41 protein-coding genes and 2 tRNA genes (2 of these 43 cut by a window edge) are annotated in these 57671 nt (G+C 67.6%); 18 read left to right on the forward strand and 25 right to left on the reverse strand.

Annotated elements, in window-relative coordinates; all coding sequences use genetic code 11:
• The 6 genes from BC793_RS10375 to BC793_RS10400 all read left to right on the forward strand — a co-directional run.
• Positions 1-68, forward strand: the 3' end of a protein-coding gene (locus BC793_RS10375) for a hypothetical protein (RefSeq protein WP_109591708.1). 463 nt of this gene lie to the left of the window's left edge; only the last 68 of its 531 coding nucleotides appear in the window; its start codon lies off the left edge, out of view; it ends in the stop codon at positions 66-68.
• Positions 69-100: 32 nt separating this feature from the next.
• Positions 101-1024, forward strand: coding sequence for an ABC transporter ATP-binding protein (locus BC793_RS10380; protein ID WP_109591710.1), 924 nt, complete (start codon positions 101-103; stop codon positions 1022-1024).
• Positions 1024-1782, forward strand: coding sequence for an ABC transporter permease (locus tag BC793_RS10385; protein WP_109591712.1), 759 nt, complete (start codon positions 1024-1026; stop codon positions 1780-1782). Before BC793_RS10380 ends, BC793_RS10385 begins: the two co-directional genes overlap by 1 nt.
• Before the next feature lies 1 nt (position 1783).
• Complete coding sequence (locus tag BC793_RS10390) at positions 1784-2596, forward strand: ABC transporter permease (protein ID WP_109591714.1); 813 nt, start codon at positions 1784-1786, stop codon at positions 2594-2596.
• Positions 2597-2913: 317 nt separating this feature from the next.
• The gene (locus BC793_RS10395) at positions 2914-4035 is read left to right on the forward strand and encodes a YihY/virulence factor BrkB family protein (RefSeq protein WP_109591716.1); all 1122 of its coding nucleotides are present in this window, start codon (positions 2914-2916) and stop codon (positions 4033-4035) included.
• Between the two features lie 580 nt (positions 4036-4615).
• A complete protein-coding gene (locus tag BC793_RS10400; protein ID WP_109591718.1) occupies positions 4616-5515 on the forward strand; it encodes an apurinic/apyrimidinic endonuclease family protein in 900 nt (299 codons plus the stop codon).
• Between the two features lie 83 nt (positions 5516-5598).
• Here the strand turns inward: BC793_RS10400 and BC793_RS10405 are convergent, their stop codons facing one another.
• A complete protein-coding gene (locus BC793_RS10405) occupies positions 5599-5928 on the reverse strand; it encodes a hypothetical protein (protein WP_109591720.1) in 330 nt (109 codons plus the stop codon).
• Positions 5929-6145: 217 nt separating this feature from the next.
• Between BC793_RS10405 and BC793_RS10410 the strand changes: the two genes are divergently transcribed.
• Positions 6146-6221: transfer RNA gene (locus BC793_RS10410), tRNA-Asn, on the forward strand.
• 153 nt (positions 6222-6374) lie between these two features.
• Here the strand turns inward: BC793_RS10410 and BC793_RS10415 are convergent.
• Positions 6375-7343, reverse strand: coding sequence for a helix-turn-helix domain-containing protein (locus BC793_RS10415; RefSeq protein ID WP_239169847.1), 969 nt, complete (start codon positions 7341-7343; stop codon positions 6375-6377).
• A gap of 467 nt (positions 7344-7810) precedes the next feature.
• Between BC793_RS10415 and BC793_RS10420 the strand changes: the two genes are divergently transcribed.
• From BC793_RS10420 to BC793_RS10440, 6 genes are all read left to right on the forward strand, one after another.
• Positions 7811-8104 carry a hypothetical protein gene (locus BC793_RS10420; RefSeq protein ID WP_109591724.1) on the forward strand — a complete coding sequence of 98 codons (294 nt, stop codon included), beginning with the start codon at positions 7811-7813 and terminating at the stop codon, positions 8102-8104.
• A 133-nt stretch (positions 8105-8237) separates the two neighbouring features.
• Positions 8238-9674 carry an FG-GAP repeat domain-containing protein gene (locus BC793_RS10425; RefSeq protein ID WP_109591726.1) on the forward strand — a complete coding sequence of 479 codons (1437 nt, stop codon included), beginning with the start codon at positions 8238-8240 and terminating at the stop codon, positions 9672-9674.
• 108 nt (positions 9675-9782) lie between these two features.
• Complete coding sequence (locus BC793_RS10430) at positions 9783-11270, forward strand: FG-GAP repeat domain-containing protein (protein ID WP_109591728.1); 1488 nt, start codon at positions 9783-9785, stop codon at positions 11268-11270.
• 255 nt (positions 11271-11525) lie between these two features.
• Positions 11526-12791 (forward strand): NAD(P)/FAD-dependent oxidoreductase, encoded by a 1266-nt coding sequence (locus BC793_RS10435; RefSeq protein WP_109592408.1) that lies wholly within the window; start codon positions 11526-11528, stop codon positions 12789-12791.
• Positions 12792-12812: 21 nt separating this feature from the next.
• Positions 12813-12983: a hypothetical protein gene (locus tag BC793_RS50215; protein ID WP_170167221.1), complete on the forward strand. Its 171-nt coding sequence runs from the start codon at positions 12813-12815 to the stop codon at positions 12981-12983.
• Positions 12984-13033: 50 nt separating this feature from the next.
• Positions 13034-13110 (forward strand) — tRNA-Ile (locus tag BC793_RS10440).
• Here BC793_RS10440 and BC793_RS10445 read toward each other — a convergent pair.
• The 22 genes from BC793_RS10445 to BC793_RS10545 form a co-directional block, all read right to left on the reverse strand.
• Positions 13067-14788, reverse strand: a complete 1722-nt coding sequence (locus BC793_RS10445) for a recombinase family protein (protein WP_109592410.1) — start codon at positions 14786-14788, stop codon at positions 13067-13069. The two genes, BC793_RS10440 and BC793_RS10445, sit on opposite strands and share 44 nt — an antisense overlap.
• A 426-nt stretch (positions 14789-15214) precedes the next feature.
• Complete coding sequence (locus BC793_RS49505; RefSeq protein WP_158319217.1) at positions 15215-15862, reverse strand: hypothetical protein; 648 nt, start codon at positions 15860-15862, stop codon at positions 15215-15217.
• Entirely contained in the window at positions 15862-16755 is an 894-nt protein-coding gene (locus BC793_RS10450; RefSeq protein ID WP_109591730.1) for a replication-relaxation family protein, read from the reverse strand. Before BC793_RS10450 ends, BC793_RS49505 begins: the two co-directional genes overlap by 1 nt.
• Positions 16756-17259: 504 nt before the next feature.
• On the reverse strand, positions 17260-18039 hold the full coding sequence (locus tag BC793_RS10455; protein ID WP_239169848.1) for a DUF2637 domain-containing protein: 780 nt from the start codon (positions 18037-18039) through the stop codon (positions 17260-17262).
• Between the two features lie 422 nt (positions 18040-18461).
• Positions 18462-19118 (reverse strand): hypothetical protein, encoded by a 657-nt coding sequence (locus tag BC793_RS10460; protein ID WP_109591732.1) that lies wholly within the window; start codon positions 19116-19118, stop codon positions 18462-18464.
• A gap of 154 nt (positions 19119-19272) precedes the next feature.
• Positions 19273-19854 carry a hypothetical protein gene (locus tag BC793_RS10465; protein WP_146246218.1) on the reverse strand — a complete coding sequence of 194 codons (582 nt, stop codon included), beginning with the start codon at positions 19852-19854 and terminating at the stop codon, positions 19273-19275.
• Between the two features lie 31 nt (positions 19855-19885).
• Positions 19886-20119, reverse strand: coding sequence for a winged helix-turn-helix domain-containing protein (locus BC793_RS10470; protein ID WP_092547212.1), 234 nt, complete (start codon positions 20117-20119; stop codon positions 19886-19888).
• Positions 20120-20698: 579 nt separating this feature from the next.
• Positions 20699-21334 (reverse strand): hypothetical protein, encoded by a 636-nt coding sequence (locus tag BC793_RS48750; RefSeq protein ID WP_146246219.1) that lies wholly within the window; start codon positions 21332-21334, stop codon positions 20699-20701.
• Between the two features lie 21 nt (positions 21335-21355).
• Positions 21356-21811, reverse strand: coding sequence for a hypothetical protein (locus tag BC793_RS10480; RefSeq protein ID WP_146246220.1), 456 nt, complete (start codon positions 21809-21811; stop codon positions 21356-21358).
• A gap of 323 nt (positions 21812-22134) precedes the next feature.
• Entirely contained in the window at positions 22135-22395 is a 261-nt protein-coding gene (locus tag BC793_RS10485) for a hypothetical protein (RefSeq protein ID WP_146246221.1), read from the reverse strand.
• A gap of 56 nt (positions 22396-22451) precedes the next feature.
• Positions 22452-25064 (reverse strand): FtsK/SpoIIIE domain-containing protein, encoded by a 2613-nt coding sequence (locus BC793_RS10490; protein ID WP_109591744.1) that lies wholly within the window; start codon positions 25062-25064, stop codon positions 22452-22454.
• A 131-nt stretch (positions 25065-25195) separates the two neighbouring features.
• Positions 25196-26791 carry a GTPase domain-containing protein gene (locus BC793_RS10495; protein ID WP_203896107.1) on the reverse strand — a complete coding sequence of 532 codons (1596 nt, stop codon included), beginning with the start codon at positions 26789-26791 and terminating at the stop codon, positions 25196-25198.
• A complete protein-coding gene (locus tag BC793_RS10500) occupies positions 26788-30468 on the reverse strand; it encodes a GTPase (RefSeq protein WP_146246222.1) in 3681 nt (1226 codons plus the stop codon). The genes BC793_RS10495 and BC793_RS10500 overlap by 4 nt, the downstream gene beginning before the upstream one ends.
• 112 nt (positions 30469-30580) lie before the next feature.
• Entirely contained in the window at positions 30581-32686 is a 2106-nt protein-coding gene (locus BC793_RS10505) for a DEAD/DEAH box helicase (protein WP_109591748.1), read from the reverse strand.
• Entirely contained in the window at positions 32683-33960 is a 1278-nt protein-coding gene (brxD, locus tag BC793_RS10510) for a BREX system ATP-binding protein BrxD (protein ID WP_109591750.1), read from the reverse strand. The genes BC793_RS10505 and brxD overlap by 4 nt, the downstream gene beginning before the upstream one ends.
• Complete coding sequence (gene pglZ / locus BC793_RS10515; RefSeq protein WP_109591752.1) at positions 33957-36698, reverse strand: BREX-2 system phosphatase PglZ; 2742 nt, start codon at positions 36696-36698, stop codon at positions 33957-33959. The genes brxD and pglZ overlap by 4 nt, the downstream gene beginning before the upstream one ends.
• On the reverse strand, positions 36680-40378 hold the full coding sequence (locus BC793_RS10520; protein ID WP_109591754.1) for a DUF6079 family protein: 3699 nt from the start codon (positions 40376-40378) through the stop codon (positions 36680-36682). Before BC793_RS10520 ends, pglZ begins: the two co-directional genes overlap by 19 nt.
• Complete coding sequence (locus BC793_RS10525) at positions 40375-41400, reverse strand: ParA family protein (RefSeq protein WP_109591756.1); 1026 nt, start codon at positions 41398-41400, stop codon at positions 40375-40377. The genes BC793_RS10520 and BC793_RS10525 overlap by 4 nt, the downstream gene beginning before the upstream one ends.
• Entirely contained in the window at positions 41397-42599 is a 1203-nt protein-coding gene (locus BC793_RS10530; protein WP_109591758.1) for an ATP-binding protein, read from the reverse strand. The genes BC793_RS10525 and BC793_RS10530 overlap by 4 nt, the downstream gene beginning before the upstream one ends.
• 15 nt (positions 42600-42614) lie before the next feature.
• Complete coding sequence (gene pglX, locus BC793_RS10535) at positions 42615-46175, reverse strand: BREX-2 system adenine-specific DNA-methyltransferase PglX (RefSeq protein ID WP_109591760.1); 3561 nt, start codon at positions 46173-46175, stop codon at positions 42615-42617.
• The gene (pglW, locus tag BC793_RS10540; RefSeq protein WP_211340631.1) at positions 46172-50467 is read right to left on the reverse strand and encodes a BREX system serine/threonine kinase PglW; all 4296 of its coding nucleotides are present in this window, start codon (positions 50465-50467) and stop codon (positions 46172-46174) included. The genes pglX and pglW overlap by 4 nt, the downstream gene beginning before the upstream one ends.
• Before the next feature lie 118 nt (positions 50468-50585).
• Positions 50586-51266, reverse strand: a complete 681-nt coding sequence (locus tag BC793_RS10545; protein ID WP_146246223.1) for a hypothetical protein — start codon at positions 51264-51266, stop codon at positions 50586-50588.
• A gap of 543 nt (positions 51267-51809) precedes the next feature.
• Between BC793_RS10545 and BC793_RS49510 the strand changes: the two genes are divergently transcribed.
• Genes BC793_RS49510 through BC793_RS10565 form a run of 3 tightly spaced genes read left to right on the forward strand, consistent with a single transcriptional unit; the run spans position 51810 to position 54317 of the window.
• A complete protein-coding gene (locus BC793_RS49510) occupies positions 51810-51971 on the forward strand; it encodes a hypothetical protein (RefSeq protein ID WP_158319221.1) in 162 nt (53 codons plus the stop codon).
• A complete protein-coding gene (locus tag BC793_RS10560; RefSeq protein ID WP_158319222.1) occupies positions 51961-53685 on the forward strand; it encodes an N-6 DNA methylase in 1725 nt (574 codons plus the stop codon). Before BC793_RS49510 ends, BC793_RS10560 begins: the two co-directional genes overlap by 11 nt.
• The gene (locus tag BC793_RS10565) at positions 53673-54317 is read left to right on the forward strand and encodes a restriction endonuclease subunit S (RefSeq protein WP_109591772.1); all 645 of its coding nucleotides are present in this window, start codon (positions 53673-53675) and stop codon (positions 54315-54317) included. Before BC793_RS10560 ends, BC793_RS10565 begins: the two co-directional genes overlap by 13 nt.
• 120 nt (positions 54318-54437) lie before the next feature.
• Here BC793_RS10565 and BC793_RS10570 read toward each other — a convergent pair whose 3' ends face one another.
• On the reverse strand, positions 54438-55769 hold the full coding sequence (locus tag BC793_RS10570) for a hypothetical protein (protein WP_109591774.1): 1332 nt from the start codon (positions 55767-55769) through the stop codon (positions 54438-54440).
• Positions 55770-56543: 774 nt separating this feature from the next.
• Between BC793_RS10570 and BC793_RS10575 the strand changes: the two genes are divergently transcribed.
• Together BC793_RS10575 and BC793_RS10580 are read left to right on the forward strand one after the other, a co-directional pair.
• On the forward strand, positions 56544-56834 hold the full coding sequence (locus tag BC793_RS10575; RefSeq protein WP_203896108.1) for a tetratricopeptide repeat protein: 291 nt from the start codon (positions 56544-56546) through the stop codon (positions 56832-56834).
• Positions 56831-57671, forward strand: the beginning of a protein-coding gene (locus BC793_RS10580; protein WP_109591778.1) for a CHAT domain-containing protein. 1703 nt of this gene lie beyond the right edge of the window; 841 of the gene's 2544 nt are visible here — the first part of the coding sequence; its start codon is at positions 56831-56833; its stop codon lies beyond the right edge, outside the window. Before BC793_RS10575 ends, BC793_RS10580 begins: the two co-directional genes overlap by 4 nt.

Consider the following 57671-nt stretch of genomic DNA (forward strand, 5'->3'; position numbering starts at 1 on the left):
GCGAGGTGGTCGAGGCGACCGACGAGCTGGTCGGGACGGCGCGGTCGGCCACCGAGACCGTGGACTGAGATCTGTCGTACCCCTTCCGTAGGGTCGGGGCGTGAACTCCCTCATCCACGCGCGCGGGCTGATCAAACGGTTCGGTGACTTCACCGCGGTCGACGGCATCGACGTCGACGTGCGGCCCGGGGAGGCGTTCGGCTTCCTCGGGCCGAACGGTGCGGGCAAGAGCTCGACCATGCGCATGATCGGCTGTGTCTCCCCACCGTCCGGCGGTGTGCTGCGCATCCTGGGGATGGACCCGCGGCGTGACGGCCCGGCGATCCGTGCCCGGCTCGGTGTCTGCCCGCAGCTCGACAATCTCGATCCCGAGCTGACCGTGCTGGAGAACCTGGTCACCTATGCCCGGTTCTTCGGCATCCCGCGCCGGGTGGCCCGTGCCCGTGCCGCCGAGCTGCTCGACTTCGTGCAGTTGGGGGAGCGGGCCGGCAGCAGGGTGGAGCCGTTGTCCGGCGGTATGAAGCGGCGGCTCACCATCGCCCGCGCGATGGTCAACGAGCCGGACCTGGTGCTGCTCGACGAGCCGACCACCGGGCTCGACCCGCAGGCCCGCCATCTGGTGTGGGAGCGGCTGTTCCGGCTCAAGCAGCAGGGTGTGACGCTGGTGCTGACCACCCACTACATGGACGAGGCGGAGCAGCTCTGTGACCGGCTGGTCGTGATGGACGGCGGCCGGATCGTGGCCGAGGGCTCACCACGCGAGCTGATCGGGGCGCACTCCACCCGTGAGGTGGTGGAGCTGCGGTTCCCGACCGACGATCAGGGGACCTATGCGGGCAAGCTGGAGGGCATCGGCGAGCGGGTCGAGGTGCTGCCCGACCGGGTGCTGCTCTACGTGGCCGACGGCGACGGCGCGCTGGCCGAGGTGCACCGGCGGTCGCTGAGCCCGTCGAGTTCCCTGGTGCGCCGCAGCAGCCTGGAGGACGTGTTCCTGCGCCTCACCGGCCGGACCCTGGTGGACTGATGATCCCGTCGGTCCACGTCCTGGAGTATCACCTGGTCAACTACCGGCGGACCTGGCGGGCGAGTGTGTTCTCGTCGCTGGTGCTGCCCCTGCTCACGATGCTGGGGTTCGGCCTCGGTGTCGGGGGGTTCGTGACCGGCGGCGTCGACGGCGTCTCCTACCTGGAGTGGATGGTGCCGGGTCTGATCGCCAGCACCGCGGCGCAGGTGGCGGTCGCCGAGGCGACGTGGCCGGTGATGAGCTGCTTCACCTGGGTGAAGACGTATTTCGCGCAGGCCGCGGCGCCGCTGCGGATCGGTGACATCCTCGGTGGTCACCTGGCGTTCATGCTGTTCCGGGTGGCGGTCAGTGCGGCGGCGTTCCTGCTGGTGGCGTTCGGGTTCGGTGCGCTGCGGTCGGGGTGGGCGGTGGCGGTGCTGCCGATCTCGCTGCTGCTCGGCGCGGCGCTCGTGGCGCCGGTGGCCGCCTACACGGCTTCGGTCTCGAGTGACAGTTATCTGGCCATTCTGATGCGGTTCGCGGTGCTGCCGATGTCGCTGTTCTCCGGGGTGTTCTTCCCGGTCGACTCGCTGCCCACGGTGCTGCGCTGGGTGGCGTGGGCGCTTCCGCTCTGGCACGGCGTCGACCTGAGCCGGGCCGCCACCCTGGGGCTGGATCCCGGTCCGGGAGCGGTCTGGCAGGTGCTCTATCTGCTGGCCTGGGCGGTGGGCGGCTGGTTCCTGGCATCCTGGCGCTATCGGCGACGGCTGGTGATCTGACGTGCTGACTCTCGTGTTGCCGCGGCGGCTGATGGCCCTGCCGGGGATGGGGCGGCGTTCGGCCGCGGTGGCCCGGCGCAACGTGGCCGCTCTCAAGACCGCCTACTGGCTGGTCATGATCGGCGGGCTGCTGGAGCCGGTGCTCTATCTGTTCTCGATCGGCGTCGGGGTGGGCGCGCTGATCGGGGAGATTCCGCTGCCGGGTGGCCGGGTGGTGGGCTACGCCGAGTTCGTGGCGCCGGCGATGCTCGCGTCGTCGGCGATGAGCGGCGCGCTGTCCGAGACCACCTTCAACTTCTTCGGCAAGATGAAATTCATGCGGCTGTACGACGGGATGCTCGCCACCCCGGTCCGGCCGATCGAGATCGCCCTGGGGGAGCTGGCGTGGGCGATGCTTCGCGGCAGCGTCTACTCGGCGGCGTTCCTGGTCCTGATGGTCGCGATGGATCTCACGACGCCGTTGCGGGCGCTGGCGGCCCTGCCGGCGAGCATCCTGGTCGGGTTCGCCTTCGGGGCGCTCGGCATGACGATCTCCACCCTGATCCGGGGCTGGCAGGATTTCGACATGATCGGCGCCGGCATGTTCGTGCTGTTCCTCTTCTCCGGCACGTTCATCCCGGCCACCGCCTATCCCGACGTGCTGCGCTGGATCGTCGAGGTCACCCCGCTCTACCGCTCGGTCGACCTGATCCGCGGCATCACCCTGGGTTCGGCCGGCCCGGTGCAGGTGCTCGACGTCGTCTATCTGCTGGTGATGCTGGCCGGCGGCCTGTTCGTGGCTGGCCGCCGGATGGAGCGGCTGCTTTGCCGATGACCGATGGTGACTCGGAAGGGACAATCCAACCCGGACGAGGTTAGGAGGCTGCTCCGGGGGGCAACAAAACCGCAGGTCGTCAGCGCACGTCGGGCCGGACCGGCTCGCCGCCTCGCGCGTCCGTCCCGGTCGCCGGTCCCGGTGCGCCGAAGGACGGTCACCGTGGTGGCAGGTCGTCACGGTGCGCCGGTGAGGCTGTCGCTTCGGCTCGGTCGTCGTTCGGCCCTGCTGTTGCTGCGGTTCGTCGCTGCGGCCCGGCTGTCGCTGCGGTTGATCGTTGCTTCGGCCTGTCGCTACTGCCCGGAGGGAACTCTGCCATGAAACTTCGACACAAGGCTGACGAGCCGTCAACAGGGGCGGCCGGCAGCGATCGTTCCACCGATGAGGCGCGCCGCAAGGGGGAGTCCGACTACGACGTGGCCGCGGCGGCCACCGCGCGTACCGGTGAGGACCGCGACGTCGACCTTGCCGCGCCGAGTCCCGACGCCGGGCCGGACAGCCCCGCCCAGCTGAAGGGCAAAGGGATCTTCGCCGCCCTGAAACGGACCTTCAAGCAGTTCTCCGAGGACAACATCTCGGACTGGGCGGCGGCGCTCACCTACTACGGCGTCCTGTCGATCTTCCCCGCCGCCGTGGTGCTGGTGTCGCTGCTGGGCATGCTCGGCAACGACGGGCAGAAGACGGTGACCGACGCGGTCAACGACCTCACGCCGAACGCGCAGTTGCGCAGTCTCGTCGACACCGTTCTCACCCAGGTGGGTGACTCGGGGGCGGCCGGGTTCGCCGCGATCATCGGTCTGGTGGTCGCCTTCTGGTCGGCATCCGGTTACGTGGCCGCGTTCATGCGTGCCTCGAACGCCGTCTACGACGTGCCCGAGGGCCGCCCGATCTGGAAGACCCTGCCGATCCGGGTCGGTGTCACCGCCGTCATCGGCATGATGCTGATCGCCTCCGCCGCCATCGTGATCTTCACGGGCGAGCTGTCGCGGGTCGTCGGCGAGCGGCTCGGCTTCGGCGGCGTCGCCGTCACGACGTGGAACATCGCCAAGTGGCCGGTTCTGGTCGTCCTCGTCAGCCTGATGTTCGCCCTGCTCTACTGGGCCTCCCCGAACGCCAAGACCGGTGGCTTCCGCTGGATCACCCCGGGCGGGATCTTCGCGGTGGTGCTGTGGGTGGCCGCGTCCGGTGCGTTCGCCTTCTACCTGGCCAACTTCGCCAGCTACGACAAGACGTACGGCACGCTGGCCGGTGTCATCGCCTTCCTGGTGTGGCTGTGGATCTCCAACATGGCGATCCTGCTCGGCGCCGAGCTCGACGCCGAACTCGAACGGGGTCGTGCCATCGCGGCCGGCCACCCGGCCGACGACGAGCCGTTCCTGGAGCTGCGTGACACCCGCAAGCTCAAGAAGGGCAGCGAGCACGGGCTGAGCCAGAACTGACCCGTCGACTCCCACCGAGGCCCGGCGAACGCGCCGGGCCTCGATGCTGCCCGGGGTGTGGCGAGAGTGCGCGCCCGTGAGGCTCGCCGAGCCTCCGGAGTCCATGGCGGTGCCGACGATCAGGGGCTGCGGACCGGTGCGGATGCGCGGGGCGTGTTCACGTGCATTCGCACGGTGGGGTATTGGCACGGCGCATACGCACGCGCAGCCGAACATTGCATGTCCGTTTGTGCGAAATATGAACATCCGGACTGTCCGGCTGTGCCTCTTCGGGACGGTCCGGCGAACGCTACCCGCTGGTCACCCCCGGCGGACGCATCCGCATGCTTCAATTAATGCGGCTGCTTTCGATCATGTTCGCGCTGGTCGTTGCATCGCACGGGGGGTGCGCCGGTGATCCGCTGCGCGGCTCAGGCTCGTACCCGAGGGCAGGCATTCCACGGATGGAGGCGCCGATGACAACTCGGCGGCACGAGATCAGCCGATCAGGTACGGACTCCGACATGGTCCATACTGGAGCCGTAAGCGCGTGCGAATGCACGTGCACCTGCACGGGTGAACTCGTCCGGGGAGGATTTTGATGCGGCTTCGACATCCCTCCGGCCGGATCGTGCACCTCAGCTGCGGCATCAGCCTAGACCACGCGGAGGACGTCTCCACCGCGATCGACCGGCTCGACACGGCCGACGCGGCACTGCGCGGGCACTTCGGGACCGGCGCCCTCACCGTGGCACTCCGACTGCCGTACCGGCTGGCTGCCGTCCTCGCCGGCGACGGACGCGCCCGCACCCGGCTGCGTGCCGAACTCGACGCCCGTGGGCTCGAGGTCGTCACGTTGAGCGGCGCGCCGCATCACGAGGGCGGCGCCGCCGGTCCGGCCGACTGGAGTGACCCGGCCCGCGTCCGGCACACCCTCGATCTGGCCCGGGTCCTCGTCGACCTGCTCCCGTTCGAGGAGGTCCGCGGAGCGATAGCCACCGGCGGGCTGGGGCGCTCCGGCGAGTGGGACGAGGCGCGGCAGAAGGCCGGTGCCCGGCACCTGTCCCGGCTCTCCGGTGGCCTCGCCGACCTCGCCTGGCGGGTCGGGCGCGCGGTCCGTGCCGGTTTCCAGCCCGGCCCCGGCGAGGTGCTCGACAGCCCGGAACAGACCGTCGCCGCGCTCAGCCGTATCGACAAGGACCGGCTGGGCATCTGCCTCGACCTGGCCACCGTGCTGCGGGACTGGCCCGGCCCGGAAGCCGGCATCGACCGGATCACCGATGCCGGCCTGTCCGTCATCTCCGCCCGGATCAGTGACCCCGCGGCCGCCTGGCAGCCCGTCCTGCGACACCTGCTCGCCGCCGACACCGCGCGCACCGAGTACGTGGACGTCGACGTCATCGGCACCGACGAGCAGCGGGGCGCGGCTCTCGCGTACGTCCTGGACGAACTGACCACTCTCGGTCTGGTGCCCGAGCAGCAGCCCTGCACCGCGCCCTGACGGCGGCGCAGCCGCCGCGAACCCGGCCCGGACATGCCTCGGCGCCGCTCCCGTCGGGGAAGCGGCGCCGTGGTGAACCGGCCTCAGTACGTGTTGCTGGTGCTGCTGCCCTTCGGCGTGGTGGCGAGCGAGTCGCTCGACGTGAGCAACGCGTCTGTGGTGTCCGTGCTGCTGTCGGTGGTCCCGGTGGTGTTGAGCTTCTCCCCGAGCTTCGACGACTGCAGCTTGTCCTTGCCCTCGGTGTACAGCTTGTTGGCCTGCGCCTGGGCGACTCCGGCGGCCTCCTGCACCGTCGGGTGCTCCCAGAGCTTCTGTGCGTTGGACCGGATCTCTTCGTACTTCTCCCGGCCGGCACGGCTGCCCAGGACGAAGCCCGCCGCGAGACCGGTGATGAACATCAGCTTTCCGCGCATGGTGGCGGCTCCTTCCGTAGTTCGACGCGCGTGCGTCTGCGGGGTGCATACCCATCCTGCCGTGGCGATACTCCCCGCATCCCGATTTCCACCCAGCTGTCGGGCCGCCGCGTGAACGGGGGTATCCCGTTCGCGGGGGGCCCAGGTGGTCATGTAGTCTGTTCACCGTCGCCAGGGAAACCGGACGACAAGCAGGAGAACCATCGCAGTGGAACGATCCCCGATAGCTCAATTGGCAGAGCAGCCGGCTGTTAACCGGCAGGTTATAGGTTCGAGTCCTATTCGGGGAGCCATCAACCAGGCCGTAAAGGCCTGGTTTTTGTGTTTCTGGAGGCTGTGCCAATGGCACAGCCTCTTTCCTTTCGGCGCCGAGCGTCCCGCGCATGCCCCGACTGCCGCCGGGCCGGCGGGCGCGGATCGGTGGTCCGCGCCCGCCGGGGCCGCTGCTACAGCCAGCCGCGCTGGGCGGCCTTGAGGCCGGCCTCGAAACGGCTGCGGGCGTTCAGGCGCTCCATCAGGTCGGCCATGACGCGCCGGGCGGTGCGGTGGGAGACACCGAGGCGGGTCGCGGCGGCCTCGTCGGTGAGTCCCTGGGCCAGGAGCTTCAGCAGCGCCCGTTCCTGCGTGGTGAGTCCCTCCCGGTCCGGGTCGGCCGCCGCGCCCAGCGGGGTCGCGATCTCCCAGACCTGCTCGAAGAGGGCGATCATGGGGGCGAGGATGGCGGTGCCGGAGACCAGCAGGGCGCCGCGGCGGGTGTTCGTGGCGTCGAGCGGGATGAGCGCGGCCCTGCGGTCGACGACGACCATGCGCGGCGGCAGGATCGCGGAGGTACGGAACTCGGCTCCGCTGTCGGTGAGGAAGCGGGCGTGCCGCATCGTCTCCGGTGAGTTCCGGATGCTGTCCAGTCCGATCGTCCGCATCCGGACGTTGCGGGCGAGGATCTGCGCGTCGTTGCGACCGGCGTGCTCCAGCGCGGCCGGGGACTGCGCGCCGCCCGGCATGAACGTCATCACCTCGTCGCGGGCCTCCTGCGCGAGCAGCTGGAGCTGGTCACGGACCGCGTCCATGCCGAGGAGTTCGCTGGCCACCGGTCCGGTGGAGCGTTCGGTGTGGCTCAGGCCGTCGATGAGGCGCGCGATCGCGGCCTGACTCTGGGCCACCTCCTGCTGCCGGCGAGCCAGGTCGGCCTGTTGCCGGGCCAGTGCCACCCGCAGTCCGACCTCCGGATCCACGACGTGGATGCCCTGTGGTGCCTCCGTCGACTCGCGCAGGAGAGCGAGGTCGAACAGCGAGTCCAGGGCGGTGCGGACCTGTTCCTCATCGACGCCGAGGTGGTCGGCCAGCTCGGCCACGCTCCGGCTGGACTCCTCCAGCAGTGAGCGGTAGACCGATTCCGTCGTCGTTGGTAATCCCAAGGCACCCAACATTGAATCTGCTCCCCCCGCAGCAAAAACTTTGATCTTGGACCGCGATGGTTGCACAGGCGGACACCAGTATCAATGGACTCTGGGGCTCCGCGTCGCCGGGTGGTTGCTCAGCGTGGTCGTGGCCGCATTGGTCCACGGCCGCTTCCGGCCAGGCCTTCTCTCTTCCGTACGTGGTCCGGTGGCGGCGAAGATATTCCCAGAACGCAGGCCGGCACCCGGGAAACGGCAAGCGATTCGAATCAAGCTTTGAATTCCACTGCTCTTTCGAACGGGGTCGTCTCATGTCTGCACGCATTAATTACACTGGTGCCGCTCTTTCCCTCCTCGTCGGTGTCCTGGCGTTCGCCGGTTTGGTCGGCGGGGACCGGGGCACTGGCGGCGGGGAGACGCCGGGAACGGTGTCCGTGCAGATCGCCGACGGCCCGTCCGGAAGCCTTATCTGGGACTGATGTCTGATGCGGCTGGCCATGGTTTCCATCGTTCCGAGCGGTGACCTCGTGCTTCCTGTCAACGAGGCCGCGGTGCTGGACACGATCTGGGCGGCCGTTCTACCGGAAGACCTTGTCGAGCACCTGTCGGTGCGGGTCCTGCAGTGCGAGATCGTCGTCGGTGTCTTCGCCGCGATGGTGGACGCGGAACGACTGCGGACGATCGCGCTGGATCTGGTGACACGTGCCTGCGAAATGTCGCCGCTGCTGCGCGGTGGGATCACCTGCCGGAACCGCAGCGTCGCGAATCTTCTTCTCTAGCTCTATCCCTCTTTTCTGACTTTGACAGTCGGATGCGGCTGTCTGAAATCAAACGGAGCTTTCCATGCGAGCACGAATCTCCTCCCGTCCATCGAGGAACGTCGATGCACCGACCGGTGGGGCGCGTCACAAGGTGAACAGACTGCTGGCCGGAGCGCTCGGACTCGTCATGGCCACGGGGCTCGGCGCCGTCGTCGGGGCCACGGCCACCGCCGTCGCCGCCCCGTCCGCGGCGTCCGCGGCCTCCTCGGTGAACGGCCCGATCAGCCGCAAGGAGGTCATGGACCGGGCCGAGTTCTGGGCCGACCTGGGTCAGCCGTACAGCCAGACGACGTGGTCCGGCGATCCGCAGGGCAAGTCGTACCGCAACGACTGCTCCGGACTGGTGTCGATGGCCTGGCACGTGGACGGCAGTTTCACCACCGGCACCTTCCCGGGCAGTGGGCTGGCCAGCCCACTCGGCAGCCTGCACGACCTGAAGCCGGGCGACGCCATCCACAAGGACGGGCACATGGAGTTGTTCGCCTTCTGGAAGAACGAGCGCAACCACAGCGAAGGCGCCTATGTCTACTCCTTCAACAAGGACGGCGAGCCGGTCCGGTCGCCCAACGAGGAGAACCGCAAGGGCAACATCGGGTACAACAGCTGGTCCGACATGTCGACGTACCGGGCGTGGCGCTACAACAAGATCGTCGACGACTACCGCCCGTTCGACAGCTTCACCGGTGACGCCAAGACCGACCTGGTGATTCACAACGGCACTGATGTCGGCGTGCGCAAGGGGACCGGCTCCGGTTTCTCGGACCTGGGTGTGGTGACCTCGGGGTGGGGCCGGTTCCACGGTATGAAGGTGGCCAACGGGATGGGCCGGCTGTTCTACGGCGATTTCAACGGTGACCACTACACCGACATGATCGTGCATTCGGGCACTGATGTGTCGGTGCGGTTGAACAACAAGAGCAACGCGTTCGGTGGCGGCACCGTGGTCAGTTCGGGCTGGGGCCGGTTCCACGGTATGGACGTGGCCGACGGTCTGGGCCGGTTGTACTTCGCCGACTACAACGCCGACGGGTACACCGACATGGTCGTCCACCATGGCACCGAGGTGTGGGTCCGGCTCAACACCACGAACGGCGGCTTCGACGGCGGTCGTCTCGTGAGCTCGGGCTGGGGCCGCTTCCACGGGATGAACGTCCCCAACGGCATGGGCCGGCTCTACTTCGCCGACTACAACGCCGACGGCTTCGACGACATGATCGTGCACTCGGGCACCGACGTCTCGGTCCGCCTGAACAACAACGCCAAGGGCTTCACGCCGGCCGGAACGGTGAGCTCGGGCTGGGGCCGCTTCCACGGCATGGACGTGACCGACGGTCTGGGCCGGCTGTACTTCGCCGACTACGACGGTGACGGCTTCGACGACATGGTCGTCCACCAGGGCACCGACGTCTTCGTCCGGCTGAACAACACCGCCAGCGGGTTCGACGGTGGCCGGCTCGTCACCTCGGGCTGGGGCCGGTTCCACGGCATGCAGGTGACCAACGGCCTGGGGCGTCTCTACTTCGCCTGATCCGCCTCCGCATCGCCCCTCGCACCTCCCTTCGCACCACCGCAGTCGTCCGGGTCTGCTGGGCCACCCCCTCGCCCAGCAGACCCGGCCACCCCCTCTGGAGACGCCATGACCCTCGGAAACTCGTTCAAGCGCGGCATCACCGCGGCCCTTGCCGGTGGACTTCTGATCACCGGAATGTCCACCGCCGCCCAGGCCGCCCCGGGACCGGCCCAGCCCGCGGACTACGGAATCCTGGCCATCTCGAACACCGCGTGCACCGTCGGCGGCCCGACCGGCAACGACGGTAGCCTCGCCGACGCACTCAACGGGGTGCTCACCGCCAAGCTCGACGGCTACATGACCGCCTACCGGGTGTCCTGCGCCCGGGAGATCGTCGAAGCGGTCCGGGAGCGGGGCCTGGCCCGCCGGGCGGCCGTCATCGCGGTCGACACCGCGATCGTCGAGACGGGACTGCAGAACCACGACGTCGAGGTGGACCACGACAGCCTCGGCCTGTTCCAGCAGCGCGCCTCCTGGGGCAGCGTCGCCAACCGGCTCGACCCGGCGTGGGCCACCAACGCGTTCCTGACCAAGATGATCGACAAGTACCCGAACAACGCGTGGCAGAGCGCGCCGGTCGGCGAGGTCGCCCAGACGGTCCAGGTCTCCGCCTATCCCGACCGCTACGCCGTCGAGGTCGGCGACGCCACGAAGATCGTGGACGCGGTCTGGGACCACGCCGTCGACCGCCCGTTCGACAGTTTCACCGGTGACGCCAAGACCGACCTGGTGATTCACAACGGCACTGATGTCGGCGTACGCAAGGGGACCGGCTCCGGTTTCTCGGACCTGGGTGTGGTGACCTCGGGGTGGGGTCGGTTCCACGGTATGAAGGTGGCCAACGGGATGGGCCGGCTGTTCTACGGCGATTTCAACGGTGACCACTACACCGACATGATCGTGCACTCGGGCACTGATGTGTCGGTGCGGTTGAACAACAAGAGCAACGCGTTCGGTGGCGGCACCGTGGCCAGTTCGGGCTGGGGCCGGTTCCACGGTATGGACGTGGCCGACGGTCTGGGCCGGTTGTACTTCGCCGACTACAACGCCGACGGCTACACCGACATGGTCGTCCACCAGGGTTCCGACGTCTTCGTCCGGCTCAACACCACGAACGGCGGGTTCGACGGCGGTCGTCTCGTGACCTCGGGCTGGGGCCGGTTCCACGGCATGCAGGTGGCCGATGGCCTGGGCCGGCTGTACTTCGCCGACTACAACGGTGACGGCTTCGACGACCTGATCGTGCACCAGGGCACCGAGGTGTGGGCGCGGCTCAACACCACGAACGGCGGCTTCGACGGCGGTCGTCTCGTGACCTCGGGCTGGGGCCGGTTCCACGGCATGCAGGTGACCGACGGCCTGGGCCGGCTGTACTTCGCCGACTACAACGGTGACGGCTTCGACGACATGGCCGTCCACCAGGGTTCCGACGTCTTCGTCCGGCTCAACACCACGAACGGCGGCTTCGACGGCGGTCGTCTCGTGACGTCGGGCTGGGGTCGCTTCCACGGCATGGACGTGGCCAACGGCCTCGGGCGGCTCCACCTCGCCTGACCCGGCACCGCACCCGCGCCTCCCATCGGTTCACGCCGGTGGGAGGCGCGGTCGCGTGTCCGGCCCCGACCGTCAGGGGCCCGGCACGAGGGTCGTGGAGCGCGAGACGGTGATCCTTCTGGATCGGGTCGGTGTCGGTCGTACCCCCGTGTGGGTTTGATCCCGCGGCCTCCGGCCGCCTGTCGCTTTCGCCTCCTCCGCGGCAGTTGCCCGGGTACGCTGAGTATCGCGTTGATTGCAGTCAGTGAGGTGGACATGTCGCAGCCGGTAGAGGTGGACGTCGTCATCATCGGCGGCGGGCTCGCCGGGCTGTCCGCTGCCCGCCGTCTGGACCGGGCCGGCGTCGAATGGCTCCTGGTGGAAGGCTCCGACCGGATCGGCGGGCGGGTCGCCACCGACGTGATCGACGGCTGGCGCATGGACCGCGGATTCCAGACGCTCAACACCGCCTACCCCCGGCTGCCCGCACTCGTCGACATCGACGCGCTCGACCTGCGCTACTTCACCTCCGGCGTGCTGGTGCGCCGCTGTGGCGAGCTGCACCGCCTGGAGAACCCGGTCCGCGAGCCGCTGATGACACCGCAGACCCTGATCTCCGGCATCGGCACCCTCACCGACCGGCTCAAGTTCGCCGCCCTCGCCACCCGCTGCGCCACCCTGCCGGTCCACCGCCTCCTCGACATGCCGGAGACCACCACCCAGGAGATGCTGCGCGCCGCCGGGCTCTCCCACCGGATCATCGAAGAGGCGCTGCGGCCGTTCTTCTCCGGCGTCTTCGCCGACCGGACCCTCGACACGTCCAGCCACGTCGCCGCGATGGTGCTGCGCTCGTTCGCCCGCGGCCGGATCGGGGTGCCCGCCGCCGGCATGGCCGCGCTGCCCGCCGCGATCGCCGGGCCGCTGCCGTTCCCGCAACTGCTGATCGGCGCGCGGGCCCTCGCCGTCGGGCCCGGAATGGTCGTCACCGAGGGTGGCGAGGTCCGGTGCCGGGCGGTGATCGTCGCCACCGACCCGATCGGCGCCGCGACCCTGCTGCCCGACCGGCTGCCCCGGCCCGACGTGCACAGCCTCACCACGTTCTACTTCGGCGCCGACCGCGCCCCCGTCGACGAGCCGATCCTCCTGCTCGACGGCGACCGGCGGGAGATCATCGCCAACACCGTCGTGATGAGCAACGCCGCCCCCGAGTACGCCCCCGGCGGCAAGAGCCTCATCGCGGCCACCGTCGTCGGGATCTCGGCGCCCTCCGGCGCCTCGGAGACCGTCATCCGGGTCGAGCTGGCGAGGATGTACGGGGTGCCGACCGACGACTGGGAACTCCTCGGTGTGGTCACCGTGCCGCAGGCTCTCCCCGCCGCCCGCCCGCCCCAGACCCGGCTGCGCAAGCCGGTCCACCTCGGCGACGGCCTCTTCGTCGCCGGCGACCACCGGGACAGCCCGTCGATTCAGGGCGCGATGGCCGGCGGCTGGCGCACCGCAGGATCAGTCCTGGCATCACTTGGTGCCCGGGTAGGCGTTTAATGCCTGTTTCAGGGGGTTTCAATGAGCGACATCAACCCGGAGAACTACGCTGAATTCACCACCCAGGACGGCCCCGAATGCCCCAGCTGCTCCGATGAGGAGACGCCCCGGGTGGAGGATCTCCAGCCACCGGACATGGTCGAAGATCCCCGGCGACAGATCATTCTTCTGCCGAAATCCCTGGTGCCGTGATAGATCGCTAGGCTCGGGGGCGGGGCACGGGATAGGATCGCCGCCGGTACGGGGCGGTAGCTCAGTGGGTTAGAGCAGTCGACTCATAATCGATCGGTCACGGGTTCGAGTCCCGTCCGCCCCACCAGGTTTGGCATTGCGCGAACCGGATCCGGTTCGTTGCCGTCGCCGGTGGACGTAGCGGGTGTCGCCGCGTCCACCGCGACGGGCTCGTCGCGGGGCAGCCGGAACACGGGGATGATCTCGTCGTCGATGATGCGGATCTCGGCGATCAGCTCTTCGATGATGGCCTTGCGTTCGGGTGAGTCGCCGTTGGCGATCACGTGTTCGAGGCGGGCTCGGGTCTTCGCGAGGGTACTGGGTGACGGTGCGACGGGTTCGTCGCTGATCAGGTCGGTGATCTCGTCGCGGCGGACTTTGAGGGCTTCGATCTCGGTACGGAGTTCGCGCAGGCGCGGGCCGGTGTCTTCCTCGTCCATGGTGCCGTTCTCGAACGCCGTTCGGTATTTGTCGCGTGCGGTGGTCTTGGCGGTGATGGCGGCTTCGATGGCGTCGAGTTCGGCGTGCCGGTCGGCATTGGTGTCGCGGTGGTGGGCGCGCGCCTGGTTGATCGCGGTGGCGATGAGTGTGTCGGCGTCGCGGTAGAAGTCGTGGAGGGCCTGGAGGACGGCTTCGTCCATGGCGGGGGCGTCCAGGCGGGGACTGGTGCAGCCGTGGGCGCCGTATCGGCTGCGGGAGTAGCAGGTGTAGTAGTGGTAGCTGCGGGTGCGGCCTTTCGCTGAGGTGCCGATGTACTTGTTCTTGCAGCGTGGGCAGGTGATCAGGCCGGTGAGGTGGTAGTCGGATCCGTTCATGGCTCGCTGGTTGTGGGCGTCGGAGCGGGAGTCGGCGATCTCGCGGATGTGGTCCCAGGTGGGGCGGTCGATGAGCGCGGGGTGGGCGTCGGGGACGTGGGTGTCGCCGTAGACGATGTCGCCGGTGTAGGCGGGGTTCTCCAGGAGACGGCCGATCGTCATGCCGGACCATTTCTTGCCGGTGCGGTTGGTGATGCCGCGCCGGTTGAGTTCGTCGGCTATGGCGCGGGTGCCGAGGCGTTTCTTCACGTACATGCGGACGATTTCGCAGAGGATCGCCGCCTCGTGCTCGTGTGGTGTGAGTTTCTGGGTTGCTCGATCGATGAGGTAGCCGTAGGGGCGGTTGCCGCCGGGCCATTTTCCTTTGGCGGCTTTGGCGTTCATTCCGTTGATGACGCGATCGATGATGGTTTCTCGTTCGAATTCGGCGAAGACGCCGAGGAGTTGGACGAGCATGCGTCCGATGGAGGTGGAGGTGTCGAACGGTTCGGTGGCGGAGGTGAACGCGACTCCGGCGTCTTCGAGTTGACCGAGCAGGTCCAGAAGGTCGGACAGGCGGCGGGAGAACCGGTCGACGCGGTAGACGAGTAGCACGTCGTATCGGCCGGCTGCGGCGGCGCGCAGAGCGCGTTGCAGGCCGGGTCGTTCGGTGGTGGCGCCGGACGCGTCGTCGGTGAAGGGTTCTCCGGCGATGATCCATCCGGGCTGGGAGTTGACGTACGAGGTGAGCGCGGCGAGTTGGGCGTCGATGGAGAACGGCTGGTGCTCGTCGTCGGTGGAGCGACGCAGGTAGAGAGCGACGCGGCGCGTGCCGGTGGGGGTGTCACCGAAACCGGGGCGTGGGCGGCGGCGTCGGGAGCGGGCGGTGGTGGCTGCCACGAGCGTTTCCTTTTCGAGGGGTGGTGGGGCGGGGTGGCGCTTGTCGCGCCACCCCGCCTGGTCGTGCGTCATGCGGTCAGGTCGTCGGGGTGTTCGCGTTCGTAGCGGGCGATGAGGACGGCGAGTGCTTCCACCGCCCTGGCGTATTGGGCGTCGGTCATGGGGACCGTTTCGATGTGGTGGATTCGGATGTCGGTTATGGCGGCCTGTTTCCGGCCCGATGCGGTCCGTGATTTTCTGGCTTCTCTGGATCCTGGACCGGTTTCGACAGGCGCATTTCGATGATACCCGATTTCTGTTGCTGAATGGTCGGGGTCGCGCGGCATATGCCTCCATGAGAGATACGCAAGATTGAGTGTGGCGCGTGACGAATCATGTGCTCGTATTCCTTTCTTCATTGCGGCTTCTGCAATTGCATCTTGGCTGACCAAAGGTTCTTGGCGCGAGCCGTGGCCGGCACCCCGACGGGGTGCCGGCCACGGTGAGAGCGTGCGAGTGCTACTGGAGTTGTGGTGCCGTCTGGTCGTCGGTGACGAAGACGTCGAGCAGTGCGACGGCGTGGCGTAGCCGGGATTGGGCGTCGCGGTTGCTGGTGGAGTACTGCAGGTCGGCGTGGAGTTGGTCGACGACGCCGATGACTGGGGCGGTGCGGATGGCGGCTTGGGGTGTGCCGCGTAGCCAGGTGGTGGCGAGTTGCCGGGAGGCGGCCGCTGCGGCGAGGTTCGTCGTGGAGGCCGCGTAGTTGCGGCGGCCGGTGTCCGGGTGGTGTCGATTGGTGGGTCCGGGCGGTTCGGTGGTGAAGATGCGTAGCCATCGGACGGCGCGGCGTAGGGCGTGGTGGGCTTGTTGGTCGCTGATGTGGTCGTCGCGCAGGATGTCGAGGAGTTCGGCGACCATGGCGATCACTGGGGCGGTCTGGACCGCCTTGCTCGGATGTGCCAGCAGGGTTGCGGTGAACCACTGCACGTCGTGAGGGTGGCGGATCGGTTCCGGTTCGCCGAGTAGTTCGGCGAGGGTTCGTGTCGTTTGCATGTCGTCTCCGTGGTCGTCGGTCGGGAGCGGCGGCACGCTGGTCTTCGCGGGGTGCTGCTCGTTGGTGTCGTGGTGGTTGCTGGTCGTGGTGGTTTCGGGTTCGTGGGCGTTCATCAGGTGTGCTCCGTGATCTCGTGGTCGTCGTACGGGAGTTCGGCGAGGCGTAGTCGGGGACCGTGGTGGCCGTGCAGCCACCACACGTTCTCGGCGGGTGACTGGCCGGTTGCGGTGGCGTGGTCGCTGGCGGCGGTGGCCACCAGGTCGGGGACGTCGGTGTCGGTCAGGAGGTGGTGGAGGTTGAGTTCGCGGCGGGTCGAGGGCAGCCAGAACAGCACCGGCCATCGCCAGCGGGTCATGTCCGCGAGCCGCACGTAGTTGATGATCTTGTTGGCGAGGACGGTCAGGCTCTCGGTGCCGAGATCCATCTCGAGCAGGAACGGCACCTGCCAGTCGTGTTCGGCCCAGACGCCGTGGGCGTCCGGGCGAGGCAGGCTGGTGAGCAGCATCAGGCTGGGGTCGTCGCCGGTGCGGAAGAAGGCTCCTCTCTCTTGCAGGGTGGAAGCGGACCGCCACTGGATCAGGCGGCTGCCGGGGTGGGTGCGTTCGTGGCCGGCCAGGTCGACGAAGAACTGGTTGGTGGCCAGCAGATGCGGCAGGTTCGCCCGGGAGGTCAGGTGCTGGCGGCGCTGCCGCGCCTGGTCGCGACGTGGGAGGGGGTCGCGGCGTTGGGCGGCGACGATCTCGGTGCCGAGTTGGTCGAGCAGGTAGTGGTACGGATAGGAGCCGCCCTCCCAGCGCTGTGGCCGGAACCGGGCCACCACACCCAACGCGAGAAGCTTGAGCAGCCGCCGCTGACAGAACGTCAGCGACCCGAACAGGGCGGTGTTGATCTGGTCGGTGGTCAGGACGCCGTGGTCGTAGAGCCAGCCGAGCAGCCGCAGATCACGGCCGGTGAGAGCGGACTGCGCCCGCAGTAGGCGCTGTTCAGTGCTGGTAGGGATAGGCATCACCCCCCGGGGAGACCCCAGACGAGGGTCTGTCGCAGCACACGACGACCGTCGCCGGATAGCGGCTGACCTGGGCTGACAGGTGGACGATGGGGTCGGTGTGGGGGTCGGTGTCAAGACCGACCCCCACACCGTCACCCGGACACACTCCGGCACCGACACCCCGGCCCCACCCAGCCAGTCGGTCTGAGTCGAAAGCCGTGCTGGTCCCGTTCCGAGGAAGGGATGCGTCGGCTGGTTGACCTGGTGGCGCTGTGATCGATGGTCCGGGCGTGCTGTCGCAGTTGGGTGCCAGTTGGGTTCCGAGCGAAGTAGACAGCAATGGTGATGGACCGTTGGTCGCGGGCGTGACAGGTTCTGACAGATCGACCGCGGGCGTTGGGCCTGGACTTCGGCAGGAGCACGGAGGTACCTTCCGTGGCCCTGCTGACGGGCGGTTCATGGACACTCCTTCTCGTTGATAGGACGGCAGGCGGCTCGCCGCAGCGCCGCCGACGCCCGTCATCACGACGGCGAGCCGGTGACGGCGGCAGTCGGCAGGTCGGCTTTCCCCGTGGTCGGGGGTGCGTCGCCGTCTCCGGTTGATGCTTCGGGGCGGGCGGGTTGGTCGCGGATGAGCTTGACCAGCGCGGACGCCCGCGCATTGGACATCGCGTGGCCCTGTCGGCGGAGCACGTCGGCCAGGGCTTCGCGTGACAGTGGCCGACCCTCGCGGGCCAGGTCGTCCGCGGCTTTGCGGGCGACGGGGAGTAAGTCGCGGATCTCGTCATCGACTGTCGCGGGTGGCGGACCGTCGTCCGCGACGGTTGGTGGTGGCTGCGGACGTCCGGGACCGTCCGGGACGGCCGCCGAGGCCGGGACCGTGACGGCCGGACCGTGCCCGGCTCGGCCGAGTGCGATCTTCACCATGGCCAGGAACCCGACCGCTGGTAGCGCCGCTGCGAGCCAGCCGATGACCGACGGTTCGGCCTCCACGACCTGCGCGCCCAGCGACAGCACCACAGCGACGACCAGCACCACGGCTGGGAACCACAGGTGAGCACCGAGGCGTTTACGGCGCCGTAGTTCCAGGCCGCCGGCCACGGACATCAACTCCAGCACCACGGCGTCGGCCCACGCCAGCCACCCTGGCTGGCCGTGAGCCTCGGCGACGTCGTGCACGTGCGTGAACGAGGCCGCCGCCGCGGCCGCCCCGATCGCCAGCATGATGACGACCTGGACGACACCCTCGACCCGGGCGGCACGGTCCACCCGTGTCGGGAGTGGAGTGTTGGGTTCGCTCACCGGCGGCTCCGTACCGGTGAGGCCCGGCCGTGCCGGGCGGTGGGAAGAGTTCCGGTCGCGGTGACAGGTCGTGACAGATCGCGAACGGGCGCGGATCGGCGCTGGTGACAGATCCGGCGCGTATCCTGCTCTCCCCAAACAGCGTGACAGTGATCGATAATCATGGTTTTACTCTCCACAAGAGACGACGAACCTGCCCGCGGCAGCGGAGCAGGGGACGAACGAAGCAGCCGCCGCAGCCCGAGGGCGGCGACGGCGGCACGCAAGCAAGAGAGCGCGGGCTTGCTACAGGAGAAAGGGGCGGCTCGACGCCGTTCTGGACACCAGACCGACAAGATTTTTTCCAGCGATCACACCGGCGACGGGGGTTGGTGGTGCAGCCGAACAGATCAACACCACTGTCGCGGCGCGCTGAGCTGGGCCTACGGGATCTCACTCCGCTCGTGCTGCCGGGCAGCCGGGACGGCATAGAAGCTCGGCACGGGCCGCTGTTCGACTGGTTCGAGGACCGCTTCGCGATGCTCAACTGGACCATCCCGGCCGATCGCCTTGGTCCCGGCCTGCCGCCCAGGGACATGCGGCCCCGCATGCTCCTGCGGTTCCTGCTCGAAGACGCCGACTACCCCCAGCGGGACAAGATCTGGGCCGCCGTCATCACCGGCGCCCGCCGGCCAGCGACTGCCGAGCCCTACCGGCTCCTCGCGATCAACCTCGCCGTTCGCGGCCTGCGCCGCTCCCGCAAGCGCGTCGTCTTGGCCCACCGCGACGACACCGCCGACATCGACCACGACCTGCTCTACGGATTCCTGAAACGGATGACGACCATCGACGTCCGGGCGACGAACCTCGGCATGAAACTGATCGAGAGCGGCATCACCCACGCCAAGGGCCAACAATCCCGGCCATCCCAACAACCCCGGAAACCCCGGAAGCGCCGACCACCTGCGGCCATGGCCGACAGCACGCCCGATGAGGAAATCAGTGCCCTCTTCCACGAATTTCTGGCCGCGCTCGCCGCCGATGGAAGGCCGCTGGCCGAGCGGGACGTCAAACTGCTCACCATCACCGGTTTCGACCACGTCAGCATGAAGGACGCCGCCGACCAACTCGGCATGAGCTTGGACGCCGCCTACAAGCAACGCCAGCGCGCCATGACCCGCTTCCTGAAGTACCTCGCCGCCCGCGACCGGGAACCCGACGAGAAACCGGCCGGTGGAGTTCGCGGGAAGTCGGCTACCGGTCGCGGTGCCACGGCATCCGCGGAGGCGGCGGCAGCATCGACTCGTCGAACGGCTCCGCACCCTGGCCCACCGCGACCAACTCGCCGATCAGCGCCGACAGCTCCTGCTGCCAGCTCGGATCACGATCGATCCGCAACACCCCACGGATCCGATCCGACACCACCAACACCGGACCACCCGAACGACCGGCCACACTGAAATCCGGCCCATGCACCAGCACGACGGCGCCCGCGACACCGGACTGGACCGTCACCTCCGGCGGGAACGGGCCCGACCGCGCGATGTCCCACAACACCACCACGAGATCAACCAGCACGACCTCGTCCTCCAAGAACACCACGTACGACGACGCCGCACCTCGCGACCGAGCCGGCCACACCGAGGCCGGCATGTCGCGGAGTTCCGCTGCCAGCGAGCCAGCCAACGTTTCGCGACTGGTGACCGCCGCAGCGGGCGCGGCGGCGGCCTCGGTGTCGCTTACCGCGCTATGGGGGCGGCTGTCTGCCGGATCAGAGGTCGCCATCACGTGAACCAGCCTGCCACCATCCGTAAGACGCTGGAAGTCAGCGGGCACGCTCTCCGCGGCCCGACGGGAACTGGATCGTCTAGCTCTTGGGCTGTTCGCCCTGCTCAGTGACGAAAACGCCGACACCGGAGAGGCCCTCGACGAGTCCTTTCGCCTTGAGCCACTGAATCGCGTTGCGCACTACGGTGATCGATACGTCGTACTGCGCTCGTAGTTCGGCCGTACTCGGTAGACGGTCGCCCGGTTTGAGACGACCCGATTCGATCTGCGTGCTGATGTCATCGATGATCAACTGCGTTTTGGACTTCGCCACGTCTTCTCCCTGGTCCGCACGACCAGTGGACCATGTGGCGACTTCCAGCCGCAAGCATAAGGACGCATCTTGTCGCATCTAGGTGTTGCCTTATGCATAAGGTTGGGTTAGGTTGCTGGTTGTCGCTCCCCGGTCCGCAACCCAGCGAGTGACCGGCCATGGCATCCGCGTGCCGTGGCCGTGGAACACCCCGGCCGGTCGTGACGCACTGCGTCCACCGGCCGGGCCCCGACGACAGCGAAGGAGGTGCCTCGAACTGACGGCCCACATCTATGACGTACGGGTCGGACGAATCCGCGACCAACCTCTCGAGATTTAAGGAGGACCGCGATGATCAGCCCGAGTGATCCCCTGTGGCGAGCGGCCCAACAAGCCGCCGACTGCTTGTCGCAGGCCGGCTACGCGTTCGTCGAGGACGACCGTATCGAAGGACTCGCCACGACTGTCCAAAGGTTCCTGGAATCGGTCGGCATCCCGACGAACCCTGGCGGTGAGACTCGTCGAAGCGCATGACCATGCCGGCGCGGGCTGTTCTGCTTCATCAGCGACGCAGCGCGATGCCATGTCGCTGACGGCGGCTCAAATCAGCGCCGTCACCGCCAGAACCAGGATCCAGGCGAGGAAGCTACCGCCGAAGCAGATCAGCCCGCCCAGCCGCGCGGAATGCTCGACGTCGCCCAACGACTGCGCACGCGGCCGACCGAACACCGAGATGACGATGTAGGCGGCGAAGTACGCGATAGCAGGCAGGCCGCACATCGACCACAACAACGTTCCTGCCGAAGCCCCATCGGACGGAGCGAGGATGAACAGACCGCAGGCAACCAGCCACGTGCAGAACGCCGCGACAGAGTAGATCAGCGCGTTACGGCCTACTGGCGACATCGTCGGGAAGAGGGCAGGCCGCATGCCGCGTTCCTCGGCCTTCCGGGCCTCGACGTCAGCCTGGTTCACCGCGTCCCAGGCTCGCCGAAGTGCTTCATCGACGTCGTTCAGCCCAGTTCGCGCTGTGCCGCCGAACGACGGATGTGGCTCCCGTAACCGCTGCGCCAGAGCAGGGAGGTGTTCCCCTTGAACGTTCAGCCGTCGTTTGAGCTTGTCGACCTCGGCCCGGCCTGTGAGGGCTCGCTGCCGGACCTGCGTAGACCTCGCCTCTTCCTGGCTGCGGGCATCGGCGAGTTGGCGCGCGAGGTCAGCGTATTCAGGCCATCTCATGGCGGCCCCGCATCACGAACATCACCGTTCCGGCGAAGCTTCGATCGCAGCCTCAGCCCGATCGAGGAGATCCCACCAGTGCTCGCCTTCATCGCAGTAGGAGGCAAGAAGATTGGCCGCGATGACGTAAGCAAGGATGATCACGCGTTCCATCGGCAGGATCTGATCGACTCGCGTTCCGGAGTGAGCTGCCTGAAGGTACTTGTTGACCTCGTCGTCGGCTACGCCGACCCACTTTTCAGCGGTTGCAACCTCTCCTGCGATTTCAGCGAGCTCCTCGTTGGTCGACCGTGCGCCTTCGTTGAGGTCGTACAGGACATAAAGCGACACCGCCGTAGCAAGGTTTAGACCGTGAATAGCGGCCTCATCACCGGTGAACGCGCCGAGAGCTTGTTGCAGGCGGGCAAGGTCCTTGCCAACTACCGCTCCAAGCGCCTCGCGTACGAGCGGCTCCACACTGAAGTCAATCTTTCCCACCATCAGTCCTTTCGGTTCTTCCGTAGCTCGTCGACGAAAGATCGGATCGCGGCGACGGCAGCGATCGCAGCGATCGCCACGCCGGCTACCGCTTTCACCGGCACCGGCATGAACTCCTGCCACGGCGACCAGGCGACCGCCGTCGCCGCTCCCATTGCCCCGATTGCGGTCGGAGTCAAGTATCGGCGTGGCGGCGCCTTGGCGTGCTGCTCCTCAGCGACGCGTCGCGCTGCCGCTCTCCTTCGTCGCTCCTTCTTGGTCAGGCGCTTGGGTTTCCGCGGAGAACGTGCGGGCGGTCCTGTGCTGCCCCCGCCGCTACCTCTTCAAGTGCCGTCGGCGACGGCTCGGGCCTGGCTGATGGTGTCGTTGGCGATGTCGATCGTGCCGTGCACCTGTTGGGAGAGCTTCTCGATACTCTCCTTGACCGTGGTGAGGCCGGCGACGGTGGCGGTAGCGCCGAGGGCGACGGCCTGGTTGACGGCTTCGTCGGTTTTCGAGGCTGCGGCGTTGGCGGCGTTGCTGGTGTCGTTGAGTTCGTCGATCACCCCTTGCAAGGCGGCGATCACCTCATCGATCGCGGACATCGGCGTGTCCTCCTTCTCGAAGCGTGGTAGTGGCATAGAGGTCTACAGCCGCGAGCTCATCCCGGTTCGTTGATCTCGTCGTGGCGGCCGGGGCGTACGAACGGCACGATGAGCCGTTGGCGTTGGTCGTGCCGGTCGAGCAGCAGTGCCCGGTTGGATCGTGGCTGCCAGGACAGCGTGTGGTCACCGAGCAGCGAGGACAGCTCGCTGCCGGGGACGTTGAGCGCGACCAGGCAGGCCACGTCTTCGCGGCCGGCGGAGCCGCCGATGGCGTCGGAGAAGCGGCGGGCGACGCGCCACCAGCTCAGCACGTGGACCCCGTGGCCAGGCCCTTGGCGGAGCACGGTGCGCAGGTCGTCGAGGCCGGTACGGCGTTCCGGGCCGCGTTCGCCCAGTAGCGGCACGATGACGTCGGCGGCGAACGCCACCAGATACGTCGGCTTGCCGGGCGCAGCGGTGGCGAGGTCGGCGAGGATCGCGCGAACTGTTCCGCCGTCGGCTTCGGTGCAGTCGTGCCCGGCAGCGGTCAAAGCGGCGACGAGGTCATCGACGACCTGGTCGGCGACGGCGGCGAAACTGGCGACCACGAAGCGGGCGGTGCCGGGCTCGTGTTGGCTGGCGAGACTGGCCGTGGCGGCGTGCAGGACGTCCGCGCCGATGGTGGAGGTGCCGAGGACGGCCAGGTGCCGGCCAGGTACGGCGTCCATGGCGAAGCCGACGGTCGGTAAGCCGACGTCGATGGCCCGGCCGACGAGGGCTTGCCGACGGCGGACCTGCGGGGTGAGCGCGCGGTAGAGCGGGTCGTCGTCGATGTGGTGCTCGGCGTAGCCGGCGAACACCGCGGGCGGCTCGTTGACCGGCGACCTGGACTGCCACAGGATGTGGCGCTGTGCGGCGAGCGACGCCGGGTCGGCTTCCGGGAACCGGACGACCCTGTTGGCATGCTCGACGCCGCCGGCGTTGTTGACCACGGCGGAGCCGACCGGGAGGCCGTCGGCGGCGGTGTTGCCGGATTCGAGGATGCCGGATCCGCCGGGCAGCGCGATCCGCAGCGGGAACTGCCCGAAGATCGAGTCCTTCTTCGTGTACAACGCCTCGATCCCGGACAGAGTCTGCGATGCCAGGATCAGATGGATGCCGTAGGAGCGGCCCTTGCGGGCGAGGTCCTCCAAGGCCGCGACGGCGTCGCGGGCGAGGGTGTCGTTGGCGCCGAACAGCACCTGGAACTCGTCGATCACGACGACCAGGCGCGGTAACGCGACGTCGGTGCTGGCGCGCAGGTCGGCAAGCTTGGTGACCCCGGCAGCTTTGAGTGCGGCGGCGCGGCGGTTCATTTCCCGGGTCAGAGCTTGCAGGACGGCGAGCCCGTACTCGCGGTCGGACTCGATGCCGACCGTGCGGGCGTGCGGGATCCAGGACGGGTCTTTCAGGGTGGGCGTGAACTCGACGAACGACACGCCTTCCTTGAAGTCGAGCAGGTACAGACCCAGTTCGTCCGGGGAGTATCGGGACGCGAGGGCGTACAGCAGGATCAACAGCAGGTTCGTCTTGCCCGCGCCGGATCGCCCGGCGAGCAGCATGTGCGGCGTCGCGTCGTCCAGTACCAGCTCGTACGGGATCCGCCCGTCCCGGCCGACCACCGTCCGCAACCCGGTCGCGGACGATTCCTGCCAGATCCGGTCCGGCATCAGCGACGCGAAGTCTGTGCGCCGGGCCACCGCCGCGGTCGCCGCCATCCGGCGGCTGACCTCAGCAGTCACGTCCTCGCTGGCACCGGGATCAAGCCGGATCGGTGCGGCAAGACCGCTGCCGTCGGCCGACAACCGGTACGGGCCTGGCGGCTCCGACATTGTCCACCAGCCGTCCCCACCCGCGCTGAGCATCGTCGTGTGGTCCAGCCGTGGTGGCCCGTCGCCGTGCATGAGCGTGGGCGGCCAGCCCGCCAGCAGCAGGTGCACCCGCGCGGCCGGGCCAGCATGAGCGATCGCGGCCAGCCGCGCCCACTCGGCACGCCCATGCCCCGACGGCAACGCGGCGACGGCTATCAGCAGCACGGGCGGTGCCTGCAGATCGCCGGCTTGCGCTGCGGTGATCTGCTGCTCCGCCTCATCCAGGGCGGTGCGCAGCCCGGCGAGCGTGGTGGCCGGGGCGGCCCACGCCTCGGCATCGATGAGCGGCCGGAACGCAGTGAACACTGCGCCGAGCATCGCCCCGTCCACCGGCAGCACCCGCACGCTGCCCTCTGGCAGTGCCGCGATCGTGCGCACCAGGACGCCGCGCAGCCATGCCGCCACGGATCGGTCTCGGGCGTCGGTGTCGATTGCCAGGTGGCCGGCGCCGACGAACGGCGCTGCTGCCCAGAACACACTGCTACGGATCGGCTCCGCGTCGCCTACCCGCAGGAACAGCGGACCACCCGACCGCGCGTCCTGACCGAGCTGACGGTTGACGATCGGCCCGTCGAGCGGCAGGCCGAGCCAGCCTGGCAGACCGGCCTGAGCCACGACCTGCAGCTGACCTACCAGCCGCCGCAGCTCACCATCGGCCGACGCACCCGCGAACTGGTCATCCTCCAGCCCAGCGACCGCCGCCTCCGCATCCAGCAGCAACGACGCAGCCTGCCGATGCAAATCCACCGCTCGCCCAAGAAACTGCGCGATCGAACCCATCGCGGTCCTCCCCGTAGCGATGCGGCATCAACCGGGCGTCACCCTATCGGACGCATGCACGTGGTGTCATTCCTTGGTCTCGATGCGTGTTCCTCGTGGGTGCAGGTTAAGTCCTCGACTTCGAGATGGAGTTACACCCTTGTCTCGTGCAGCGGTTCTGCATCCTTTCGAGAAAGGCCCTCGCCTTCCACGATGGTTTCTTGCAGTTGCCTGACGAGTTGACGCAGGCTCGCGTCGAGATCGACCTCATCCCGTGTCTGGACGATAATCTCGTCGCGCACCTCGTAGACGTACGGCTGCCAGGTCTCCCGGGCGATCCGGGTGCACTCGTCGACGACCTGCTGCCGGGTCTCGGCCGCGGCCCGGTCCTGGCTGGCCCGCGCGCGATGCGCCACGTGCTTGTCGATGAACCCGGTCAGGTAGACGGCGAGCGGAAGCGCAGCCTCGACTGGGCCGACGTACGGCTTCACATTCTCGGCCATCTTCGCCATTCGGGTCTTGTCTGCGGTTTCGCCAACCTCCTGGGTCATCGTTTTCAGCACGCCGAGCAGCATGGTCCCGATGGTTCCGGTGTGCTCCGAGATCCGGCCGGGTTGCTCCGCGGTGGCGGTCTTCGTCCCTGAGCCGAGCCTCTCCACCAGCGAGGCGAAGCCGCTCCATGTGGGTTGAGCGCGGTCCCTCTCTTTGCCCTTGCGGATCGACTGCCGTAACCGATCGAGGTGCGCCTGGTGTTTGGCGAACCACTCGCCGACCGTGCGCTGCAGCTCGCCGGCCGCGGATCCCGGCTCCCATGACCGCCGTAGCACCTCGTCGACAAGACCTTCGAGGCTGGCCTGAGCGGCCTGGTCGAGGTTGCCGAGCTGCTTCTCCCACTGGTCGCGGCGTTGCACTCCGTGGTTCGCGACCGCGGCCTGCTCGGTGTAGTCCGCCAGTTGTCCCCGCAGCTCGGACAGGGTCTCGTCGAGCACCGTCGACCAGTACCGCTGCCCGGCCGCACGCCGCCACTCGGGTAGCTCCACGGGGGACAGCCGATCGAGGGCCGCGGCGAGGTCCCGCATGCCATCCCAGTCCCGGAACTCATCCCAGATCCAGGAGCCGGGATCGGGGTCCGGCCCGGCGGTTTGGAACGGATCTTGCGCGACGACGAAGACCGGCACCCGGTCGTCCAGGCTGAACAGTTCCCGCAGCTCGCGGACCTTACGGTCGCCGATTTCGCGGTACCCAGCGCGGTTTCCTTCCGGGTTTCCGTGCGCCTCGTCGAACCGCGACACGACGAACCACATCGCCCCGGTCGGCCAGCCTCGGGTGAACAGCTGCCGGAACACGTCCCGCTCGGCGGTCACCAGTTGTGGGGGCAGGACCACGACGCCGATGTCGGTGAGCCCGACCGCGGCCATCGCGCGGGAGCTGTTCCCGGCACGCACGTCGGAGGCACCGACCTCGAATCCGGGAGTGTCCCGGACCATGCATGTGCCCATCTCGACCTCGTTGACCTCGAAGGTCTCGTGGCGTGCGCTGATCGTCAGCCAGCCGGGGACCTCGCGGCCCGCGTCGACGAGTAGCCGGCGCAGCAAGGAGCTCTTACCGGTGTCGTAGGACCCGACGAGGGTCACCACCGGCCGGTCTCGCTTCTGGAAGGCGTCCCAGTCGTCGGCGTACCGCCCAGGTGATCCGCCGGGAAGCCGCCCGAGCCAATCCTGTACCGCGTCGACGTCCACCACTGTCATTCGTTTCTCCCCATCTGCTCCGCAACCGTGATCAGGGCGTCGGCCGTCTCGGCCTGGGCCTTTGCCGTGCCCATTCGCTCGGCTATCGACGACTCCCGGGCCAAGTGTTCGTCAAGCAGCGCTTCCAGGTCCCTGGCCCGCTGTTCGAGGTAGGCGAGGTGGCCGCCCCACTGCTCGTCACGCAGGATCATGTCGACGATCTGCGCGGCTATCTCGTCGATCTCCTGCGACGCTGATTCCTGCTGCTTCTGGTGCTGGTCGGCCTTCTTCGCGTCGGTGGCCATCTCCGCGATGTCCACCGCAGAGGCGATGACCCCTAAGACAAGGCCCACCCGGGCGACGTTGGCGCTTCCCTTGACCGCGCCCCACGGCTTGAACTTGTAGTTGAACTGCTTCAGGAGCGTGTAGAACGCGTCCCGGTGACCGAGCGCCTTCGCCAGCGGCGCCACGGCACCGGCGACACTGCCGGCGCCCGAGGCCACATCTTCGTACCAGGCGGTTCCTCGAGCCTCGAACTCCGCCACCAGCTCGGGCGCCACCTGCAACTCGGCAGCCGCCATCTCGCGCCCGATCATCGAGATGTAGTCGCCGTGCCACTCGTCCAACCGGCGGGACGAGTCCTCGCGGTAACGCTCGAGGTCGGCCTCGAACTGCGGACTCTTCCACCACGACTCTACGAGTTCGGTCAGCTTCCCGGCGTCCTTGCGGTCCAGCTCGGCGACCGCGGACCTTGCCTGCACCGCGTGCCGGTCCACCATGCGACGGGCTTCCTCACGCAGCGTGCTCTCGACGAGCATGCCGTCGCGCACGGCGTCCCGGAGGCCGGCGATCACCGGTTCCAGGCGACTCAGCTCCTCCGCACCGCCGCCGAGTACCCGGCGCAGTGTGAATCGGTAACGCTTGAGGGCGGTGACCGCTGCGTCGAGGGCAGCCGACGATGCCGCTTCGGCCAACTGCTCGTCGGAGAGGCCGAACAGCGCGCTGGTCAGCGCGGCCACGCCGTCCCACAGCCGATGCTCGTCGAAGTCCGCGGGCTCGGCCGTCACCGCCCCGCCGACCAAGCCGTACGGATCCCCGGACAGGCAGTGAATCCGGTCCGGGCTCACCTCGGTGGAGCGAGCGACGAGAGCGACGCGCAACTCCTCGCATTTGCCTGCTTGCAGACTGATGAAGCGCTCCGGGGCTGCCAGGGGATCGGCGCCCATCTCATCGCATCGATTGATCAGGAACACCGTCCGCGTGCCCTTGGCCGCGGCCGTCTGCGTGCCGCGCAGCAGCTCCTCCAGTTTCGAGGTGTCGCCGACCAACAGGTTGATGTGGACCACCACGAGGACCAGAGCGGCCTCAGTGATCGCCTCGACCGCGATGGCGTCGTGCTCGACGTGCTCACTCTGCAGGCCCGGCGTGTCCACGAGATCGAACCGGGGAAACCTGTAGTAGCTCGCGGCCGTGGTCGCCGGCAGCGCCCGGGTGTCGAATGCGGCGCTCGGTCGCCGCCCGCCGTCCACCAGGATCCGGTGCACCAGCGACGACTTCCCCGAGCTGTAGTCGCCCAGCACAGCGAATGCCGGCCGGGCCCGGTTCACCCGCCAGAAGGTCCCCACGACGTCGGTCAGGCCCGGGTCACGCCGGGCAGCCTCCTCCAGGTCGTGACGCCATGAGTAGATCGCCGCCGGCGACGGTGCCCGCCATGCCGCGTCCACCGCGTCGGCTAGCCGCGTACGGTCCGCCTCCTGCCGAATCGCGTACGCCTCACGCACCACTTCGGCGATCTGCGCCGGCCGGTGGCCGATCTCGGACTCCAGCCAGTCCTCGCCCAGCAGCACCTGGGTCACCTCGGCCGGCGTCGCTCCGATCCGGTGCTGAGCCCGCCGCAGGACATCGGTCGCCAACGGTGCCGGACGGATCGCCTCGGCGTATGTCCGCAGGCTGTTGAGCAGCCCAGTAATTCGAGCACACGCCATCCGGAGCTCGATCGCGGCGCTCAGCGACTCGACGACCACCGGCGCCAGCGCGGTCCACGCCGCCCGGCGGCTCTCCTGGACGAGGGCATCCTCCTTGTCGGCGAATGTCCGGTCCACCGCCCGATGGCCCTCGGCGATGGCGTCGGCCTTCGCCTTCCGGGTCTGCTCTGCACCCTGCCGGCTCGCCCTCTTGCCGAGGTACTGCCCAACCTGCGTGACGATGCCGATGCCGGCGACTGTGGTGGCGAGTACCCATCCCGCAGGGTTCCAGATCAGCGGCAGCGCGAGGGCGCCGAGACTCGCCGCGATGCTCCCGCTCCGGGCAGCGGTACCCGCCATGCTGCCGCCCTTGTCACCGGAAATCGTCGCGGCGTGCACTGCGGTTGGCCCGTTTGCAGCGAGTCCGTGATCCACCGCGATCTCAAACTCACGCTGCAGAAAATCCTGCCGGCCGGCCCACACGGCCTGCACCGCGGTGGTCATGGCCTCTTGGTCGTACGCGGCCTCGCGGAACTCCTCCTTCCCGAATGCCTTGCGTTCGGCGAAGGCCCGCTGGATCGCGTCGTCCACGTTGACCTTGGCTTGGCGGTGACAGGCCGCGAGATACGAGGCGGCGAGATGCCGGACGAAGCGGTCCAGCGAACCCTTCGATGGCGAGGTGTAGGGACGACCCCGTGCCTGTTCGGACAGGTGGACTAGGTCTCCGCTGAGCGTCGCGTCGTGCAGCCACTCGGCACGTTCGGTTTCGTCCGGGTAGCCCAGCACGGCGAATAGCGACTCGACCCGGCGCTCCAGCGCGTTAGCTTCCCCTTCGAGTTCGGCCGCCAGGCCCTCCAACTCGCCTATCCCGTGGCGGCACCGGGACCTGATGTCTTCGCGCAACGCCGCCAGCCGCAGGTCGGCCCCGCCCTCCGCGATCGCGGCGACGATGAGCTGCTCCAGCATGCGGAAGTTCGACCAACGATCCAGGTAGTCCGTACCGAAGGTCTCCCTCGCGTCCTGAAAGTCCTCCGGAAACGGGCCTCGGAACGGGGTCGCGGCGCGCGCGTACAGGGCCCTCTGGCTCTGGATCGCAACGACCGGGACGTCGAACAACCCGATCCGGGCAAGCTGGGTGCGGATGTTATCGGCATGCTGGCGCACCGTTTCGGAAAGATGCCGGCGGCCGGATTCGCGGACCATCGCTGGGTGACGCCAACGCCCGTTACGGGAGTTGAGGACGGCCACCACCGGCTTCCCCCGGTCGAGAACCCAGTCGGCGATCTTCTCAAACTCCATCGCCTGCTGGGACTGACTGTCGAAGCACAACAGCACGATGTCGGCGATCTCGACAGCCGTACGGGCCCTGGCTTCCAGGACATCCCGGCTCTCGGAGGCACCCCAGCCGTTGATCCCGGGTGTGTCGAACAATCGGCAGTCCCGCCACTCGACATGACGTACCTCGGTGGTGAAATCGTTGTCACCGGGCGAGACGTACGCTCCGTCGAGTCGGCCGAATATCGACAGCAAGGTGCTCTTCCCCGCGCCGGTTCGCCCGAAGAACGCAACGTTGAACGTGCCGAGCGAAGCCCGCTCACGATCGAGATGACGTCGCAACTCCGCTGGAAACCCATGAACGAAGTCATGCAGCCGAGCGATAAAGCCCGGACCCCGTCCCTGGGTGAGGGCGGTGAGCAAGTCGTCCGTGATGTCGTCCAGGTGGATCAGTTCCATGCGTCCCTGCTCGACGGCCGATTGGACGGCCTCCTCGAACGACCTCTCCGCTGTCGTCAACGCATCATCACTTTCGCTGTCCGAGGGATCACTGCCCGAGGCGAAAATAGTTCTATTGCTTTACGAAACGTGCCGGCTCGGCCAGGACAGTGGCCGCGCCGTCCAAGTCGGCGAGCCTCGCGGCTAGCGTCGCGACCGCAAGCCGCTCGGGAAGAGCAGCACTGAACTTCAACCCGTCCAGTGCCCTCTTGTCCACGTCAGGAAGACAGAGACGGTCTCCTGCGTCCGCGGTCAAGGCACGCCACTCCGCGGGGGTCAGATCGCGACGCAGCCTCACCTGACAGTCATCGAAGCGCTGGGCGGGATCGATGACTTCGCCGAGGGTCGCGGCCAGCGTGGCGTTCGCGCGGAAGCCGGCCCATGTCCACCATCGCAGATCGCCCTGCCGGTCCTGAATTATGACGTTGCCGCCAGGATGGACAAGGTCGGCCTTCTCATCGCGTTCCTTGGCCAGCCGTGCAATGGCCCGCGCAGTGAGTCGGACCGGTGGATCACTGCCGAGCATTACTTCGCGGATGGCGCGCGTTAGTTCGAATCCCAAGCCCGCCCAGCCTCCGGTCGTCCACCGTGCGCGCCCACCACCGTCTGCCGGCTCGACGAAGCACCGGCGTCGCTGCCAGTCGATGTAGGTCACCCGCCAACTGCGCCCGTTGAGCAGCAGTCGCCGGTCACCTTGAACCTCCTCGGTAAGGAGGCTGGGGTCAACCCGCCCCAAGTCGGCGCGCCCCAGCAGAACAGCGAACTCCGGAGGACCGGTGAACACAGCGGTCATGCCCATGAAGTGTCGGTATCCGAACCGTTTCTCCGCCTCCGGGCCGATGAAGAGAAGACCGCCGTCGCTCTCCAGATAGCCCTGACCGGAGAGGTAGCGGACGATGGGCTCGGCACCCTGGTCGAACGGGGCCAGACCGTTCCACCATTCCGCCCAGAGCCGATCACCGACGCGGTGTTCCTGCAAGCAGAGTGCAAGAACCTGCTGGGCGATGATGTGGCGTGGTTCCGGTGGGGGAACAACCGGTTCCACCCATCCTCGGCCCCACAGCAGCAGCAGCGCCGCGGCCTTGGTGAGCGCCTCGCCGTCCCGGGTTAGGAAAAGACAGTTGCGCGTTGTGCCCGCTCTGCGCCCAGTGCGGCCGAGACGTTGCAGGAATGACGCGACCGTCGTCGGGGCGTCGATCTGGATGACTCGGTCCAGGTCTCCGACGTCGATGCCGAGTTCCAGGGTGCTGGTCGACACGATCACGCAGTCACGGGCCTCAGCGAAGGCTTGCTCCGATCGCCGGCGTTCGTCCGCGGACAGCGACGCGTGCGAAAGGAAGGTCGTGACGCCGCGTTCCCTCAGCATCTGGCCAAGCTCCTCGACCGTCTGTCGCGACTCGCAGAACACCAGCCGCTTCTCTCCGCCGTGCAATGTCGCGATCACCTTGGCGGCGTTCTGCAGCGACCCGACGTAGTCGAGTTCGATGTGCCCCGGAGGCGGTCCGGAGGCGGCCACCGTCTGTTCGGGAGCGATGATCCGGCTTGGCCGTGCATCTCGTCCCGATCCCTGAAGCCATGTCAGCAATTCGTCTGGGTTTCCCACCGTCGCCGACAGTCCGACTCGTTGGATGGGCCGTCCCAGCAGGTGGGTGAGCCGTTCGAGGACTGCCAGCAGGTGCCAGCCCCGGTCGTCACCCGCGAAGGCGTGCACCTCATCGACCACGACCGCACGCAGGCCGGTGAAGAACGACCGATGGTCGACGTTCTGGCTGACCAACATCGCTTCGAGTGATTCCGGCGTGGTCAGTAGTACGTCCGGTCGGGCGGCAAGGATGGCTTTGCGGCGAGGCGCGGTGATGTCTCCGTGCCACACCGCCGCTCGGCGTCCGAGCCATTCGGTGTAACGCTCCAGCCGCGGCACAAGGTTGTTCAACAGTGCCTTGAGGGGGCAGACATACAGGATTGACGTGCCGGTCCACCGCTCGTTGGCCATTCGTGAGAGCAGGGGAAACATCGCTGCTTCCGTCTTGCCGCCGGCGGTGGGCGCCAGTACGAGCGCGTCGTCGCCGGTGAGCAGCGGCGTTACCGCCGCACGCTGCATCGGTCGCAGGTCGGTCCAGCCGAGTGTGTTGACGATGTGGTGGAGCAGGACCGGGTGGAGCTGGTCGGCTTCGGTCACGGCAGGTCCAGGGCTACCTCGTCCGCGCTGGCGGCGTTGCGCTCAATATCCGTCATCTCCGCAGCGTTGAGCAGAACGGAGTAGTGCAGCCGCGGGTCGAAGTCGGGGAACTGGTCCACCCGATCCAATACATCGCCGATCAGCTTTTTCAGGAATAAGCGGGGCGCAACGCCCACCTTGCCCCCGAGCCGTCCTGCCACCGCCAGAGCAAGGTCACCGATGTAGTCGTCATCCACCTGATTCGTGATCCGGGTGGGATCGGAGACATCGCTGGCGTAGATGTCGCGGACCCTGACACCGACCTCGCGCAACGCCTCGCGGGTAAACCCCACAAGGCGAATCTGCACGGCTCGTGGGTTGTCGAATCGCGCGTCGGTGGTGAAGTCAGTGGCGAGCCGCTGAGCCAGCGGCGCGAGCCGCTGCACCCCCTGTGTGCCCTCGAAGAATGCCGGCGTCCCGGTGATCAACAGGTAGAGGCCGGGAAACCGGCCCGAGTCCACTTCGTCGATCAACTGGCGGAGCGAGTTCAGTGCTTTGTCGCGTACGTCCGAGCGAGCGCGCTGCAGCGTTTCCACTTCGTCCAGGATGAGCAGCAGGCCAGGGTGGCCGCTGTCGCGCAGCACGGTGAGGAGGCCCTGCAGGAAGCCGAACGCACCGAAGTGATCGAGGTCGCCACGTACTCCTGCACCTCTGCGGACGGCAGCGGCGACATGCGGCTGACCGCCGAGCCAGGCGACAAGGCCTTCCGCGATGGTGCTGTCACCTGCCTGTGTGGCACGCCGGTAGGCCCGTAACGCGGCGGCAAAGGCCGGTGTGGTCTGCGAAACCGCGGCCAAGCGGCGTTCGAGAACCGCATCGATGTCCTCACCGGCCTCCTGCTCGAGGCCGAAGAGCCAGGCATCCAAAACGGGCCGCAGGGCCGACGGCGGGAATTCGGCGGTCTGCAGGGACTCACAGATGCGCCGATATACGGTCTCCAACCGGTGCAGCGGCGTCTCGGTCTCCGAGATCTGTACCTCAGCTACCGCCATTCCTCGCTGTTTGGCCAGCTCACCGAGCCAGCGGGCGAAGAACGTCTTGCCGGACCCGTACTCTCCTCGGACGGCTTTGAAGACGGCTGCGCCGCCGGTCACACCGTCGAGTTCCGCCTCCATGGTGGCGGCGAAGCGGTCCAGCCCTACAGCGAGAACGTCCAGGCCGTTGTGTGGGACGGTTCCTCGCCGTAGCGCATTGACGACCTCCCGACGCCGGCGAGGGCTCAATGGCGTGGTCACGGCCGCACTCCGAACTGATCGGCGAGCAGTTCGACGTCGAGCACGACTGTGGCGCCGTCCGGATCGCGGCTGAGTACCGGGTACTGCTCGACGTTGAGTAGGCGTTGCACCTGCGGAAGTGCACCACCCAATTGAACGGTCGCCACGCCGAGCGCGGCTGCGGCAGACTCTGGATCGAGCCGGTGTGCCGGAGCTTCCAGCAGCGCGTCGAGCAGCCGCCGCACCTGGCCGTCGCTGATCGCCAATCGTGCCGAGCGCTTGCGCTGGTCCCGGTATGCCGCGCTGGCGAGCACCGCCTCGCCCCGGGTACCCGACGGGACCGGTTCGTCCGGGGCATCGAAGAGAGTCGGCGCCGACCGGTCTTCCTTGGCCGGTCGAACGGGGAGATGCACGGGAGCGGTCGAGGGGTGTTTGCTCGGAGCCGACGATTGTGCGCTCCGCCACCAACTGGGCGATTGCGGGGGTGCCAACCGCCAGCCGGACGGCGCTTCGCCGGGAGCCAGAACGCTGATCGGCACGACGACCTCAGCGGGGGAGGCACCGCCGTGGTAGCCGGCCTTGAGCGGTCCGTATCGCAGTCGCTCGTTGACAGCGAGAATCGCGTCGCCGTTGTGCAACAGCACTCGGGGGCCGTTCACCCGTACCTCATCAGATGTCGGGGACGGTCCTCCGGCCGCCGGACGTGAGCGGTTGCTGGAGGTTCCCTCTGCCGGCTGCTGTCGTCCTTGGCGTCGCTCCACGATGTGACCGTGGTCGGAGGTGAGGACTACCACTCGCCCTGCGCGACGAGCCCGTTCCATCAGCGGCCGCAGATGCTTGACCGTGTCGGCGGTCCAGGCGGTACCTCCCGGATCGGACCGGTCCAAAGAGTCGTCGATGGTGTTGAGGACGCAGGCGACGAGTGCGATGTCGGTGTCGTCGACCGCCGCGGCGACGTCCAGGGCCAACGCATACCCGTCCGGGCTGGTGTCGAGGTTCAGCTTGTGGAAAAGCTCCGCACGGAGGCCGTGCGATTTGGCGAGGGTGCGGAGGCCTCGCTGTTCGGTGTTCCTCTGGCCGACCGTCAATGTGCCGGAGAGAAGGCTGGCACGGCTCACCTCGGTCAGCGACGGTAGTACGGCAAGCGCGGCGAGCCGTCGTTCGTTCTCCCCGTCCGGCAGGCATTCGAGCCAGGTGTCATAGCGTCGGACGAGGTCGTCGACCACTTCGGTGGCGACGGCCTGGCTCATCCCGTCGGCGATCACCAGCAGCACAGGCTGGCGCTTGGCCAGTGGCAGCACGGTCGTCGCTACCACGTCTTCCAGATGGATCAGGCCGGCGGGCGCCGGGCCCGAATGCCGGGCCAGTGCCTGACCGAACAGCTGATCGTGGACGTCTCGTCGTAGGCGTGCCGCCTCCAGCACCGCCCGCAATCCTTGCGCCAGCGCCTCGTCATCGACGCCGGTCCACGCGGCGGCGATCGCGCGGTCAGCCCAGGCGCCGTGGTCCCGGTGCCGTGTCGTCAGTGCACCGAGGTCGGTGGACGTTTCGGAACCGTGCGCCAGCCACCTCGCCAGACGCACTCCGGCGATCGCCCGAGGCACTCGCACCTCATCGGCGTGGCGAGCCAACGCATGCTCCTCGACGCCTGCGCGGGCCGCCTCTACCTCCGGCAGCACCTCGACATCCACCAGGACCGCGTCGGGGCCTTCGGTGCCGGCCCTGGTCACCGCCCGGGCCGTGCACCGCCGAAGTGTCTCCCCCAGTTCGGCGAGACGTGCGGTCAGACCGCGGCGCAGCACACCCGACTCACCGGCATGGGATATCGCTTCCACCGCGTCCAGCAGCGTCTCCGCCCGAGCCAGAACCCGGGCGGTGGCTTCCTGATCTACCGTGATCACCTCACGGACAACCGCTTCGGCCTCGGCAGACCAGGAGGCGATCACGTGATCGGGCAGCGGCACACCGGTCTCCCTGCCGAAGAGGGCTCGCGGCCCAGAACCACCCGGTGTCGCGAGCACCGGCCGGGCAACCAGACCCAGCGGTACGACATCGGCGGCGCGCCCGCAACGCAGCAGGGCCGCCACGGCTGGGCCAGCCGTACCGCACCGTTCGGCGACCCAGGTCAGTACCTCGTCGACCAGCGCTTCGACGGTGAGCGCCCGCAGGTCCGTCAAGGCGGTAGCGGCTTCGCCGCGGGTGGTCCACCGCAACACTGAGGCCAGGTCCAACGGCTCAGTCAGGCTGCCGAGACCCAGCCTGCTTGCCGCGACAGACGCCAATGCGTGGTCACGAGTCAGCAGTGCCGCCCGTGCGGGTGGCCATCCTTCGGGTGGTCTCGCGCTGAGCAGGCCGAGCGCGAGGTCACGGTTGTCAGCGCGGGATACCAGACGGTGGTCGATCCTGGTCGCCTCGAACCGGTCCTGCACGGCGGCCCAGGGGTCCGGTCGCCGGGTGCGCTGCCACGTCAAGTGGGCGGTGATGCCCAGACCCAGCTCGTTGTCGTCGCGGTCGGTAAGCAGCACCAGCCATCGATCGGGTGCCCGTTCCAGCAGCGCCTCCCGCACCGCCAGGGTGGAGGGACAGCCGACGATCCGCACCGGCACACCGTCGTGCTCGAACTCAGCGGGTCCGTCCCAATCGGGTTTGGCGGACACGGCAAGAACTCCACCCCGGTACCGCTTGCGATGCGCTTCGTCTAGCAGCGCCCGCAACACCGGAAGGGTGGCCGCGGGTACGGTCACGGCTGTTCCCGCCACTCGACCACGATGTTCCGCTTCGCCTTCTCAGCGAAGTCGCGGATTTCGGCGAGGGCGGCGTCGAGGTCAGCGGCCGATGCAATGCTCCGGCGGCCGCCCTTGACGGACGGCTTGGTCGGCGGGTCTACCGGCGGATCCACCGGCGGCTTGGGCCCGATAGCCCATTTGAAAGCCTCGTCCTCGGCTCGCTGAAGAGCCGACTGCAGCGACTGCGCCAACTCCTCCGCGATCACCGCGGTACGCAGCCGTTCGACGATGTTCCGCGCCGCGATAGAGCGGTCATCGGTTCCGGTGGAGGCCTCCTGCACCGGCCGCAGACGGTCCCAGGCGAAGCCCTTGATGAAGTCCACCAGTTTTGCCGCGGACGTCAGCGACCGAGACAATGCTTGCAGCGTCGTCGGCAACTCGTGGCGGGCCAGCACCTCGACCACCTGGACTCGATCACCCGCCGTATCAAAGGCGGTGAGCAGGCTCGCGGCGGCGCGAGCCGTAGCCAGCCGACCGGTCCCGGCAGTCGCATCGATCTCGAGTCGCCGATACACGCCGTCCAGCGAAGCGACGAGAGCTCCCGCGGCACCCATCGATTGCCGCGTGGCCGCGCTGACCGCTTCGGTCAATTCGGTGACGGACTGCCCGGTGAGGTACGGATTACCGAAGACCCCGAACAGGTGCCCGACCCGTTCCACTGCCAGCTTCCAGTCGTCGGTGGAGGGCAGCGGCTCGGGCCGCAGTTCCATCTCCGGCGACAGCGAGCCGGGCTGCGGCGCAGACGCCAGAGCTGTGCCGTAGCGGTACCACGCCCGCGAGTGCAGGGTCGCCCAGGCGCAGACCACCAGGTCCACGATCTCCGGCCGGAGTCCGGCGGGCGGTGTGACCGCCGTGATCCAGGACCGGAGCCGCTTGACGTCCACGGGATCACCGGGTGCGAGACCGTCCCGGCCCATAGCGGTGGCCAACTGCATGTCCCATCGGAACCGGTCGGCCCCGAAGAGGAAATGCGTCTCGCCCATATGACCGACACCCAGCGGGTTGCCAACCCGGCGGACCGCCTCCCGCTTCGCGCTGTCGATGAACACCCGACCGTCAGGATCCTGCCGAGCTGCTTCCACCGCCTGCAGTACAGCGGTCAGTTCGTTGGTCCGTACTTCCCGGTCTTCCGGTTCGAATCGCGGATGGCCGGGAAAGACGGCGACGAACGCCTTGTCGATCAGGTCGCTGAACGCCGCGGCCAGGTCGTGTCCGATCGGAGCGGTGGGGTTGAACTCCGGGTTGAGGCTGAACAGCACCCGGTCATGCCCCTCGACCGTTTCCAACGTGCCCGGAGTGGGCGCCGCGGCTCCGTACGCCTCCTGAATGGCCTGGCGCAGACGCTGCCGGAGTGCGTCACGCTGGGTTTCCAAGATGATGCGTGCCTGCACGCGGTCGGCTTCGGCCAGGTGGTTGGCGTGGGTGGTCCACCGATCGCCGGAGCCACCCAGCAACCAGTCGAGGATGACCAGCCGACCCAGGTCACGACGCCGCTCGGCACCGAGGAAGTGCGGCACCCAGACGACGGTCCGGCTGACCACCCGTCCCTTGAGTTCTTCGATGCGGTTGAGGTCTTCCAGAGCGCTGCGGCCGTCGGCGTCGAACGGGTAGTCGACGACGAAGCGCCAGGTGTCGGGCCCGGCCTCGAAGACGCCGTCGGTGAGCCAGGCGCGGTCTCGGATGTTGCCGAACACGACCTCGACTTCCCGCCGCGAGCCGCGCCACACGCGCTGCTGCCGGGACACCCCGAAGGCGTCGCCGTCGATGTCGTCGAGCGCGAGCGCATCCCAAACCAGGCGTTTCAGCGTCTCCCGCTGGCGGCCGTCGTTGTCCTCCCCCTTGGCCTTCTCGACAATGCTCTCGTAGTCCACCTCGGCGATCCGTACCCGGATCACCGGGTTCCGGGTGTCACCGGTGATGTGCAACTCCGGCACCTCCGCCGACCAGCGACGCACCTTCGTCACGACCAGCGAGCCCTCACGCCCCCGGAAGGCCGGCGCGGTGATGGAACCGTGGTTGAGCGCCGCGAGCCGGGAGCCGGTCAGCTCCTTCAACGCGGGCACCTCGGGCGCCACTGCCGACAGCACCAGCGTTTTGACCAGCCGGTCGTCGGCGTGGAAGGCGTGACCAAGCGGCAGGCCGGCGACGTCCGTCTCGGTCAGTTTGTGCTCGCGCAGCAGTAGCGGTCGCAGCTTGTCGTCGTACAACGCCCGCGCGTTTTTGAACCGGCCGGCCATCTCCGGGGTCAACGCCTGGTTGCCGTCGACCACCAGTTCGAAGACATCGCCGACCGGCACCACGTCGTCGACTGTCAGGTAGTCACGCCGGCGCACCAGGAGCTGCTGCATCACCTTCAGTGCGGTCCGGTCCCGCTGCATCGCCGAGGCGAGCGTACGCAACGTCGACACCAGCGCCGGGGAAAACGGGTACGTGCGCCGGAACGCCTCCTGATCGCTGCCCCGGTGGCTGTCGTCGGCGTTCACCCCGTCGAGCAGCACGTCCCATACCTCGGGGCGCCGGTCGAGCTGGCGGAACGCGTCGTTGAGCACCTCTCGTGCGGCCTCGTTGTGCGGCTGGAGGAGACGCTTCTCTGCCACGTACGGCAGGTTGTCGTCGCCGAGCTTGATGGTGAGGAAGCGTCCTTCCTGGTGTCGGAAGGCGTTGTCGAGGGCTTCCTGCTCGGCGCCCACACCGCCGCCGACGTCAGCGAAATATCGCTTGAGGTCCAGCTGCCGCGCCACGAAGGAGATGAGTGGAATGGCCCGCCCGCCGAAGCCGGACTCCACCAGTTTGGTGATCTTCTGCGCCTCGCGCCCGAAGAACTGCCGGTCGCGCACGCTGAACGACAACCACAGCACCAACTCGTCGAGGAACAGCACGACGGCGTCGTAGCCGAGATCCTTGGCGTGTTCCGAGATGGCCGACAGACCCTCGTCGAGCGGGACGAACTCGGCGGTCGACGTGAACGCCGTGAAGTAGTGCCGGACCAGCGCGGAGACCAGCTTCGTCCGCTCCTCGTCGGCGAAAGCCGCGGCCCGCGCCCGGTCGTACCTGTCAGCGTTCCAGGCGCCGCCCTCGAGGACACCCGACCAGACGTCACCACCCCCGTTGAGGCCGGCGAAGAAAGTGTCGTCACCTAGCCTCAGCCGCAGCGCCTCACCGTCCTGCAGCACCGCGTCGCTGCGATGCACGGCCGGCAGATCGCATCCGGGATGCAGCGCCTGGATCTGTGCGACGTAACCGCCGAGGATCGTCTCGTCGATGCTGCGCGCATCAAGGAAGTGGAACGCCAATCGCAGGAACTTCTTGCCCTCGATCGCGGAGTCGTGCCGTGCCACCGCCGGCTGGAGTTCCTCCTTCCCGCGGGCCTTCGCGTCATGCCCGAGCAGTGCGTACAGCACGGCCATGAAATGGCTCTTGCCGGACCCGAACGAGCCGGACAGGAACGCCGCCCGGCTCTGGTCGTCACGCAATGCGGAGACCACCAGACTGAGGGCGGAGTCGAAGGCCTCCGCCAACTGATCGGTCACGACGTAGTCGTCGATGGTGCGGGCCAGTCGACCGCTGCCCACGCCTTCGGTCAGCCGCAAGACGTAGTCGTCGGCACCCGCGGTCTCAGGGATCTTGATGATGTCGCGCAGCAGAATGCTCATGCGGCTGCTCCCTCGGGGGTTCCGTTCGGTCCGCCGACCTCAGTGAGGATACGTTCGGCCAGTGCGGCGAAGTCCGCAGCCGCGGTCCTGACGGCCGCTTGATGGCCGCCGAAGGCGCCATCAGCCGGTTTGAGGGCGAAGACCGGCTTGTGTGCTTCGTACGACAGCGGCATCAGGCTGCGGTAGTGCTTGAGCTGGGCGAGGCAGTACGGATCCTCATCCACCGAAGGCGCCGGTTCACGTACATCGAGCACAGACGTTCGATACACCTCGGGAATCCGGTCCATCCACCGCTGGTATGCCTGAACAGGCTGGCCGAGCCGTACCCCGTGACCCAGTACGACATAGCCGGCCGGAGACATCCGGCCGGCGGGCAGCTCCAGTTCGACGTCCGGGTTCCGCGGGAGACGTGCCCCCCACTCGATGCGCCAGTTGCGCAGCGCGGGTCCGAGGTTCTGCAGGCCCTGCACGCTGAACAGGTCGGGCGCCAACGGAATCACGACATGATCGGCCGAGATCAGCGCGGCCCGGTTGATCGCGCCAAGGTTGGGACCGACGTCGACGAGCACCACATCGGCTTCGGTTTGCCGGCTGGCGCGGTCGAGCAGCCGCCAGAAGGCGGAGATGACCCGGAAAGCCCGCTCCTTGCCATCCAGGCAGTCCGGCCACTGGTTGGACAGTTCGTCTTCGAACTTCGACAACGTCAGGTCACCCGGCAGCAGGTGCAACCGGTCGGCCACGGCGACCAGGGACGGATCGGCGATGTCGCCGAGACCGCGGATCAGCGGGGACAGGCTGCCGTAGACGGTACGACCGCGATCGGTCAGCGCCTTGCCCGCCGGCCACAGCTCGACGAGCTGTTCCTCGTCAAGGAAGTTGGCTGTCAGGTTCGCCTGTGGATCCAGGTCGGCGGCGACCACCCGCAGCCCCTTCTCCGACATCATCCACGCCAAGTGGTAGACCAACGACGTCTTACCCACGCCGCCCTTGTTGTTGAAGAAGGCGATCACCGGTGCGTTCATCGCGCCTCCCTGATGATGACGCCGACGTACGAAGGGTCCGGGGTGAACTCCGGCGGCGGGTTCCCGTTGTCCGCCAGCGTGCGCCGGGCGATCTCCAGGCCGGCGCCGAACTTCTGCACGTACCCCAGGCCTGCCGCAGCCTCGGCGAGGATCGGATTGCGGTAGTCGGTGACACCTGGCCGACCGAAGTTCTCCACCGTCACCGCACCGTAGGGGCCGCCCGGCGAGTAGATCTCCACCCGGTCGTCATACCAGGTGATCCGCACCGGCGAATGCGTGCCCTCGTAGTTTCGGTGCAGCACCGCATTGCGGGTGAGCTGCTGCAACGCGGCCAGCGGGTAATCCGCCCGTCGGCTGTCACGCAGGGTTTCACCGATCTGCACGGCGGTACGGATGTTCAACTTGATCAGCTCGTCGAGCTCTCGCAGCAGATCCGGTAGGGCACCGCTGAGGCGGCGTTCATCACTGATCGGATCGCTCAGATCCCGGCCCTGCACCCGAAGGAACTGGATGTAGGCCCCCGGCAGCAGCCGTGCCGGCTCCACCCCGAGGATCAGCAGACCAGCGTTGGTCGGGATGCCGTCCACGGTCGCCAGCCGTAGCGACGTCAACCGCTGCTCGACGGTCCGCCCATTGGCCGCCAGCACCTCGTGCGGTAGCACGCTCGGCAGATATTCCCGCTCGAACAGCGTCAGATCGAGGTCACCCAGGGAGGCGCCGTCCGCAGGCCGGCTGTCGAACGGCAGATCGGCGGCGCGTTTACGCTCGGCAAGCCGGCGTTCCTCGTCCGCGGTCGCGATCGCCCGGCGCGGTCCCACCCGGATCCACACCTGGCCGTTGAACCGCACCGGCGGGCTGGGGCTCGGCTCCACCTCGACCACGGCCACCGCCTGCCCCTCCACCTCCAGCCGCCGCACACTCATGATCGGTGGCGGCAGGATCCGGCCCTGGCCGCGCAGGTCGGCCAGGTCCAGCAGCAGCCGGTCGGTGACGTTCAGCCCGGCCGGTCGACCGGCGTCGGTCGCGCCGATGAAGAGCACCCCTGAGCTGCGGTGGTCGGGCAGGTCGTTCGCGTATGCGCAGATGGCCTGGCACACCCGGTCCTTGGTGTCGGCCGTCTTCAGCGACTCCTTGCGCTCGACCTGATCGCTCTCCAGGTCGGCGAGCAGCCGCAGCAGTTCCTCGGTGCTTCTCCCCATATCTGTGAGCCTGCCCTACTTGGCAATGCGACGGCCACGGCGGGCCGGTTGCGGACGCCAGGCGGCAAGCTGCTCCCGGGTACGTTCGACCTGCTGCATCCGCTCGGCGAGCGCGTTACCGACGAAGCTCGCCGCCGACTCGCCGCCGTAGAAGTCGTCGGCCTCCTGATGCCACTGCTCTACCCAGGGCAGTAGCTCGGCCAGGCCAGCGACCAGCGGGATCAGCCGCTCATCGGGCCAGCCGTCCGTCTCACCCTGAATGATCAACTGGTCGAGCGCGAACGCCTGCTGCGCGTGATCCCACCCGGCCCAGCCAAGCACCGGCGACGCGTCGGTCTCCCGCCCGGTGTCCGGGTAAAGGACGAACCGCTCCTTCGGCACGTCCAGCTTGCCGCGATTGTCCCAGTACTCCTTACGAGCGAAGTCGGCCGAGGTGTACTTCGGCGGCACCGGAATCGGGTTGTCCTGACCGAACTTCTCGCCCGCGTCCTCGCGCCGCTGCAACGCCCAGGTGTGCTCCCAGGCCGCACGCTTACGCAGGCCGCTCTCCCTGTACCGGTACGCGGCCAGAAAAGGCACCGCCTCCCGGGCCAGCAACTTCTCCAGGCTCGCCGCCACCGAGACGTCCGGCCGTCCCTCCCACAGAGTCAGCACCGAGGCCATGTCCTGATCGCGGGCCACCTCATCGGCAAGCTGGGCGACACTGCGCGTGATCGGCGTGCCGCTCCGGTCGAACCAGAACCGCCGGTCCTCCAGGTGATCCAGCAACCAGCCGCGCAGAGCGCGCTCTTCCTGCTTTTCCCACGGCTCGGTGGCCCACCTGCGCTTGTTCTCGGGTCGTTCCAAGAGCTTGAGGTACGGATGGGACGCGATCAGATCGATCCGGCGCTGAACGAGGTCCTGATACGCGGCCGGCCAGTGCTCGGGAATCTCGGTGACCGGCGTGGACCCGTGGCGCGCGAACCACGCGGTCTTCTCCTCGTCGTCGCGCATCCGCCGTGCAAGCACGATCTCAAAGGCCCGCTCCCCGAGCATCAGCTCAGGCAGGTCGTTCCCAGAATGAGTCAGATCTTCGTCAACAAGCCCGTAGAGCCGGTAGACCTCCCAGTCCAACTCCTCCTGCTGCGCAATCATCTTGGCGACTATCGAATGGTATAGCCGGCTAGCAGTTTTAAGCGATTCGCGACCGGCCGCATGCCTGGCCAATAGGGCCCGCGGTGAGCACGACGCCAATTCTTGAGCCAGGCCATGGAGCACCGAGCCTCTGCCGAGTGGGAGCGATTTCGGTATCGGCAACTGCTCCAGAATGTTTCCCGCGAATTCAAATGTCCTAGCCCAAATAGAGTCAGCGGCCCCCCCTTTTGGCTGACATGCACTTCTCATCCAATAACAACATGCGGAGGAGTTAAGAAGAGCGAAGTTACCGAGGTAATCTGCCTCACTCGCGCCGGCGGGGAGTTTCAGGATCGGAGCATGGCGATTATGGAGCAAGCATTCATCTAGATAGACGAAATGATTAGCTGACTCGATGAATGCCCAGGTAATCGCCGGGCCGGAAAGGCGATGCTTAGCGACCTGATGCCAGCCCCACCATGGGCGGCCCTCCTCTTTGTATGTGGGCCCAGCAAAGGTTGCCCTTGCCCAAAGAGACGTTCGATTGGGCCACATCCATTTACGGACTTGGTCATAATCGACAATATCGATCAAATCGCCACTCACGTACGGGAATAGGGATGAGGTTTGCGGATCTGTCCCAAAATTGCGAACTTCATCACCGGTAATGAAGGGGCGCCACAGGCTCCGCGGAATATCTTTACGCCTAAACGCATCGGCAGTCGCCAAAAAGGCACTATCGCTGTTCGTTTGGCCAGTGTAACCAACAGATTGCACGACGTCCGAAAGCTTTCTTCCCGCCGCTTCCAGTACCCGCTGGATGCTAGAGGACCCAGCTTCGAGAGACCACGGGTGGCTCGAAAAATCGCGACGAGGCAGCGCGGAAATTAAGACCCAGTCATCCTCGTAGGTGTCGTCATCTAGGTGTTGCGCGATCGCAGACCAATATGGGCCTTTGCCTTCGCTGCCACCATCTCGCCCTTCTCGGCGCCCTTTGCTCATGACGACCCGAATGGAATCAGTCGCCGGAGTTCGGTTGGTGCCAACTATGATTGCTGTCGGAGTGCCATCCATATTATGTCCACGCATCCACGCGCCCTCCGAGTTGATAATAAGTCGCATATCGCGGCTCGGAAGGTATTTCTCTACGAGCGGTGCGCCAAAATCGCGTTTCATGAAGGAATTGCTGGTGATCTGGCCGACCCAACCGGCCCGCTCCCCAGACTTCGCCAGACCAAAAAATCGCTCCATAAAGGGAACGGTCAAGGCATAAGTGCGTTTGAGGTACCTGTACCGATCCCGGTAGGCGGAATTAAGTGCCTTGTCCTTGACTGTGATGTAAGGCGGGTTGCCCACAACTGCGTCGTACTGACCGTTATCCAATATGCGGCGCAAAGCCGCCAGATTCTCGGTGGGATAAGCGTGGTTTCCTACTGTCCGGTCGGTGTGGTGCTCGGGGCCGTAGTCGATCTCTTGCTGGTCAAGGCCATGCAAGAGTGAGTCTCCGGCCGCCAGGTTCAAATTGAAGACGATCGGATTCCCCGCATCCAACGCGCTCTCTCCTGCCGCCTGCAGCGCCGCAATAGTCAGCCGAAACCGCGCAATCGCCACGGCAAACGGGTTTAGATCGACGCCATGGATCGCGTCGAGCGTCTTCTGCACCCGCGCACGGCTATTCAGCCCTGCCGCATGTTCCTCCCAGCGCTCAAGCAACCGCTCGAAGGCGCCGAGCAGGAAATGCCCCGATCCGCAGGTCGGGTCAATCACCTTGAAGCCTTCGAGCGGCCGTTCCTTCAGCGCCGGTTCAAGAGTCCGGTCGAGGATGAACTCCTCCACGAAGACAGGCGTCTGCTTCAGCGCGTACTTGTCTTGAGCTTCGAGTGAGAGGTCCTGGTAGAGGTCGCCGAGGAAGCGGGTGTCCAACTTCTCGTCGTGCAGGTCACGGCGTAGCTCACCGGACTCGTCCCGCTCCCGCCAAAAGGCGAGCAGGCGCCCCGCAGCGTCGCCCGACGGGGTGATCAGCCACAACGCCGATGTCTCGTCGACCAGCGCCTTCGCGGTCGGCAGCCCGGACAGATATTTGATCGCCTCGAGCAGCCAGTCCCGGTCCGTCGGGTTCTCGCCGGCCTGTGCACGCGTACGCATGAACTCGCTCTGGGCATTGAGCGCCTCGGCCCGCCGGGCAGGTGGCCCGGAAATCCACACCGGCTTCACCAGGCCGTTGTCTTCCGCGAAGCGGATGAACACGGTGGTAAGCACCCACGCCACCGCAGCCTGGGTGATCCGCTCGCTGGACCATTCCTCCCAGGAGATCGCGGTACGCCCGACCGTCGACGCATCCGTGTGCTGGCGGTTCCAGTCGGCTTTCACGTCCGGCGACACGGCCAACCGCTGACGCAGATCCTCCTCGAGGATCTTGACCTCGGCACGGAGTTCAGCGGTCAGCGTGTCCGCGGCACTCATACAGACTCCTTCTCAGCGGCCGACGTGTGCAGCCATTTCTCGTTCAGTCGTAGGAACTGGCCACCGTGCCCGAGCCGCAGCGGGACCCCGTCCAGCAGGGCGCCGCGTCCCTCGTCGGGCAAGAGCAGCCAGATCGTCTGCGAGCGCCGCGCGGTGAGGTCGGCCAGCCGGGCCAGCACTTCGGTGTGTTCGTAGCGGGCCAGCGGCGCCGCCTCCACCAGCAGCACCGGCCGGGTGCCTTCCGGCGCCGCGTCGCTCGCCTCATTGATCGCTGCCCCGACGGCCGGCATGGCGGCCCGGACGAGCGCGCTGAGACCTTGGGCGGGACGGCTACCCGGCTCCGCCGCGTCGGCTGCGCGGACCTCGTCCCATGGCACCCCGCGGCGCGCACTTTCCGCACGCAGCGCCTCCAGCAGCACCGCGGTGACATCGAGAATGTGCGCGCCGTGCCGCGCAGCCAGCATGGCTGCTGCAGCGTCGAGCCGCAGAGGCGGCACCCCGAGGGCGAGAAACCCCCTGCCGCGTACGCTCTCCGCGAGCCGAATGTCCTCAGCCGAGCCGGTGGGCGCCGCCGAAGAGACCGGCACGCTGGTCACGGCGGTGCGGCTGGTGAGGGTGGTGTCGGACGGGCGGGACGGCACGGCGTACGCCTCGCCGTTCCACTGCAACGGCACCCCGGCCTTCGTCACCACGCCGTCGAGGTGTGGCCGCCCCGGGAGCGCCGGCAGATCGGGGAACCGGGCGCGAACCCGGTCCAGCAGATCACGCACGGTCAGCTGCTGCGAAGGGGCGACACCGCCGAGCGCGTTACGGACCGCAACGGCGGCGTCGAGATGCCGGTCGTGCAGTTCACCCTGCCAGGAGGCGCCGGCACGGGTGGCCAGACGCGCGGCGAGGCGCACCAGCCGGATGTCGTCGATCGGCGGTGCGTCGGTGGGCCACGCCGTCCGCAGTCGGGCTGCCGCACGGCTCACCGGGATGAGGTCCTCGCCTGCGGTCACCGCCGCGGTGACCAGTTCGTCGGCGCGCTCGCCTAGGAGATCGGCCACGTCCAGCAAGGCAGGGGTGATGGCGAGGAGCTGTGTGCGGCCCTTGCGCCTACGCCGCCGCACGATCGGTGCGCGGTCACCGCCGCCGCGTTCCACGATGTCGGCGCGGTCCAGCGCCAGCTTCAGCAGTCCGGCCACCATGCGGCTCGTTTCCGCTGCCCCGCTCTCGGCTGCCCAGGCCGCCACCACGTGATCGACGCCGGCCACACCGCCGAGGCCGATGAGGAGCCGATGGGCGTAGCCGAGCACGGCGTCGAGCCGGAATCTGGCTTCGTCGTCGGCGGCCCAAGCCTCCTGCATGGCCGAGAGGGCGAGGGACACCTGCGGGCCGCCGTTAAGGCCCAATGGGGCGGCCAGCTCGGCGAGCGGCGCGAACACGTCCGGCGGGATGTCGGCCTCGCCGGGAAGACCGAGAACGCGCCGGGCTACTCGCTGCCGGGCGGGCGTGCGCGCAACCCGGATCAGAAGATCCGCCGCCACGCGTACATCCGCTGTCAATCCGGTGGCTGCAGTCGTCGGCTCCGCGCCGGAGCCGACGGCCGGTCCGAATCGGGTACGCCACTGCTTGGCCCGGCTACGCACCTCACGCCGGGTCGGGTCGGCGACACCGGCGAGCCGCGACAGCCGGCCGGGGTCGACCGCGGCCAGATCACCGGCGGTCTCCAGACCCAGCGGCTCCAGCGCTGACAAGGCCCGCGCGGACAGGCCGGACTTCGCCAACGGGGTCGACGGCTGCGCGGCTGCGGCCAACTCGTCCGCGTCGTCGGGTAGCGAGGTGTCTCGATCCGGGAAGATCGCCCGCCAGGCGGTCAGCATCTCGGCCGCGGTGTGGAATCTTTCCCGAGCGTCTTGGCGCAGGGCCCGTCGGAAGAAGTCGGCCAGCGTACCGGCGATGCTGGGGTCGAAGGCTGCCGGTTCGACGGTGGCCTCGTCGGGGATCACTGCAGGGTTGGTGCGTCCGTCGCCGAAGCGTGGGGCCTGTCCGGTGGCCATCTCGAACAGGGTCACCGCCGCCGCGTACCGTTCGGCGGCCGAGTCCCAGGTTGGCCGCAACCCGCTGCCGAGGAACGGGTCCAGGTAGGGCGGGGTGCCGGCCTCCACCGCCGAGGCGCCGGCGCGCGACAGCGAGAAGTCGAAGAGCACCAGGTGCTTGGCACGGTCGCCGCGCTGTTCCCGTACACCCAGGTTTGCGGGTTTGATGTCGCGGTGGTCGATGCCCGCCTTGTCCAACGCGACGAGCGCCTGCAACAGGTCGGTGCCGAACCGATCGAGCAAGTCGATGGAAAGCCGGGGGCGCTCCCGCAACACCTCGGCCAACGTGGATTCGCCGGCGCTCTCCAGCAGCAGCGCGGTGCGCTTGCCCACCTCCAGCGGTGTCTTCTCGACCAGTCGGATCAGCCGCGGATGTTGGGGCAGTGATGCCAGCACCTCAGCCTCGCCGCGCAGCCGCGCCGCTGCCGCGTCGTCGACCGCAACCTTGAGCACGCGGCGCTCACCACCGGCCGCGCGGTCGTTCACCAGGAGTCCGACAGCCGTGGACCCGGACCCCAGCCGGCGAAGCAGTTCGAACCGCTGACCGAGCATCATTCCCGGCGCCGCGTCCAGCGGATCGTCGACCAAATCGGCGGTCCCTGCGGCCACCTCACGGTCGACCTCATCCAGGAGCCCGAGGAAAGCCTGCACGTCGGCGAGCCGGTCACTGACCGTCGGCCGGGTGGCACGCAGAATCAGATCCCGCAGCCGGGGCGGCACCTCGGGCACATCGGCAACCAGGTCGAGCCCTCGGTCGCGGGCAACCCGTTCGCGTAGTTCCAGTTCATCGGTTGCCGGAGGGCGACCCGCGACGATGTGGTACGCCATCGCACCCAGTGCGAAGACATCAAGACGGATGCGGTCGGCCGTGCGATCCCAGCGGCCCTCCGGGGCAAGGTACCCACGACCGGGCTGACTTCCCGAGTCAACCGCCTCGCGCCCCTCCAAGACGGCGAAAAGCCTCGTCGCGGTGGGACTGGGTGTGCTGTTTCCGGGCGCGTCGGCACCGGCGACCTGCCAGTCACCGAGCCGGATCTCGATCTCCTCAGTGGTCCGCCAACGCGCCAGCACGGCCACCGGCGACAACCCGCGATGGACGACGTGGTGGCGGTGCGCGTAGGCCAGCGCCTCGGCCAGTTGGCGGATCATGCCGACCCGCTCGTGCAGCGACAGCCGGTGTCCGTGGTCGTTCAGCCACAGGTCGAGACGGGCGAACGCATCGTCGCGAGGATAGACCAAGCCGACGCCGAGCTCGTCCTCCACGAGATCGCGGGGCCGCAGGATGGCATCGTGGTGCAGTCGGCTGGTCAGCGCGTACTCCCGCTCGGCCAGCCGCAAGGTATTGCGCCGCTCCTCGTCGGATGCGCCGGCTTTGCTGACGAAGAAGCGGATCCGGGCCTCGTCACGCCGGGCCAGCCGATGCTCAGCCGGCCAGTCCTGCCAGCCCTCGCCCTCGGCCAGCGGCTCGCCGACGATCCTCCAGGATCCGACCTCGTGCTCGCGGCGCAGCGCGAAGCCGATCCGCTCGAACAGCTGCACGAGCAGATCGTCGTGCTCGATCAGGCCGGCCCGCTGTCCCGACAGGGCCGGTTCCAAAACCCGCTGGGCGATGCTCGGCAGACCGCTGCGGTGTTCCGAGCCGTCGAGGCCGAACAGGTCCGTTGCGTCGGAGGGCGGCAGCGCACACCGGCCGTTCGCAGCGTGCAGGAAGACGGAGTGCTGCACGAAAGGAATATGCCGCGGATCAAGGTTCGGCTGGATCTGCCGGATCGCTTCGGTGATGACACCCTTGAGGCGCTGCGCCTTGCGCCGGGCAAGGAGCAGCGGGGAGTCCTCGCTGCGGCCGTTACGCTGCCATCGGTAGGCGTTTCCGGTGATGGTGCCCTGGTAGTGCTTCAGTTCGATGAGGTGCAGCCGGCGCTCGCCCAGGACAAGCGCATCGATCTCGTACCACTTACCGTCGCGATCGCGGAACTCGAAGTTCGTCCATGCACGGAAGGGACCCCGGTCGGGTAGGAGCTCACGCAGGTGCGCGAGTCCTTCCCGCTCATGCGGGAACTCGGATGCGGTGACCTCACGCCACCGCGGACTGTCTGCCCGCACGTCAGACCTCCCCGCTCGACTGCAGTGCCCCATCTTGCCAAACGTGCGGGCAGGTAGTCGCACCCGACTCGGTAGATGGCGGCGATGAGATGCCCAGTTTCTAAACAATGACAACTGGGCTCACGCTGAGCAGACGAACGGGGGATACCGTTCCGATGAAACGACAGGTGCGAACAGGGATTCTGGCCCACGGCTCATCGGCAAGGGCTGACGTCGTATGCCGCCGTCACCAGGACGGATTGGTCGGAACAGCGGAGAGGACCCGGAGGAGCCGGGACTCAGCAGCCGAGTCCGAGTCCTTCTCGTCCAGCGGCACTTCTTGGACTACCCGTTCGGCGGCGCTTCCGCTCTCCCACGCTTTCACTACGTCCTCGGAGTCCTGGCTGCTCCGTTGGCCCACGGCGAGCACCTCACCGATTCCGCTCTCGGCCAAGCGAACGAGTTCGCGAATCACGTCGTAGTCGACATCCATCCCGTGGGTGGACTTGAAGTCAACTGTCAGCAGCCCCGCACTCGGTACCAGCAATCGGCCGAGGGTGGTGGACCGTATGTCTGCCGAGAGATCGGCCCCGTTCGCCCGGAACCGGAAGCGACTCACCCGGTCAACGCCTCGCGCCCAGTCATCAAAGGTGGTCTTGCTGTCTACTGGTGCGACCACCCAGCGGCGATGACCGTCGAAGGTGCGTAGCAGAATCCGTAGCCCTGTGGCGAAGTCCTGCTCGGATAGGCCGGCCCGACGTCGCTCGTATACGACGGCGAGGTCGGCGAGCCGTACGACGAACGTGACCGTCCGGCTGCGGATCACCGCCTCGTGTTGGAAATCCTCGACACTCGGGTCGTATCGATCCGTCTCTTCCTGAGTTTCCCATCCCAAGCGAGCCACGATGCGATCGTTGCTGGCTCGCACGCCGCCAATGCGCCAGATTCGGGTTCGTGCAAGGTGTCGGCGGCCGGCGACCAGGATGTCACGAACCGATTCAGGCGGGCTGGGAAAGAGAAGGAGAGGGTCTGGTGGGATGACCCGCGCTCTGGCGAGCCTGACTCCATGCATCGACGGTAATGGAATTGAGTGGCTGGTCGCTCAAAGTCACTGGCAGATCACAGATTGACGTGGCGGCTGTCCTCCGCTTGAAGGACCTCGCCTTGGCGGCCGTGGTGCCGCCAGTTCAGTGCCACCCTCCCAGAACGTCTCGCGATGGCGACACTCGCCGCCCGCCTTGCCGACCCCACCCGCGCCGAGCCGAGCAGATCCTCGCCGAGCCGTCCCGGTTCGTCGCGGTGCTCTGAGCACCACGCCGCACCCGGCATCGCGACTGCGCTAACCCCATGAGAAACAGAACCTTCCGTATTATCGCTACGAGCACGACTCGCGCGTGGAGTGCGGCTTACCTTCGACGCCATGAGAGCCGCATCAGGGGAGGAAACGGGCGTGGTTGTCAGACTGGCGGACATGGCAGGGCTCATCGATCCGGGGATCGCCGTTCCGGTGGTCGTGGTGCTGGCCGTCGGGTTCCTCGGCTGGGTGATCGTGAGTGACGGCCGGACGGTTCGGTTGGAACGGCTGATTCGTGCCTTCCGGGACGGGCGCAAGGAGGCGGACGATGACGCTTGATCATGCGGTCGGCGGTGCCGGCGAACGGCGTCTGATGACCAGGCTGGAGATCGCCCAGGCTGCCGGTGTGCACGGGGCGGCGGTGAACAACTGGATGCGGCGGCACCCGGACTTTCCCGAGCCTGTCAGTACCGTGCCCGCCGACCTCTTCGCCGCCGAAGACGTCGCCGAGTGGCTCGACAATCGCAAGATCCAGCGCGACGAACGGCGAGACGGCGAGACGGCCGGGACCACCTACGGCCAGCGCTTTCGTCTCACCGTCGGCCTGGCCGACGTCCGCTCCGACGAAAAGGTGGCACCCGACATGGTCGCCGAGGCCATCAAAGCCGACCTGTGGAAGAACCTGGAGCCTGGCTTCACGCAGAGCCAGGACCGCAGCATGTTCCAGGAAATGATCATGGCGCTGGTCTGCGTCCAAGCGATCGCCCCTAAAGAATGGACCCGCATCGCGGCCACCCGCAGTCCAGACGTCTTCGCCCATGTGTGGTCCGCCCTGCCGACAGCCGACGGCATGCGGCCCGAACTGCTGGACAGGATCGTCCGAGACGGGTGGTGGCAGGCTCGCTTCCGTACCGGCGTCGAGGTTTTGAAACGCTGGGTCCAGCCCGATACGGGTGCGTCACAGGAGAGGGTCGGCCGCCGGTTGACGGCGGCCGCGGCTTTCGACTATCTGCTTGATCGATTCGCACAAGCCCGCAAGTCCAGCGACGACGAGTACCTCACCCCGCACGGCGTGGCCCACCTCATGGTCCGGCTCGCCGATCCAGGACCAAAAGACCGGGTGTACAACCCGTGCTGCGGCTCCGGTGAGATCGTCGCCGCCATGCTGGACCATCGACGCGACAACGGAGCAGACCTGCCACGGGGCCACCAGGTCAGCGGCCATGCCCTGGCCTCCCGGGCGTGGCGCCTGGCTGTCATGAACACCGCCGTCCACGGCTGCCCACTCGACCTCGGCGGGCCACCGCCCGATGATCTGAAGATCGTCGACGTCAGGGGCGGCCCCTACGACGTCGTCCTGGCCAACCCCCCGTTCACTATGCCCGACTGGCGGTCCGCAACGGGGATCGCAACTGACGGCTGGCCGTACGGTGAGCCATCCCGCCACAACGCTAACTTCGCCTGGCTGCAACTGATCGCGACCGCGCTGGCACCGGCAGGCCGCGCCGTCGTGGTGATGCCCAGCAACACCACCTCGGTCACCACCAGCAAGAGCCGGCAGATCCGCGCCGAGATGGTGGAACAGGGCGTGGTCCGTTGCATCATCGAACTCCCGAAACAGATGTTCCGGGAGACGGCCAGCCCGCTCACCCTCTGGCTCCTCGGCCGCCCGGTACAGCGCCCGGACCGCGAGGTGCTACTCATCGACGCGAAGAAGGCCACCGATCCGGCGGGAAAGACCCACCGGATCCTGACCGACGCCGGTAGCCGGCACATCGTCGGCCTCTACCGCGCATGGTCCGAGGCCAGTGGCGGCCGGGTTCAGGCGACCGGCGACATCACCGCGGTCTCCGTCAGCCTCGAACGTCTCCGCGAGCACGACCACGACCTCACACCGTCGACCTATCTTCGTCCTCCGGCCCCGGACGTGACGAGCCGGTCGCCGAGCCTCACCACGCTCCGTGCCGAACTCCGCCGACTCGACGACGCGGCCGATGCCGCCGACTATGCCCTTGACCGCCTCCTCGATCGGTTGCAGCCATGGAACGCCTGATCAGTCCCACCCCCGACAACTGGACGCACCGTCGCCTCGACGATCTCTGCCGCATCAACGGCGGCGCCAGCGGCTCCGACCTCAACGCCGGTGACCACGACGCTGACGGCATTGCGGTCATCAACACCATCGACATCAACGATGGCCGGGTGTCCGACACCCCGAGAACCAGGATCAGCCTGGAGGCGGCGCGGAGGCTGAGCCGATACCAACTCGCCGTCGGCGACATTCTGCTGCCCAGGCTCAGCGAGAGGATCAATCACGTCATCATCGGGGAACGCGAAGCCGGGATGCTCATGGGCGGATCCACGATCCGGATTCAGGTCACCGAAACCGCGAGAACGGTTCTGCTGCCGTACTACCTCCACTGCTACCTGATGCATCCCGCGGTCCTGGAGTTCCTCGGCCAGCAGGTCAAACAGGGAATTCAGCCCAGCCTGACCCAGGGCAGCCTCAAAAACCTACCCGTCTCCCTGCCTCCGATGTACATCCAGCAGGAGATCGCCGAGGTGGCGCGGGCGTTCCGGAACAAGATCGAAGCCCACGAAAGAGTCGTCGGACTGACCCGAGAGCTGTGCAAACAGGTGGTCCCGCAGATGGTCGCGAACGAGATGACGCAGCTGCGGGCGTAGCCCGGGGATTGTTCACGACGATGATCACGTTGTATGGGGGCCGGTCGTCGCGGTCGACCCGGATGATCCAGCGTCAGAAGGGCGATTTCGGGCACGATCAAGGGCTGCGTGAGGCTGGACCTACTGCTGCTTCAGGCGGGCGATCTCCGCTTCGAGGTCGGCAACGCGTTTCTCCAGCTGTACGCGGGTCGGTCGGGGAGCGACCGGTGTGTCCGCTCCTGATCTGCCCTTGACGGGAGTCGGTGGTACCAGCCAGCCCACTCGCTGGAAGGCGACGATGGGTTGTTCGTACTGGCATGTCCAACACGTCGTCATCGGGTCCGGATCGAGGTGGCCCTGCTCGATCTGGCGGATCGCGTGCGCGTACTCGGCTACGCCGAGATGCTCTTTGATCTGTTCCATCCGAGCCTTGCGTCGGGCGACCTCGTCGGGATCGTTCGGTTCCGTCTGCCGATGGCCGTCCGCTGGCTTCCAATCCAGCGGCGTGATCTGGTGGTCGAGGTGTCCGCATTCCAGCTTCACGGTCCAGTAGCCGACTGTCTCAGGGTCTCGCCGAAGGCGCTCGTCGCCTTCGAGATCCAGCGTCGACCGCGTGAGATAGCGACTGACCGCCTGGTACGGCGTTTCGGGGCTCCGGTGAGTGGTACAGATGTAAGCACCTTTACGCAGCGGGCTGCCGCCCCACGACCATGTCATGTCCGTCGGTGGCCGGTCATCGCCAAACGTCAGGATCTCCACGATGTCGCCGCAGCCCAGTTGCATCCGCCACCGGAACATCAGCTCCGCGTCCGGGAAAGAGGACCGCATCAACGCCCGGTCTTCTCCCTTCCCGGCTGCCAGGGCCTCGGCGCGGCGTTCGTTGTACTCGCGTAGGACCACAGCGACTGGCCGGGCTCGGCCGGGCAGCCGCCGCTCCGACTCGTGGCGCTCGTAGTTCGTACCTTCGCGCCGCGCCTTTCGTACCAGTTCCTCTGCACTGCCCTGAAGGATCTGCGAGATCCGGCGGATCTGGTCGGGGCTCATCGGAGATGGCGGGCAGCATCGTCCGCAATGGCTGACCGCGCTGCCCGCCATACTCCATCGCCCGGCGTGGCAGTAGGGGTGCCGCTCCTTGAAGGCTTGCTCCGCAGCGGTGCGGGCGGCCTGCTCCTCGGCGGTCAGATACATCGTGCCTTTGCCGCTCCACGAGGGCGCCTCACCGATCGAGACGAGTTCCTCGCCGCAGCCAGGACACGGTTCGCCGGCCATCATCTGTTCGTGTGTCAGCCGGTCCCACTCCGTATAGGTGGGCGCGGACCATGCTTCGCACTGGAGATACTTCGTGACGTCGTTGGCGACCATTCGATGGAGTTCGCCGTACTTGCGGCACTCCGTGCAGTACGGGGTTCCGTCGTCTGCCTTGGCCGGCAGCTTGCGCAACGCGGCCTTGGTGATCAGCGTCCGTTCGGTCACCGCCAGCGGCCTTCCCGTGCGACATCGATGATTCAGGCTATTCACCGGTCGCGAGCTATCGACATCCCACGAACGAGTGGTCGCGGCGATTCGAGACGAGCCTCTCGATCTTGCTGGTGTTCCACGGAGTCCGCGTCTCAGCGTTCCCACGGATGCTGAACCGCTACCCCTCGGGCAGAGATCGATCATGGTTTTCCGCCTGTCGCGAGCAACTTCGCCGGGCGCATCGACCCACCGATCACCTGGCTCGCGGGGTGCGTGAGCTGGTCAAACGTCCCAGTAGGGGCTTGCCGGAAACGGTCGTGGTGTGGTTCGCATGGTGCAACGTCCGGCCCACGGAACCTGCCTGGGAGCGACCCCCAGACCCCGCGTCACGGTGGTCGCCCCAGGCGGTATCGCCTCCCGGCTGTTCAAGCGGGAACACAATACGTCCGTGGCCGGCCTCCCTGTATGCCTTTGTCGTTTCTGGAACCCGGACCGGTGCAAACCGCGAGCGAGTCGGCTCAGCCTCAACTCTCCTCGGGTCAAAAGGCGGAAACGGTCTCGTACCCGCTCGATTCCGGCGCATAGGGCGAACGCGAGATGCGCCGTGCTAATACATTCCGGCGATCAGATGCTTGACGATGTCCGACCGGTCCGGTCGCCGGGGAGCGGCGCGGGAGAGGGCCTTCCGCTTGAGTCCCCATGCGACACTCGGGGCCGGAGGTGCCCGACATGTTTGGTCGCAGGCGCAAGCGTGAAACGCCGCCCGAGCCCCACTTCTCCGTCACTCCGATGCCCTCCCGGACCGCCGCGCGGCAGGCGGCGTCGAGTGGGGACCCGGTCGAGATGAACCGGCTCGGCAACCGCCTCAAACTCGACGGCAAGATCGATGAGGCGGTCGAGTGGTATCGCAAGGCCGCCGAGGCGGGTAACAGCGACGCCGCCGCCAACCTCGCGACCTGCCTGATGTCGCAGGGCCGCAACAGGGAGGCCGCGCAGTGGTTCCGGCGCGCCGGTGGGCCGCTGGGTGAGGCGTTCGCTCAGCGGTTGGAGAACGAGCCGGACGGCCCCGCGGCCCGTTGAGCGGCATCCCCGACCCGTGGGGGTCACCGCTTTACAACACGCTGGTCGCCACCTGCGCAGAGGCCGAGAGGCTGCATACCGCGTACGAGCGGACCGGTCGCCTCTCCGACCTGGAGTCGGCCGTCGCGCTCTTCAGCGCGGTCCTCGACTACGCGCACAACGTCGATGTGCGCAGCACCGCGGTGAACGGGCTCGGCACGGCGATGTGGTCACGGTACGAGCGGTCCGGTGATCCCGGTGACCTGGACACCGCGATCCGGCTGTTCCGTGAGGCGCTCGCGATGTACCCGGACGAGCACACGCCGGCCATTCCGTCGTTCCACGCGAACCTGGCCGGGGTGCTGCGCTTGCGGTGGCGCCGCACCGGCGACCAGGCCGACCTGGGCGCGTCGGTCGCGGAGGCGCGTGCCGCCGTGGCGACCACCTCGGCCGGCGACCCGCGGCGCGCATGGCGGCTGAACAACGTGGCCGACGGCCTGCTCGCGCTGTCGTTGCAGCACGACGACTCGTCCGCGCTCGTGGAGGCCGTCGACCTCTTTCGCGAGGCCGTGCAGACGGCCCGGCCCGGTGATGAGCTGGCCGGCATGCGGTCCAACCTGGCCGAGGCGCTGAGGCTGCGCTATCGATCCACCGGCGGCCGCGACCGTGCCCTGCTGGACGAGGCGGTCGAGCAGGGCCGTGCCGCGCTGGCGGCGGCGCCGAAGCACCCGTTGCGGCCGCGGTTCCAGGCCAACCTGGCTCTGGTGCTGCTCGACCGGTTCGCCGCGCGGCACCGGCCGGGCGATCTGTCCGAAGCCGCCGGCCTGGCGCAGAAGGCGGTCGACGCCACCCCGCCGG

The organism is Actinoplanes xinjiangensis, from assembly GCF_003148685.1.
GTDB lineage: Bacteria > Actinomycetota > Actinomycetes > Mycobacteriales > Micromonosporaceae > Actinoplanes > Actinoplanes xinjiangensis.

Coding starts and splice junctions, on each gene's coding strand:
- BC793_RS10385 (WP_109591712.1), top strand. CDS start 1,024: ATGATCCCGTCGGTCCACGTCCTGGAGTATCACCTGGTCAACTACCGG.
- BC793_RS10395 (WP_109591716.1), top strand. CDS start 2,914: ATGAAACTTCGACACAAGGCTGACGAGCCGTCAACAGGGGCGGCCGGC.
- BC793_RS10400 (WP_109591718.1), top strand. CDS start 4,616: ATGCGGCTTCGACATCCCTCCGGCCGGATCGTGCACCTCAGCTGCGGC.
- BC793_RS10405 (WP_109591720.1), bottom strand. CDS start 5,928: ATGCGCGGAAAGCTGATGTTCATCACCGGTCTCGCGGCGGGCTTCGTC.
- BC793_RS10420 (WP_109591724.1), top strand. CDS start 7,811: ATGCGGCTGGCCATGGTTTCCATCGTTCCGAGCGGTGACCTCGTGCTT.
- BC793_RS10430 (WP_109591728.1), top strand. CDS start 9,783: ATGACCCTCGGAAACTCGTTCAAGCGCGGCATCACCGCGGCCCTTGCC.
- BC793_RS10435 (WP_109592408.1), top strand. CDS start 11,526: ATGTCGCAGCCGGTAGAGGTGGACGTCGTCATCATCGGCGGCGGGCTC.
- BC793_RS50215 (WP_170167221.1), top strand. CDS start 12,813: ATGAGCGACATCAACCCGGAGAACTACGCTGAATTCACCACCCAGGAC.
- BC793_RS10445 (WP_109592410.1), bottom strand. CDS start 14,788: ATGACGCACGACCAGGCGGGGTGGCGCGACAAGCGCCACCCCGCCCCA.
- BC793_RS49505 (WP_158319217.1), bottom strand. CDS start 15,862: ATGAACGCCCACGAACCCGAAACCACCACGACCAGCAACCACCACGAC.
- BC793_RS10450 (WP_109591730.1), bottom strand. CDS start 16,755: ATGCCTATCCCTACCAGCACTGAACAGCGCCTACTGCGGGCGCAGTCC.
- BC793_RS48750 (WP_146246219.1), bottom strand. CDS start 21,334: ATGAGATGGCCTGAATACGCTGACCTCGCGCGCCAACTCGCCGATGCC.
- BC793_RS10485 (WP_146246221.1), bottom strand. CDS start 22,395: ATGTCCGCGATCGATGAGGTGATCGCCGCCTTGCAAGGGGTGATCGAC.
- BC793_RS10490 (WP_109591744.1), bottom strand. CDS start 25,064: ATGGGTTCGATCGCGCAGTTTCTTGGGCGAGCGGTGGATTTGCATCGG.
- BC793_RS10495 (WP_203896107.1), bottom strand. CDS start 26,791: ATGACAGTGGTGGACGTCGACGCGGTACAGGATTGGCTCGGGCGGCTT.
- BC793_RS10500 (WP_146246222.1), bottom strand. CDS start 30,468: ATGGAACTGATCCACCTGGACGACATCACGGACGACTTGCTCACCGCC.
- BC793_RS10520 (WP_109591754.1), bottom strand. CDS start 40,378: ATGAGCATTCTGCTGCGCGACATCATCAAGATCCCTGAGACCGCGGGT.
- BC793_RS10525 (WP_109591756.1), bottom strand. CDS start 41,400: ATGAACGCACCGGTGATCGCCTTCTTCAACAACAAGGGCGGCGTGGGT.
- BC793_RS10530 (WP_109591758.1), bottom strand. CDS start 42,599: ATGGGGAGAAGCACCGAGGAACTGCTGCGGCTGCTCGCCGACCTGGAG.
- pglX (WP_109591760.1), bottom strand. CDS start 46,175: ATGAGTGCCGCGGACACGCTGACCGCTGAACTCCGTGCCGAGGTCAAG.
- BC793_RS49510 (WP_158319221.1), top strand. CDS start 51,810: ATGGCAGGGCTCATCGATCCGGGGATCGCCGTTCCGGTGGTCGTGGTG.
- BC793_RS10560 (WP_158319222.1), top strand. CDS start 51,961: ATGACGCTTGATCATGCGGTCGGCGGTGCCGGCGAACGGCGTCTGATG.
- BC793_RS10565 (WP_109591772.1), top strand. CDS start 53,673: ATGGAACGCCTGATCAGTCCCACCCCCGACAACTGGACGCACCGTCGC.
- BC793_RS10575 (WP_203896108.1), top strand. CDS start 56,544: ATGCCCTCCCGGACCGCCGCGCGGCAGGCGGCGTCGAGTGGGGACCCG.